Consider the following 48,947-nt stretch of genomic DNA (forward strand, 5'->3'; position numbering starts at 1 on the left):
AGATAATTTGTCATATGTTATTTCAAAAACATTACTAAGGGGGGACCAAAATGGGCATAAAAGAAAAAAGTAATCCAAAGGTGAAAAAGCCCAAAAAACCAAAAAAATTAAAGGTTCAAAAAGAAGTGAATAAAAAACAAAGAAAAATCTCCTTTTCGTATGTACAATCCATTAGAGGGAAAATCACTATTTCATTTGGAGTTCTAACCATTCTTTTGATTCTTTTATCCATTACATCCTATTTCAATATGAAGCAACTAGAAGAAGAAATTGATCACGTTGTTTCACATGATTTTGTTATCCATGAAAAAATACAAAGTATTCTACAATCCGCTTATACCATTGAATCTGCAGAAAGAGGATATGCAATTACAGGTGATGAGAGCTTTTTAGATCCATATTATTCTAGTAAAAAAAATATAGACCAAAATATGAAGCAATTAAAAACATTAGTTAAAGCGGATAAGTCACAACTCAAAAAAGTTGTGGCCATCGAAGAATCCTACTATTATTGGAGTGGATCTATTGACAACGTTATTCAAACGCGTCAATTTCAAACTGAAAAGGAAGCTAGAGATTTAATTAAAGATGCTCATGGAAAAGATTACATGGGGAAAATGGAATCAAATATTTCCGCATTTGATAAAACACAATCCAATACAACTCAAAATCGGATAAATAGTCTACATAATAAAGCTAAAATAATGGAAGCGGCAACATTCTTATTATCTTTAGTAGCAATTATACTTACCATTGTACTTTCCTTAGCTTTGTCCAGAAGCATAAAATCTAATGTTAGAAAAATTAGTGGTTCTATCCTTGAAATAGCAAATGCCGGGGGAGACCTCACAAAACGAATACAAGTCAATTCTAATGATGAGCTTGCTGGTCTTGCCAAAGATACTAATGTGCTTATTGATGGTATAGCGAAGCTTGTTAAGGAAGTATCAAAAATGGCGGAAAATGTATCAGTTAGCAGTGAAGAACTATTAGCTTCAGCTGAGGAAACAGCTAAAACGATAATGTCTATTGCCGAAACTTCAAGTGAAATAGCATCTGGCAGTGAAAAAACAACAACGCAAATGGATGCCTCATTAAACAAAATGAATTCTTTAAATGAAGTCGTTGAGGTCTTAAGCAGTCTTGCCGATCGTGTAAAAGTTGCAGCATTAAATATGCAATCTTCTGCTGAATCTGGAGAAACATCTGTTAAGGAAGCATCGATTAAGATAATGAGTATCGAAGAAACAATGGCCAATACAAGTTCTACCGTTGAATCTTTAGGGAAAAAATCAGATGAAATTACAAAAATCATTAATACTATTACTGGAATAGCAGGGCAAACAAATCTCCTGGCATTGAATGCAGCTATCGAGGCTGCAAGAGCAGGTGAACATGGTCGCGGATTTGCAGTAGTTGCTGATGAGGTAAGAAAATTAGCTGAACAATCTCAAAATGCTGCAAAAGAAGTCTCTATTATCGTCCACTCTATTCAGAATGAAGTTAATACAGTAATTGAGCAAAATAAAGAAGGCGTACAAGCAGTTATTTCTGGAGTAGAAATTTCTAATGAGACAACACAGTCATTACAAAAAATACTTAAACACACAAATGAAACGACAAAAGTAATCTCAGAAATGGTTTCACAAATTGATCAAACATTGATTTTAAGTCGTGATGTTGCAAATTCCTTCGCTGCAGTAAGCGAAATAGCAGAAATTACCGCTTCCCACACAGAAACTACAGCCGCAGCATCAGAAGAAGGCTCAGCGGCTATGGAAGAAGTAACCGCATCTGCATCTGAATTATCTAAGCAAGCGGAAAACTTAAGAGATTTAATTTCTAACTTTAAAATAAAATAGTCCCCTTATACGGGGACTATTTTTTATAAGGTATTAATTGATCCAACAAGCCCCAATAATAATCAGTAGAATAAACAATACAACAATTAATGGGAACCAATTTGCACATCCGCCGCCATAACCAACTCCACAGCCGCCATAATTATATGTTGGATAGCAACAGCCGCCACCGCCATAACCTCCATAGTACATACCAAACAACTCCTCAAATGAAATTTTTATTTTTCATTTTAGGATATGTCATAAACCTATTTAATGAATGTGTATTCGCCCATATTATTATTGATTTTGTATGACTTCTAAAACTGATAAAATAATTTCAAGTATTTTGCATATCCTTCTTTTTCTAATTCACTTATCGGAATAAACTTTAATGAGGCGGAATTTATACAATATCTTAATTTTGTCTCTCCTGGACCATCGTCAAAAACATGGCCTAAATGTGAATTCGCAGTTTTACTTCTTACCTCTGTTCGAATCATCCCATAACTTTGATCGACTTTCTCGATTATTTCGTTTTCTTCTATTGGCTTTGTAAAACTTGGCCATCCACATCCTGCATCAAATTTATCAAGAGAACTAAAAAGCGGTTTGCCTGAAACAATGTCTACATATATTCCTTCTTCAAATTGATTCCAGTATTCATTTTGAAAAGGAGGTTCCGTTGCATTATTTTGCGTTACCTCGTATTGGATTCTGTTTAGCTTCTTTTTTATATCATTGTGACCCCAGTGTTTTTTAATAAAACCCGCTCTACCTGATCCCTCATAATAAGCATTATAATGTGCCAGGTTTTTTTGATAATAGTGTTGATGATACTCTTCTGCAGGATAAAAAGTGTCAGCGGGCACAATTTCCACCACAATCGGAGCTTTGAATCTACCGCTACTCTGCAACGCACTTTTCGATTCCTCTGCTAACTGTTTTTGCTTATCATTATGATAAAAAATTGCTGGCCTGTAGGAGGAACCTCTATCATAAAATTGTCCTCCAGCATCTGTTGGGTCAATTAGTTGCCAAAAAACACTCAATAGGTTTTCATATGGAAATACAGTTGGATCAAATGTGATTTGAACGGCTTCCGTATGCCCTGTCATCCCTGAACAAACCTCTTCATACGTCGGATTTGGCACCTTTCCACCCGTATAACCGGAAATGACGCTCACAATACCTTCTTGTTCATCAAATGGTTTTACCATACACCAAAAACACCCACCAGCAAACGTGGCCAATTCATTCGCCATCTCTCTTACCTCCTATTCAAGGTTATCTTATTACCTACATATTATTATAAATCACTATGATCCCTTTCACTAGAAATTACTTTTCTCTGCAAGCAAGGCACCAACCTATAGGCGCAAGAATATAGTGTAAGCAAATCTTGAATGGAGCGAAAAGAATCATGAAAAATAAATCCGATTATTTTCAAAGAGCTACCAAATATAATTTGCTTGCTGAATATTATAAATATACGGACCCTGCTCGTCAAATCGAATATTATCAAAAACATTTAAAATATATGAATAAAGTATTATGGCAAAATCGAACAATGCAACAGACAAATCCCGTACATGTTCGGTTTTTGAATGCCACAAAAGACATTGCAAATATTGATATATTTACAAATGGTAGGCTATTAATTAAAGATTTACCATTTAAAAATATTACTCCTTACTATGTATTAGATAAAGGCAAACATCATCTTGATATTTATCCAGCAGGAACACAAGTATCAACCATTATTAACAAAAATATCGATTTAGAATCTAATCAAACATACACATTGGCAACCGTTTCCACCAATGATAAATTACAGTTATTAACTTTTGAAGACTTTCCAAATGAAACGTCAAAAGATACAAAGGTAAAATTTATTCATTTAACATCCGATTATCCTTCTGTGAATGTCTCTATCAAATATAAAGAAACCCTTTTCGATAACATTAGCTATAAAAAATCATCGGAATATAAATTGATTGAACCGATGACGACAAAAATAGAAGTAATGGATTGTGAAACAAAAAAAATAATTGATACAATGGAAAATGTATTATTTACCCCATCAAAGATAGTTACCATTTTCTTTATAGATTCAAAAATAGTATTAGCTTAAAAAACAGGTGCCCTTTCATTAAAAGGCACCTGCTCATCTTGATATAAAGTTATTGATTTTCGAGAGGAAAAAGTAATGTAAAGGAAATATCGTTATCGTCTAAATTAAATGTATCGATACGTGCTTTCATATCGCCTTGCCTGATCTTCATTTTTTGCAAACCTACATAAACCATTTTCTTATCAGGCTGAATGCTCACCCAATTAGGTAGCTTGTATGAATTCTTAATAAGATTCAAAACAAAAGAAGCAGGTAGATTTAAACTTCCCAGTGAAATTGATTTTTGCTTTAATATTAAGTCACCATTTTCCAATACCTCAGGAATGAATGTCATTTTCAATTCAACATTCTCAGAAAATACAGGTATAGAACCATCCAATTCCACATCATTTCGTAAATAAACATTATATTTTATTGGACCGTTTAAACCTTCTTTTTCAATATAATGGTTGATCAATTTATTTAGGTCATCTTTATTAGTATTAACATGAAACTGTACATATTTATCTTTATTTAAGTTAGTTTTTGGTATTGTACCTGAACTACCAGGGGTAAAAATAAAATATCCTATTATCATGACAATGACCAAAACGATGAATAGCAAAGCAAAAAATGCTTTTTTCCAGCGATTTTTAACATGGATCATTTTTTATACCTCCCATGTTATTGTCTTAATTGTTTAAGCTCATTTTTACTTAAGTATTCCCCAATACGTTTTGCCATTAATTGATACCCTGTATCATTAGGATGGAAATCATCAGAATAAAATAAATTTACATTCTGATTTTCAAAAATATCACTGATCGGAATAAATTGTGTATTTTTAAATTGCATCAAGGTTTGCGCACTTGCATTATTCCAATCATTCACTATCTCATCTAGTTCCTTAATGTCGGAAAACCACTTTTCAAATGGATTATAAATACCAATTAACACGATTCCTACATCGGGTTTATATTCACGAATGGTCTGTATAATCTCATTCAATCTTTTTTGATACCCATTAATAGCTGTTTCAAATTTGTCTACTTGCAAATTGGTGAAATTCTCCCTAAAAACTTTCATGACATCATTACCGCCTATTGTTACAGTAACAATATCAGCTTTTTTTATTTCAGTCATTACTTTTGGCTGTTTAAGTCTCGCTAACAGTTGATCCGTTCGATCTCCCTTAATTCCGAAATTTTCAAAAGTAAAAGAACCAATTCCTTTTTCTTTTTCCATTATTTCTTTCAGATAAGGTAAATATCCACCACGATTCGTACTGTCGCCAACTCCTTGTGTTAGGGAATCTCCGACTGCCACGATATGAAGATTCTTCGGTAAGAATCCTTCAGGTGGCATCTTTTTTGCTTCAATATTTGCTTGTTTGCTTGGTTGGCCATTTATCTGTATGGAACAACCTGATACTAGAATAATAATGGCTAAAAGTAAGGTGAATTTTCTAATCATTTTGATCACCTCGCTTTAAGAAATCTTATTAATTATAACATTACTACCCTTTTTTCAACATCATAATGCATTAAATTTTTCATGATCTATTATAAAAATATAATTATCATGATCCTTTAACAGAGCCTTTACATAGAAAAAAGATCTCCTATTTCAAGAGACCTTATCAAATATTATGCATTATTTTTTAATATCGATGACTGATAGATTAATTCAAAATCCGGCCACCTTAGGGCCTTTTTTAAGTAATCTCGAAATGAATAATTTGTCTTTACACTTGAGGAATTATGAATTTGTTTCACTAACTGTGCAAGCCTTTTATTTATTGTGTAGTAATGGGGACTTGCTTCATTTAATACCGGAATATCGGTAATTTTCACCTTCTGTCCATTATGTGTTTTGAACTCAAGGCTTTTAAATAGCAAAATATCAATCCTCTTTTTCACCCGTTTAAATACATTATACCTTATGTTTAATTACAAATCCTGTCTTTATTTGCAAATCAATATAAAAATTTTTAAATATTGAAGATTGCCTCTATGTGGATTATTTTCTTTCGAATACTTGAAATTCATATTCATATGGATTTTCTTCGTTTTTTACCCCTTTTTCTTTTGAAATGATTTTCCACTCTGTCCAATCTATAAGCGGAAAGTATGTATCTCCTTCAAATTCATGATGAATTTTTGTCACATATAGTCGATCGACTTCTTCCATAAATAATCCGAAGATCTCGGCTCCACCAGTAATAAATACCTCATCATCTTTCTCTCTAATCCATTTTAACAGCTCATTTTTTGTTTGAAATATTAGGCAATGTTCAGCTTGAAAATTCTCGTCTCTAGTTAATACAATATTTGTCCGTCCTGGAAGAGGTTTGCCAATCGATTCAAATGTCTTACGCCCCATTACTATCGGATGTCCCATTGTTGTTTTTTTAAAATACTTTAAATCCTCAGGTAAGCGCCAAGGTAATTGATTATTCTTTCCGATAATTCCCTTCTGATCTTCTGCCCATAAAAAAGATATCATACGCTAACAACTCCTTTAATATGTGGATGAGGCTGATAATCCTGTAACGAGAAATCTTCATAATGGAAATCAAAAATAGAAGATACATTTGGATTAATAACCATTTTCGGTAATGGTCTGGGTTCTCGCATTAATTGAAGCTCCACCTGTTCAATATGATTTTCATATATATGGGCATCACCTAATGTATGGATAAAATCACCAGGTTGCAAATCACATACTTGTGCTATCATCATTGTTAATAAGGCATAAGAAGCAATATTAAATGGGACACCTAAAAAGATATCTGCAGACCGTTGATAAAGCTGACAAGATAATTTTCCATCTGCTACATGAAATTGAAAGAAACAATGGCATGGGGGTAAGGCCATTTTATCGATTTCACCTACATTCCAAGCATTCACAATTAACCTTCGCGAATTAGGATTAGACTTAATTTGTTCGATTACTTCTGAAATTTGGTCTAATGTTTCCCCATTAGTCTTCTCCCAAGATCTCCATTGATGTCCATAAACCGGGCCAAGCTCTCCTGCTTCATCTGCCCATTCATTCCATATTTTTACACCATTTTCTTGAAGGTATTTAACATTCGTATCTCCATTAAGCATCCAAAGTAATTCATAAATGATCGATTTCAAGTGCAACTTTTTTGTTGTTAGAAGCGGAAAACCGTCCTGAAGATTATATCTCATTTGATAACCAAAAGTACTGATCGTTCCCGTGCCCGTACGATCACCCTTTTTTGTTCCATTTTCTAGAACATGTTTACATAAATCCAGATATTGCTTCATCATAACACCTCTTATTAACCTTAGTTAATCCTTCATTCTTTTATAATATACCATCAAATAATGATTGTGATAGGCCTATAGCAATAGTACACCTATAATGAAAATACATACTAGTAATTTGCGCATCAATAGCCATCCTAATGTTTTTCTAGTAGTTTAGTAGTTTCATTATAACATATTGCGAAAGTAGGGCATTTCAATTATATTGGTAAAATCACTAAAAAAGGTGCCAAAATTGGCACCTTTTTGAAAGAATATGTAAGTATAATTTTTTTATTATATTATGCATATAACTTGTGTTGTTTTTGTCTAGCGCAAGCAGCCATAAGCTAGCGGATGAGCTTGGCACCTCCACTTATCTTATTATACACTCATCCATTTTGGTGGGGTGTTTTTATCCCAATATATTTTTCCAAGTACATAATGCTTTTGGTATTTATCATATTGTACATGGTAATGAAAATTAAAATAATATCCATCCATTGGTGGGTGGTCTCGTCTTACGTGGAAGCGAATAATATCTTCATTTGTTTTTGTATCATATATGTGAAATATTTTCTCGCTTACCCCGCCACTAGGTGACTCTGAAATAGCTAGTGATTCAAGCTTTTCTTCGGGATATTCAGCAACAGTCATTTCTATTGCTCTTTGAATATTTGGCAAAATAATTTGTCTAAAATCATCTTCAATAACAGGAGATATTTTTGCACCAAATTTCTCAAAAGATTGTTTCTCTGCTTCCACCATCACCGAGTTAACAAAACTTTCCTTGTCAAGCTTTGATTGCTGTATAGATAAATAAGTTGGATTTTGAGATTGATCATGTTTTTGTTGTTCTGATTTATCAACATCGTGATTCCCATTCCAAAACGCATGTGTGGGAGTGACCATTCCAAAAGTAAATATGGATACCAGCACAACAATTGATTTTTTCATCCACTTTTTCACGGCTATCTCCCCTTTCTACAGCAAATAGACCCTACTATTCTTATAATCTATTTTCCAAAAAAAACTTAAAAAATCCTTAATTTAATCTGATATATCTCTTATTTTACAACGAAATAGCTATTTTTAATAGGGAAATATTGACTAAATTGTTGCATTTTTTCGAAATCCCATCTTTTTCGTGAAATTTATTGATGATGGGACTTCATAGTAGAGAAAAGTTTGTGAATAGACGTTACAAGTTTAAAACCCCATAGTGGAATTTTGCTGATTTCCTTGTAAAAACTTGAAATTGATATTCTTTAAAAGTAGAAGAACGAAAATGGTCCTTTAAAACAATTCTATCTTTTGCAACTCTTTTGGCTTCCTCAATCGTATTTGCGGTTATTCCTCCATATATAGCAAAATCCTTAAGTGCTTTTATCCCATCGGATGTGAGAACTGATTCTTCAAACATAGGATCAAAATAAATTACATCCACCATATTATCAGGACACTTTCTCAGAAAGTCATCATAGGTAGTTGAAATAACTTTGATTCTTCTCATTGCACTATTTATTTGTAATAGACATGAGTTCCAAGTCTGTAATCCATGATTAACAATATACGAAAGATATTGATTTCCTTCCAGAGAAACTACTTTACCACTTTCCCCTACTACAAAAGCAGATACAATACTATCAGAGGCAAGTCCCATCGTACAATCTAATATGCTCATTCCTTTTTTTAGATTAGTAGCATGGACAAAAGGGTCATGCTCACCTTTTAACAATCGCTTAATCCTAAAACTCGCAGAATTGGGATGAAAAAAGAAGGGAGCTTCAGCATTTCTTAAGTACATCTCTAATCTTTCTTTCCCAACGATGATACAATCATCATGATAATTAGCCTGTAGTGTCTGTATTGATAGCTTTTTTCTTTCTATAAAGGGAACATTTAATCCCATGGCCACTTCTTTACCATAATCGGTCATAGATGCATTCGTTCTTCCTGCAATAGATACAAACATTTTTATCACACCTAAAAATGGGGTGTCGTTTGACACCCAGCTAAAATAATGATCAACAATATTCTTGAAAAGCTTTAGTTATATTATCAACAATCTCTTCTATATCATGATCTTCTATATCATCACGAGGAATAAAATGTACAACTTCTTTCCCCTTTAAAATCGCCATTGATGGAGAAGACGGTTCATAGTTAACAAAGTACTCTCGCATTTTGGCAGTTGCTTCCTTGTCCTGTCCTGCAAAAACTGTTACAAAATGATCTGGTTTCTTAGAACTTTTTTCTAGCGCTTGAACCGCAGCTGGCCTTGCTAAGCCAGCAGCACAACCACATATAGAATTTACGACCACAAGTGTTGTACCATCTACTGAATTCATATATTTTTCTACATCCTCAGCGGTTAATAGCTCCGCAAATTTCGCTTGAACAAGTTCCTCTCGCATTGGTTTTACAATTTGCTTCATATATTCTTCATATGCCATTGACATCTTCATTGCCTCCGAACGTTTCTTTTTATTTTGATTTCCTAGCTTCCGTCATCTGTTTCCAAACAGATCCTTGTGCGGCTTCCCCGCCTTCAATTCTTTCGATGGCCATCTTAACTTGAAGGCGAACTTCAAACTCAGGATCATTTTCTACATCTCTTAAAGCTGGTAGTGCCGTTTCATCTCCTTCCTCATATAGAAACATTGCTGCTCTCCAGCGGACAATTTTGCTGTTATCTTTCAAAGCTTTCATCATTGGTTGAATAGCTTCCTTAAATCCAAGGTCTGATAAGGCATCACCAGCAGTTCTTCTAACTGTTACTACTTTATCTTCCAGACCTTCAAATAAATAAGGTAAAACACTTTTATCTTTAATCATCCCAAAATAAACAACTGCTAATCTTCTGATAGAAGATTTCTCATCATGTAGAGCTTTTTCTAGAACAGGTAAATCATTCGTTGTAGGATTCTCCATTTGTTCTAAAAGCTGATATCTTTTACGCCAATCAGGATCCTCTAACATATCAATGGTCACTTTAAACATTTTCTTTAAATCATTTTCCAATTCCAATTTTGGATTCAGTGCATTTGCTACAATTTTATTTAATCGATCATCCGGATATGCTGCGATTATTTCTTCGACAACCTCTTTCCCTACATTTTCTAGGTCGCCATAACGAACACCTTGTTCTTTCCATTTCCGTAAGAGCACATAATTATCTCCAGGCAACTGCGCTTTTTCCATTGCCTGAAGATAATTTACTGGTAGACCAAAGCGTTTCTCCTGTTCTCCATCTACCAGTTTGACCTGAAGAGGTATGGCTTTAAACATTTGGATAAAAACATGAACTTCCCCGAAATGCTCCATTATTTTCTGCTCTTGATGTTTTTGAGTAGTTTCATCTTCACCAAACGCTAATCTTATTTTTGGTAATATATCTTGCCAATCTATTTTTCCATTTCGTTCTACTGCAAGGAAGTCCGCAACATGATATACACCTTTAACACCTTCTATTTCAAGGATAGATTGTATGATTAATGGTGCTTCTTTTGCTTGCTCTGATTTATAATTTGTACTTTTCCCTGCAGGTAATTCCTCATTTAAGATTATTTTCATCGTATTAGGACTCGGAGTAGGTTCAATCGTAACAATTTTCATAACTCTCACCTCTTATACCAATTGGACTAGTTTCTATACAAGTTCGGACAAATAGGTCCATCTTTCAATAAGCTGTTCTAGCGTTTCATCTTGGACTGCTATTTCGTCCATAATCTTTTGCGCCTTTTCAAAATCACTACCGATATTATTTAATTCTAACTGAAGGGATTCCAATTTTTGTTCTGCTGTTGATATTTTCCCCTCTATTTCTTCCCATTCTCTTTTCTCCATATAGCTCATTCTTTTCGGTTTGTTGACGTTTCTCTCTACTACAGGAGAGGGATCCTTCACTTCTTTCTTAGCTTCCACCTGTTTCCATTCTAAATATTCACTGTAGGTGCCATAGTATCGATCGATGTTTCCATCGCCTTCAAAAATTAAAAGTTGCTCGGCTGTTTTGTCTAAATAGTAACGATCATGTGAAACGGAAATAACAACTCCAGGAAACTCTTCTAAATAATCCTCCAGGACAGTAAGTGTTTGTGTATCTAAATCATTTGTCGGCTCATCAAGTAACAATACATTTGGTTTTTCCATCAATAGTCTCAATAAATATAACCGTCTTTTCTCTCCACCAGATAATTTCCGAATTAGTGTACCATGTGTATATAAGGGGAAAAGAAATCTTTCCAACATTTGCGCTGCAGAAATCGTTTCTCCGTCTTTTGTCGTTACAGCATTTCCATATTCACGAATATACTCAATCATTCGTTTCCGGTCATCCATATCCTCATTTTCTTGTCTATAATAAGCTATTTTTACCGTTTGACCTTGAATAATTTTACCACTTGTAAGAGGAATCACTCCGGCGAGTAGATTCATAAATGTGGATTTACCGCTTCCGTTTTTCCCAATTACACCAATTCTATCCCCTGGTTTAATTAGCCAGTTGAAATCTTTTAATATGACCCGATCATCATATATTTTACATGCTTCCTCAAACTCAAATACTTGCTTCCCTAAACGGCTGCCCTGGATTGCAAAGTCCACATTTTCATTTCCCGCGAGTTTTCCAAGTGAAGATTCAAGTTGTTCAAAACGTTGGATTCTTGCTTTTTGCTTCGTAGACCTAGCCTTTGCACCACGCCTCATCCAAGCAAGCTCTTGCTGGTAAAGATTCTTTCTTTTGCTTTCACTTGCAAGACCTTCTTCTTCTCTAAGTGCTTTTGCTTCAAGGAAATCTTGGTAATTTCCTTTGTAGGAATAAAGATGACCATGATCCAGTTCAAAAATTCGATTGACAACAGTATCCAGAAAATAGCGATCATGGGTTACAAGTAATATAGCTCCGGAATATTTATTTAAATAATCTTCTAACCAGTTTACTGAATCATAGTCTAAATGATTGGTTGGTTCGTCTAAAATTAATAAATCAGGTGTTTCGATTAGTACTTGCGCTAAGGCGACCCGTTTCTTTTGTCCTCCAGAAAGATTACCAATTTTTTTTGAGTAATCATCAATTCCTAATTTTGATAAAATCGTTTTAGCATTAGCATTTGCATCCCATGCATTTAAAGCATCCATTTCTTTGTGCAATGAAAATAGTATATCTTGTAAATTAGTGTTTGCAGGATCGTTTTCCAATTGCATCAATAATGTTTCATATCTTTTAAACAATTGTAAAATGGCTGCCTCCCCTTGAAAAACCTGCTCCAATACGGTTAATTCCGAATTTAACTCCGGATTTTGTGATAAATAACCAATTGAATACTGATTTGGATGCGTGATTTCTCCAGAATCAGGTTCATCTAATTTTGCCAATATTTTCAGCAAACTAGATTTTCCAGTCCCATTCACACCGATTATTCCTACTCTATCCTTTTCATTAATATGAAAGGATAGATGGTTAAACAGTTGTTTTTCTCCGTAAGTTTTTGATAGTTCTTCAACTGTTATTGATTTCATAATCACCGTTCCATTCTTGATAAAATTGCTTTAGAAAATTCTCTAAATATTGATGTCTTTCCAAAGCAATTAGTTTTCCTGTATTCGTAAGCATTTTATCCTTCAATAATAATAATTTTTCATAAAAGTGATGAATTGTCGAGGATTTTCCCTTTCGATATTCTTCGATTGTCATATTTTCTCTGGCAAGTAAGCTTGGATCAAACATAAGCTGTCCTTTATTTCCTCCATAAGCAAAAGCTCGTGCAATTCCAATTGCTCCGATGGCATCCAGACGATCTGCGTCTCGAACAGCCATTTGTTCAAATGTATGTACTGAAGACTCATTTCCGCCTTTAAAGGAGATAGTATCAATTATTTCAAATATTGCTGCCTGTTGATCGGGGGGAAGTGATAAAGAGTATAAGAAACTACTCAATTTATATTTTCCTTTTTCTATAGAAGAATTTAATTTTTCATCTGGAATATCGTGTAGCAATGACGCCATCTCGATAACAAATAGATCCCCATTCCCTTCACATTTTGCGATATACAAAGCAAGATTTCGAACTCGGTCAACATGAAACCAATCATGGCCGGTCGAATCCTCTCCCATTTCATTTTGAACAAACGCTTCTGTTTTCTTAATAATTTGATCCACCTTATTCCCTCGCCTTCTAAAAACCATTTTAACATGATTATATAAAAGCTTTAAATTATAAAGGCCGTATTTACCGTAAATACGACCTCTTTTTATCATAAATAATTTTTAAGCTTAGGAAATACCTTTAATGCATTGTGAAAAAATACTTCTTCATAATGTTTTTCTGGTATAAGCAACTTAATAAAATCTATATAGGGCTTAATTGGAGCTAACGGCCAATCCGTTCCGAAAAGGAGTCTCTCATAATGATCACAAAATTCTAAGGCATGCTTCAAATGATCGAAAAATCTGCCGTTAAGTTTTGTTTTAAAATCCTGTTCGGTTCCTACTAACAGGCCAGATAAATCTGCATACATATTCGAATTCTTATAAACAACCTCCGCACCTGTCAATACCCATGGATCTCCAAAATGGGCCATCATAAATCTCACTTTACGATGTTTTACCGCCACTTCATCAAGAGTTAATGGGTGCGAATATTTCAAAAGTCCTCTTTCTGAATACGTATCACCAGAATGGAACACAACTGGCACATCATATTTTTCTGCCAAAGCATATACAGGATCATATACTTTATCAAAAGCATAAAAGGGATAGTATCCTAAATAGATTTTGATTCCAACTACATTTGGTTTCTGAAGCTCCAATTCTAAGTTAATAAGTGAATTTTCATTTAATGTATGTGGGTTAACACCTGTACAGTACATAATATTCGATGGTATGCTTTCTTCTAAATCTAAGCCCATTGGAGTTTTAGCACTAGGGTCTGGAAATCCAGGTACGTCTGTTTCTGTTAACCCCATGCCGATACCTAAAACTACTCCTGCATCCTTATATTCTTTTAGTATTCCATCATTAGAATAATTCACAAATGAAAGATTCTGTGCTGTATAATGAAACTCTTTTATATTGGATAAATGCATATGTGCATCAATTATTTTCACAACAATTGCTCCTAAAATTTAATATCTTAAAACAAACCGATTACCTTACCTTTTTCATCTACATTCATATTGTAGGCGGCTGGCTTTTTCGGCAGTCCTGGCATGGTCATAATATCACCTGTGATAGCTACAATAAAACCAGCACCAAGCTTTGGTTTTAATTCTCTAACATGAACAATAAAATCCCGTGGTCGCCCCAATTTACTAGGATCATCCGATAATGAATACTGAGTTTTAGCCATACAAACAGGAAGCTTATCCCATCCAAAGTTTTTAAAATCCTTTAATTGTTTCAAGGCTTGCGCAGAAAAATCTACGTCCTTTCCCCCATAAACTTTCGTTATAATGGAGCGAATTTTCTCCTCCAATGGCAGATTTAATTCATATAGTGGCTGAAATACCGCACTATTATTTTCCATTACTTCCATTACTTTTCGTGCAAGCTCAATACCACCTTGTCCACCTTTTTCCCAAACTTCTGTCAGTGCCACAGGAATTGCATTCTCCTCACACCAATTTTGCAAAAGCGAGATTTCGGAATTGGAATCATTGGTAAAACGATTAATAGCAACAACGAAAGGTAAACCGAACTGTTTAATCGTTTCGACATGCTTTTTAAGGTTTTCGAGCCCTGCTTCCAGTGCTTTAACATTTTCATTTGATAGATCAGATTTCGCAACCCCTCCATGCATTTTTAATGCTCGAATCGTTGCAACAATAACGACTGCAGAAGGAATTAAACCTGCCGATCTTGCCTTTATATCTAAAAACTTTTCCGCTCCTAAATCTGCACCAAATCCTGATTCCGTTACAACATAGTCCGCTAATTTTAATGCGGTTTTCGTAGCCATTACACTGTTGCATCCATGTGCAATATTAGCAAAAGGTCCCCCATGTACAAGTGCAGGGGTATGTTCAATCGTTTGCACCAAATTTGGTTTTATAGCGTCTTTTAGCAATAATGCAAGTGCACCTTCTACTCCTAAATCACCAACCGTTACAGGTTGCTTGTCATAATTGTAAGCAACGACCATTTTCGATAATCGGTGTTTTAAGTCTTGAAGATCATTTGCTAAACAAAGAACAGCCATAATTTCTGAGGCTACTGTAATATCAAAGCCATCCTCCCTTGGTACACCTTGACCTGGCCCACCTAGTCCAATAACGATTTGTCTCAATGCACGATCATTTAAGTCTAAACATCTTTTCCATACGATTCTTCTAGGATCGATCTGCAGCTGGTTACCTTGATGGATATGATTATCCATTAAAGCAGCAAGAGCATTATTAGCTGTTGTAATGGCATGGATATCGCCGGTAAAGTGGAGATTAATATCTTCCATTGGCAATACTTGCGAATATCCTCCACCTGTAGCGCCTCCTTTCATCCCCATAGTAGGTCCTAAAGAAGGTTCACGAAGCGCAATCATTACCTTTTTCCCTATTGATTGAAGAGCATCACTTAACCCAACAGTAACCGTTGATTTTCCCTCTCCTGCAGGTGTGGGATTAATCGAGGTTACAAGTATTAGCTTACCGTTGTCATTTGCTTGCAAATCATGTATTTTTTCATAAGAAATCTTAGCTTTATATTTACCGTAGAAATCAAGGTCATCTTCTGCTAAGCCAAGTTTTTTAGCAATTTCTTTAATAGGAATTAGTGTAGATTCTTGGGCAATTTCAATATCTGTTTTCATTGTCTTATTTGAACTCATCTTCTATTCCTCCACCATTTATCTGATATAAATAAAACCGTATTTTTAACTCTTTGAATCAGTTGAAAAATAAACTTCCTCATAAGGTTGCACAACAACAAAACCATTTCCTGTGAATTTCATTTGTATAGATTCCCCACTTCCCCGTCCAAGAAAGGTCTTAAAAGATACATCTGTCACAAAGTCGGGCTTTAAATCTCCGGACCAAGCAACCGTCGCATTTGGATCAGTGTACACGGGATTATCAGATGTAACCATTAATGTCAATGGCTCGTAATGGGAGGTTATGGCTACCCGCCCAGTTCCCTCCAGCCTCACATTAAATATACCGCCTGCGAGCATTCCGGCAATTCTTCTCATTAGCTTTATATCCCATTCGATTGTTTGTTCAAATGCTAATAAATTATTCCCGTTAACAGTAAGAGCATCATTTTTTAAATGAAGAATGGAGACTTTTTTTCCTTGATCAGCAATATACAATTTCCCACTCCCGATTGCTTTCATTAATGAGGTGCCTTCACCTGTTAAAGCCTTTTTGAACAGTCTTCCAAGTCCATGTTCTAGCATTCTTTCTCTTACAAATTTAATTTTTCCGCGATAAGAAACCATAGAACCCGCTTTTGCCCATACTTGTCCATTTAAATTAATTTCAAGCAGTCTTGATGTTTCTAATTCGAAAAGACCTTGATTTTTATCTTCTTGCTTGGTTTTTTGAATGAAATCATGAATGGTATATCGTGAATCCTCCACCTGCGAATCCTCCTTTTTCACAGATTCAACCTACTATAAAAATAATATTAAATATTTATGTTTGATTTTCCTCTAATTTAACCAAAATATTATTATCCTTTCATTTTTCTCACATTTTTTTACATTATCTTAAGGATGTGAAAAGAAAGGAATATTAAATACGCAAGGGAGTAAGTTACGTGGAGCATATTACAAAGGTTCAAAAAAACTATAAAGGCAAAATAATAAGCTTTCAAACATCAGAAGGAAGAATTATTTCTTATCAGAAAGCAGTTATGGAAACAGAGGATGGGATTATCGAAGGAATAAATATTGAATCGAATCAGGATGGGAATGTCTTTTTATATAATAATGATGAAAATGATAAGTATTTTTCGAATTACCCTCCTATATACTAGTGAAGACTGTTTTCGTATACAAAGAAAGCAACAAACTTTGAGAAAAGACCCTTAAGAAATGTAAAAAGAACCGTTAAATGGCGGTTCTTTTTACATTTCTTCTTCATTTTTTTGCTGTAAAATATTTAAAGATTCAACACGTTCAGGATCTTCCTCAAAAAATTGTACTAAATCACCTATTCTATCGATAGAATTCCAGCTTAAATGATGTTCAATACCTTCGACATCATGATAAATATTTTCCTCTTTAACACCGATTAATTTAAGAAATTTTTCTAATAGATCATGGCGATCCACTAAACGTTTTCCAATTTTTTTGCCTTTCGATGTCAATATTAAGCCTCGGTATTTTTCATACACTAAATAATCATCTTTATCTAGCTTTTGTACCATTTTTGTTACAGAGGAGGGATGAACAGAAAGAGCTTCCGCAATGTCTGATACACGTGCATAACCTTTACTATCAATTAATAAATAAATTTGTTCTATATAATCTTCCATACTTGGTGTTGGCATCCCTAAACCCCCATTATGTAAGGCTCTTTTCACTATTAACAAATGAAAAAAACTTCAATCATATAAATTCTACTATAGTTATGCTAATTAAACAAGAATACATCTAGTTATCCAACTATAAAGGTAAATCTATATCATTTCCCTGTATTCTGAAAAAATAAAAAATTAACCTTAACATTATTGACTCACTAATTTGGTTGGTGTATATTTATTTTAACATTAAACATTTTTTTAATTCTAATTAATCTAAATATTTTACGTTTAATGTTACATTTTTTCTTGGCACTTTGTGCTTTAAAGATTTAGGAGGATTAAGAAAAATGCAAAACGGTAAAGTAAAATGGTTTAACAATGAAAAAGGCTTTGGTTTTATAGAAGTTGAGGGCGGAGATGATGTTTTCGTACACTTCACAGCTATTCAAGGTGAAGGCTTTAAAACGTTAGAAGAAGGCCAAGAAGTATCTTTCGAAATCGTTGAAGGAAATCGTGGACCTCAAGCTGCTAACGTTACAAAATTATCTTAATTATAAATTGAACAAGGCTGACATATTATTTGTCAGCCTTTTATTGTTCATTTTTCATTCTACTTAGTTTATCTATTAAGTTCTCCATATTAAAGTCAAGTAAGTTTACTGCCAAATCTTTTTAACTTCTCCCCAACTGTACATTTTTCAATACAGAACCGGTGCGCAAATGTTTTGCTATGCTCTTTTTGTAAAGTAGCTTTAATAAAACAACCCTCACAGTAATATTCTAATAGCGAATCTACTTCTTTTAATAGCTTTTTTCTCTCCATTAAAATCGTCCTTTTGGTTTTAGCTTATTTTTATATGACTAGAAATACTTTTTCCATCAAGTGCCTGTGAGGCAAGCTGATCAGCCTCTTTATTATCTTTACGAGAAATAGGGATAAATATAGGTTTAACTCCTAAAGCACCCATTTTTTGCTCTATTCGATCAAGCCAATCATTTAAAACCTTCTCAAAACATGGCCACTCTCCCGATAATTGCTTTAAAACTCCTTGGGAATCTCCTTTAATGGTACAAGGTATGTGGTGAGCTCCAATTTCTTCTAATAGAGAAATGGCATTGTATAGGGCAATATATTCAGCTTCATTATTAGTCTGAATGCTATCAATTTTTTCGTTTTGACGATATCGATACTTTTCAGAACCAATTTTGTAATAAAGAACGATTCCGATCCCTGCAGTACCTGTCTGAAGATCAAAACCACCATCAAAAAATATCGTACAATCACTTGGCTCTTTTTTTATTTGTTCCTTCAATTTAAGATATTCCTTTTTTGTCCATTCTGATCCCATTTCATCCATAATCATTAAATCTTTAACTCTTCCTGTATTATAAATATCATCTATAGCATTATCTAATGCTTCTTGTGAAATCCAATCAGATTCAAATGGAATCTCCGCGGTCTTTTGACCTTGGTACAACCACTTTATTTTCACTTTCAAAATTTAACACTCCTAACAATGACTATGGTTATATTAACTTATTTAATCATTCATTATAACAGTTGTAATTCAGTTTGTATCATTAATATTTTTAACTTTTCCACTTGATTTAATCCAGTTCAAAATCCTATAAGTAAGACTTATTAAAATATAACAAGTTTATAAAATTTGTGATATTCTAACCAGGGGAGAGTAATATATTATTTAGTAAATAGCTTCCATCCATAGAAAACAAAATAGCTGCTGTAAATGGCAAGAAGAGCAATGTATGAATATTAAAGAGGGATCACAACATGAATAAAAGACTTTTATCAGAAGCTGGATTATTACTTGTTGCATTTATTTGGGGTACAACTTTTGTTGTAGTGCAAAATGCTATCGAATTTTTACCACCGTTAACGTTCAATGCAATCCGGTTTTTCCTAGCAGGCATGATTATTTTAATCATTTATTTAATTCAAGAAAAAGGAAAAATAAATCTTAAAGGAAAACATATTTTACCTGGTTTTTTACTAGGCATATGTTTATTTATCGGCTATTCTTTCCAAACAATTGGTCTTTTGTATACGACACCTTCAAAAGCAGGTTTTATTACTGGCCTAAGTGTGGTTATGGTCCCGCTTTTATCCTTTATTTTATATAAAAACCGACCAGCGCCAAAAGCGATTATCGGCTCCATAGGTGCCGCAATTGGATTATATTTATTAGCTGCTAAAAATAGCACTGACATTTCTATTGGAGATGTATTTGTCCTTATTTGTACTTTTGGGTTTGCCTTTCATATCATCCTAACCGATCGTGTCACAAATAAAGTTCCAATATTGTTATTAACAACCATTCAAATTTTTACGGTTTCGCTATTATGCGCAGTGAGTGCCATATTATTTGAAAATTGGCGACTTGCGTTTCAATCCAGTCATATTTTTTCCGAAACAACTATTTTTGCAATGGTCATAACAGCTTTACTAGGTACCGCTTTTGCTTTCTTCATGCAAACTACTGCACAAAGGTTTACTACCCCGACAAGGGTGGGGATTATTTTAACGATGGAACCTGTTTTTGCGGCAATTACTTCATTCATAATGATCGATGAGAGATTATCTTTATATGGCACTATTGGATGTATCTTCATCTTTTTTGGAATGTTGATTAGTGAACTGCCCATTGAAAAATCTCTCTCCATATCGTTCTTAAATAAAGATCGGAAACTTTAGAAATGAAAAAAAAGAGGTTAAACCTCTTTTTTATTTTGAAATTAAACCAATTTTTTTGGCATAATGAAAAGCTTGAGCTCTTGTTTCAATATCATTTTCTTTTAAAGATTCTAACAATGAAATATAAAAGCTACCAACAAATGATTTCTGAGTTTGTAACGTAATTTCAATTGCTGCCTTAATGGTGGAATCGGTGGCAGCAGTGTATTGTTTTCCAAAATAAATAAAACCGATAACATCTTCCTCAAATTTAAAGCCTTTTTCTCGAAGGTTCATAAGAAAATCATCAAGGGGCAATTCTTTCGTTTTCAAAATACTCGACCTCACTAACTTGTCTACAAACAAGCATTGCTTTTAGAAATACATTCCTACATTTCATATATTTAATTTTACAATACTTTTAAAGTCATGACCATATACCAGTTTCTGAAGTGGCTATTTTCGTCCTAATTACTGCTTTTTTTTTCGTTTAAAACCCAAATAAAATTTAATTTCGGTGCATCTTTTCTATAATGCAATTACCTTCCCATGCAGAATAAACCAATTTATTTGTTTAAGATTACAAAAATAACACCGGATAAAAAAATAGCCTTTGAATATACTTAATTTTTCCATAACGAATAATTAAACAACGTAAATGGGAATTCTAGTATAATGGAGGTGATTAGATTGGCGAAAAAAAGTAATAATCGCGGAAAATTAGCTCCTAGTGCAAACCCGCAAGGATGGGGCCAAGATACCGAGTTTGCAGTTGATGACCCGAAATCAAAACTTGAAAATGCAGCAAAAAAAAGTAATACAAAATGAGAAAAAAGAGGAGCAATCGCATTTTGTCGATTGCTCTTAAAATTATGCTTGTTTTGCTAAATTTGACCACTTACTCTGAATTAAATGTCTACGGATACTCCGTAACTCTAACTCATCAATAAAGGATAAAAAATCTGTTGAAATATCTTTTAATATAGAATCATCTATTGAAAAAGTTAAAGGCACATCACATTTTATTTCTGCAAGTAAACGTGACATATGAAGCATTTCTAAATCCTCTTCTATTTTTTTTCGCTGTGAAGGCGTTAATTCGTGAAGATTTTCTAAAAGATCTTTAATCGTCCCAAATTGCTGAATTAATTTCAACGCTGTTTTCTCACCTATCCCTTTCACACCAGGATATCCGTCACTTGTATCACCCATTAAGGCTTTTACATCAATAAATTGACTAGGTGTGATTCCATATTCTTCATAGAATAGATCCATTGAATAGGTTTTATAATTCCCAAATCCTTTTTGAATGATGTTTACATCAATCTGATGATCGACAAGCTGAAGTAAATCTTTGTCTCCAGTAAGGATGGATACTTTCAAATCATATTGCATAGATTTTGCAATGGTTCCAATACAATCATCTGCTTCAAACCCGATGACACCAATATTTGGAACATCAAAGGCTTTAACCACTTCTTTGACTAAATCAAATTGTGGTATTAATTCAACAGGAGCTGCCTCCCTGTTCGCTTTATATCCATCAAATGTTTCATTACGAAACGTTTTGCTGCCCATATCCCAACATACAACAACATGGGTTGGATCTATTTCCTCTAAAGCGGTAAGCAAATGTCTCATAAAACCTTGCACTGCATTCGTCGGCATTCCTTTAGAATTATACATAAATTGTCCAGTAACACTAGTAGCAAAGAAGGCACGGAATAACAATGCCATTCCGTCTACTAGCAATAAATGTGATGAGTTTTTCAGATTGATCACCTCTATATATCTTTCATTCGCCTATCCATTATAGCATGAATTACTGTTGGAAATTACTTTTCACCCAATTCGACAGGATTTTCCTGATAAGAAACCCAATCTGAGTAACTTCCAACATATAATTTCACCTTTTCAAATCCCGCCTCTTTCAATGCAAGGATATTAGGGGTAGCAGTTACTCCTGATCCACAATAAACGATCATTTGCTTTTGTGGATCGATGTGAGCGAATCGCTGTTTTTGTTTGTCAGCTTGTTTCCAACTGCCCCCTTCCAGTCCTTCTTCCCACACAATATTAATAGCACCAGGGATATGTCCAGGTTTTTTATCAATTGGTTCCTCCAAACCTAAATATCGGTTCTTGGCACGGGAATCGATTAATATCGCAGACTGATTTTGGATATTCTGCTTGACATCTTCATACGTAGCTATCATATTCTCTTGTATATTCATTTCGAATGATCTTTTAGCAAAAGTAGGAGTTATTTGATTGGTTTCACGGTCCGCCTCTACCCATTTCGAAAAACCACCATCTAATATATAGACGTTTTGATGACCCAAATAGGTTAACATCCACCAAAATCGCCCAGCAAATGAACCTTCACCATTATCATACGCAATAACTGCAGTGGAAGTATCAATACCTGCTGTCTCTATTTTTTCTTTCCATTCATGCATATCTGGAAGTGGGTGTCTTCCTCCGTGTTCCTTCGGGATGCTTGACAAATCAGCCTCTAGGTGAAAATAAACTGCTCCCGGTATATGGCTTTTTTCGTAAGCTAGCATACCCGCTTCTGGTTTTCCTAAAGTGAAGCGACAATCGATAATCCTAACATTAGAATCATTCAAATGTTTTACTAACCATTCTTGACTCTTAACAAATTTCACTTTACCCACACCCTTTTTCATTTTCTTTTTCTAAAAGCTTTAAAACATGTTCTTTAGGGGTCCAACAATTAAATTGGTAATTAGGCTTTGTGTCATAACCTAGTCTTTTACATTTGTAACTCATTTTTCCGTCTATTCTCTCAGCGATAAAATGAATACAGGTTGCACAAGCATGAAATCTGCTACCTTTCAACTCCTCCCCTCCTCATCATTCATTTGCAATTTGGTCACGAATGCTAGTCCATTCGCCGATATCTACCTTTTCATCTAAAACTGTCATTAGCGCCTTAAATTGTTCTTTGTTATCCTCATCAATATGTTGAATCATTTTTACATATTCACTATCAACAAATTGATAATAATAATTTTCCAGTAATGATTGCTGATGTTCCAAATACTTTTCAGCAAATGGCTCTAGTAGCTCTTGAAGTTCGTCCTCCATTAACTTCTTTTCATTTTTTTCAAAAAATGATTTGGCATTTTTAAAATACTTAAATGTTTTTTCTAATTCGCTACGATCAATTTCTATGAAAGCAGACATGAAATCTGGAGTTGAAATAGTTCCGATTTCATAGTCAGATATTGAAATCGTCGATTGCATTTTATTAATATTATCCTGAAACTGTTCTAGCCTTTTTCGGAATAGCTCCCTGACAAAGTTTTCGATTCTTAAAGATGTAGCTCTCATTTCTTGAGAAAAGTCATATCCTAAGCTTTCTAATAATTCATCAAGCGCCTTTTTTAACGCTGTCTTATTATTATTTTGTAATGATGCTGGATTAAAGGACTCTTTAAAAAAGTCACTGAATCGATAAAATGTACGTTGTTTAACATAAAACAACAATTCCTGTAGCTCCTGTTTTAGTTTGGAAATAAAGATTGCCGGTGTTGATTGCTTTAAAAGCTCCTCTATTTTTTCTTCATTATTCATTAATTGTCGTTTCCGGTTTTCTTTCTCTTCCTTACCTTGTAAAGCTGTTTCCAATAATTGATCAATCATATTAAGCGTTCTTTGAATATCAACATGTGCTGATTGAATGCTCATTCTCATTAAATCCTTTGATAAAAAAGTTGAAAAGGATTCTTTAAATTCGACTATTCCAGAAGTACCAGCTTCATTTTGAAGGGCTAAAAGACTTGAGACTCCAAATAGCTTCGGAAAACGAATTCCATACTGAACTAATTGTTCTTTCACGTACCCGATTACATCAGCTAATTCTTCCTTAGAATCGGCCAGGTCGATTGCATTTACAATGAAGAACATTTTATCCAGCTCAAATGCGTCTTTAACACGTCCCAACTGGATTAAAAATTCTCTGTCTGCTTTCGAAAATGCATGATTATAGTAAGTAACAAAGAGAACTGCATCGGAATTCTTTATATATTCAAATGCAACACCAGTATGTCTTGCGTTAATAGAATCAGCTCCAGGTGTATCTACCAGTGTAATTCCTTGTCTTGTCAACTCACAGTCATAATAAAGGTCGATTGATTCTACAAAGCATGATTGTGATTCATTTGCTACAAATCCTCTAAAGTCTTGTATTCCGACAAGTATATTTTCACCGAGTCTATCTTTGTACACTTCATAGCCCTTTAAGAAGGCAAGTAAAAAGGAAAGATGAATTTTCTCACGAGCTTCTTTTGTTTCCTTTATTTGCAAAATAATCTTTCCAGCTTCGTCCAAGTTTTCACATGCTGCATTAAATTCTTTTAAGGATTTTTGAATGTCGTCCAATATCTGTTTTTTACTTTTTAAATGGACAACAGCTGTTCCATGAGTGTATTCCTTAATAGGAGGACAAATTCGGTTTATGGCTGCAGTTGTCGGATTTGGAGAAACAGGTAATACCTTCTCACCAATAAGTGCGTTTGCAAAGGATGATTTCCCAGCACTAAATGCCCCGAATAAGGCAATGGTAAATTGTTTATTTTCTATTCGTGATTTTTTAGCCAGTAAATGTTCCGTTAACCGTGCAAAACCAGTTTTATTCTTTAGGAGAGTAGCAGTTTGCTGTAGCTTATTGATTGTTAAATCGACAGAATATAATTCCTCTTCTTTTTGCTCCGAAATGGTTTGACCATCAACTGCTTCCTCTGTTTTTTGCAATTCTGTTGAATGCTGATTTTCATTTGAATAAATTCGAAATCTTGATTGTTCCGCTTGCCAAGTTTTTTGGAGTTCCTGATAGATATTTTCAAAATCATTTACCGATTGAAATACTCTTGCTTCTTTTTCGTTTCGGATTGTCGCTAATTCTTGAATCTTTCTTATCGAATTAGCTATATTTTGTACGGAATTTAGTTCAGTTTCTATAATGTTCCGTTCACTTTGTATATTTGCATCCAATTGCTCTTTTACTTGCCTTTTAAATGTTTCTAGTTCCTGTTTGGCTAATTTTTCAAATGTATCCGCCACTTCATCACAATAGTGAAGAACGTATTCCCCTGATAGTCTTGCCCCTGATCTTACTAGACTTTTCAATAGTTCTGTTCCAAATTCAATAGAGAGATTTTGAGCTAGTAACTGTAAATCATCATTTGTAAGATTGGCTTTTTTTAATGTTGTTCCTGCAAATTCCTTCATATGCCATATAAGCTGAGACTCTACTTGAATTTTTAGTTGATTGAAAAACTCCTCTAATCTTCTTGAACGCTCTTCTTCCGTTTTCTTTTTACTAAACAGTAGCCCCATCTTAAAATCCTGCTGCGCACCTTCTAAATAACGCTCTGCTAACTCCCTTATTTGAAAAGGCATTAAATATGCACTCTTTAAAATCTTTGACCTTTCCTCATCAAATGTTTTATCCCAAATATCGAGCTTCCCTTGCAAATTATTTAGTTTGGATAATAGCTCTTGCTCATGAACTAAAACAGATTCTTTTTCATTGAATGACATATTATTTAAAGGTTCATTATATTTTTGTGCTTGTTCTTCTTCCTGTTCCCTTAGCCATGCAAAATGCTCCTGGATTAAAATATTAAATGATGATTGAATGGAAGCTGAAAATCGGTTTTCCCTTTGTTTTAACACTTCACTGACTAATGACTTCACTTTCGTAAACTCATTCCTATCGTTATTTTGCCCTTTTAATGTCGTATAAAAAATGCCTTTTGGATATACATCCCATGCGGAAAATGATTCTTGAACCGATTGTTTGAATTCAGAAAAGGATAATTCTTCTTCTTTATGCTTATCTATTTGATTGATAATTAAATACAGCTCTACACCGTGCTTCAAAAGTTCTTTTGTATAAAGAAAATTCAACTCTGACTGGACGTGGTTATAATCCATCACATAAAAGACAATATCGGCTAAATGGATTGCTGATTCAGTAGAAATACGATGGGCATCATCCGTTGAATCCACCCCTGGTGTATCCATGATGATGACGTTCTCTGGCAGATCTGAACACTTCTTCCCAATTTCAATTTCAGTTACATTCCCATTCTTACAAAATTCTTTTACTTGGTGAAAATTGTAAGGAGCCTCGAATAAATAAGGTGCTTCATCTTTATAAAATACCTTTGCAAAATCAGTAGGTGTTTTATGGATTTTCACTAAGTTTGCACTTGTTGGAATTGGACTGGATGGTAAAAGATTTTCCCCAAGCAAAGTATTGATCATCGTTGATTTTCCAGCTGAAAAATGGCCACAAAATGCAATAATGAAATCTTTGTTCTTTATTTTTTTCAGTAGTTTTTCCGATTTTTCTGTTCTTTGTATATCTCCATTTTGTTTAAAGCGCTCGAATAAGCTTACTAATTGTTGTGTGGCTTCTGTTGTATTGCTAATTTCTATTGTTTTCATCATGATGGTACAAACTCCCTAAATATTTATTGTTCTTTGTTTTTATTGTAACGGATTTTGCAAGTGATTCCCAGAACAAATGCGTATGCGCCTTGCCAATCCGCTAGCCGATTGGCGCTATTGAAATTGTAGTGCAAATTTCACCTGGAGCTGGACGTAGACTATTTATTAAAAAGGTTTTCCACAGAAGAGTTATATTTATTCCTAAGCAAACAAAAAAAACGTTCATCTTAATTAGATAAACGTAGGGTAATTCAATTTATCATTTATGCTGTTATTTTCCGCCTTTCAAGCGAAACAAAAATGAACGTTTCTCTTTTTGAATTTCATCGTAATCTGTATGCAATCTCAGGACCCTCTCCTCAGTTGTTATTCTAATAGCTAAGATACATTGATTAAATATGAAAAAAGCAAGTAATGTATAATACGCTTGAAACATTAACGGGATAATGATTAATTCTAATGTTACGATGAAATAATTGGGATGTTTCATGAATCGATAGGGACCTTTATTAATTATATTTGCATTTGGCAAAACAAGAATTTTCGTATTCCAAAACTTCCCTAAAGAAGTAATAACCCAAATTCTACCTATTTGTGTTAACATAAATAATACAAGAAATATCCACCAATTAGATATCATGGTTCTTTGAAGTCCATAAACTTCTGTTAATAACGAAAGAAAAAAACAAGTATGTATCAACACCATTAATTTATAATGTTTTTTTCCTACTTCCACTCCACCTTGCCCTTTTATCCAATTTTCATTTTTTCTTGCAATGAATAATTCCACAACACGCTGACATATAACAATCGCCAAAAAAATCGTAAAAAACAAGTCTAATCCCACCTTAAAAGCAATTGTTCCAAGCTAAACCCTGGTCCAAGGGCCATTGCAAGCCCCCATTCTCCAGGTTGGATATCTTTTTCTAATATTCTTTTTAAAACATAGAAAATCGTCACTGAAGACATATTTCCGAAATGACGGAGGACGTATCTGGAGTCGAGTGTTAGTTCTTCAGATATGCTTAATGCCTGTACATACGCATCTATCACCTTCTTTCCTCCCGGGTGTGCAATAAAATGTTTAATGTCTTCAATTTCTACCTCGTGATTGGCCAAAAAAGATTGTACATTTGGAGGTAACCATTTTCTCACAATCATTGGGATATCCTTCGAAAAGATCACATGGAGTCCATCATTTTGAATGTCCCATCCCATGATGTTTAATGAATCTCTTAATAACATTGATTTTGTTCCTACAATTGTCGGAAGAGAATAATCATGTGAGGATGGTACTTCTACTTCATCCCCTATCAATAAAGTACAAGCACAACCATCAGCAAACAATGATGTACCAATTAAGTTACTTTTTGAAAGATCATCTTTTTGGAAAGTTAGACTGCAAAGTTCAATGGCTAAAACCAATACTTTTGCTTTAGGAAATGCAAGGCAATATTCATATGCCCTTGAAAGCCCCGAAGCACCGCCAACACATCCTAATCCCCATATCGGGATTCTTTTAACATCTAATCTAAAGGGGAGTTTATTCATAATTCTAGCTTCTATACTGGGGGTAGAAAGACCTGAAGTACAAACAGTATAAATAGCATCCACTTCGTCTACTTCAATACCACTGCTATTTAAACAATTCTTAATCGCTTTTATACTCAGATTTTCAGCCATTTCAATGAAGATGTCATTTTTTTCAGCAAATGAATGATCTTCCCCATACCAATCAAGTTTTTTCACAAAATATCGTGACTCGATTTCCGCATTTTGAAAAACGCTAAGTAACCGATCTAGATCACGAAATGCATGTGAAAATAATTTTTTTGCAAAAGTCATCGTTTGCGTTTGGGGGATGTTGAAATCAGGAATCCCAAGTCCAATAGAATAGATTTTCGGCATGAATGTACTCTCCTTATCACTATATAAGGATATGTTTTCCAAATAAAAGAAAAATATGATATGAAAATTAATAAAAATAACTCCCCAGTGAGGAGCTACTTCGTTTTGAAGGAGTTATTGTGCATCTAAATGATATATGAATATATACCTAGTAAAATAGTCCCGTTATTCTTTCTGCTAACTTATTTTCCAAAAAAATATTCTCTACATAAAAAAAAATATGTTAGTATGATTTTAGACAAAATTCGGGGGGTTTCGGCAATTGACGATTAGTAAATATATAACAGATGTATTAAATGGAACCATAGAATCTATTAAATCTGTCTTGCCAATCCAAGTAGAAATCCAACAACCACAACTTTTTAATTCACCATTTGAACAGCATACAATTGGAGTATTAATAGGGGTTACTGGGGACATAAAGGGAAGAATTGTAATAGACGGAGAAGAGGAAGTATTCTCAAGAATTGGTGAAGGAATGTTTGGGATGCCTTTAGTCGGTGATATGCTGGAAAGTTTTGCTGGCGAACTAGGTAATATGATTGCAGGAAATATGTCGACACAAATATCCAATAGCGGATTATTAATTGATATTACCCCACCTACAGTTATAGTTGGCCATTCAAAGATATTTGGATTTTCAAAAGCAATAAGACTCCCGATTCAAATAGAGCAAATTGGAGAATTAAATATCATTTTAATGCTTGAAATATTATAGCGCCCCTAATTGGGACGCTTTATTTATTTTTTAAAACCCTTGAATGGTCATTCCTCCATCAACAAAAATGGTTTGTCCCGTAATATATTTGCTTGCTTCAGATGCCAGGAAAACTGCCGGACCCACTAACTCTTCCAGTTCACCAACTCTTTTCATTGGTGTAACGGACAGAATATCACGAACATACTCTTCATCCTGCAACAGTTTTTCTGTTAAAGGCGTTTTAAAATACCAAGGTCCAATCGCATTTACATTAATGTTGTATTTGCCCCATTCAAGTGCCAATACCTTTGTCATTTGAATTAATGCGGCTTTTGTAGCAGCATACACTACCCCTGTTCTTAACGCAACATGACCGCCGACAGACGAAATAGTAATAATTTTTCCATCTTTGTTTCCCATCATATGCCTGCCGATTTCTTGTGAAAACATAAACGCTGATTTTAAGTTAGTGTCCATTATTTGCTGCCATTCTTCATCTGTGACATCTAATGCTGTGGACCTAATATTCATTCCGGCGTTGTTAACAAGGATATCTATTTTTCTTGTTTGACTGATGATCCGGTCGACTGCCGATTTTACCTCGTCCCTTTTTGTAACATCTGTTTTAACAATGTACGATTTTCTTCCAAGCTTATTAATTTCATCCGCAGTTTGCTGCAAATCTGTTTCAGTACGAGAGATCAACGCAACGTTTGCGCCAGCTTCGGCCATACCAATTGCAATAGCACGTCCTATTCCTCTTCCAGCACCAGTAACTACCGCTGTCTTGCCATCAAGTCGAAAGGATGGTAAATACATCTTCCAGCACTCCCTTTTCTAATTCATCATTAAAAGTGTTAAAGAAGAGACCATATTGGTCTCTTCTTTTCTAATGAGTTTCGACAGGTAAATTATAAACCTTTGTATATTTATCCGTTAAATAATTTATTAAATATTTTGCATTTAAGCCTTCGCCTGTAACATCTTGTAATATTTCTAGTGGTTTCTTTAATTTCCCATACTGATGGATGTTCTTCGTTAGCCATTCTCGAATTGGAACTAAATTTCCTTCTGACAATAGTTCATTAAAATTTGGAAGATCTTTTTCCATGCTATTTTTTAATTGAGCCGCATACATATAACCAAGTGCGTAGGATGGAAAATACCCAAAATCTCCTCCAGACCAATGTACATCTTGGAGCACCCCTTCTTTATCATTAGCAGGCCGTATTCCTAAATACTCTTCATATTTATCATTCCAAATTTGCGGTAAGTCCTTCACTTCGATTTCATCATTAAACAAACCTTTTTCAATTTCATATCGGATGATAACATGAAGTGGATATGTTAACATATCGGCTTCTATTCGAATAAAGGAAGGCTTTGACTCATTAATTGCCAGGTAAAATTCATCTAAAGAAACTTGATCGTATTCTCCACTTGCATATCTTTTCAGTAAATCAAAATTATGCTTCCAGAAAGAATAATCTCGGCCAACGATGTTTTCGTAGAAAAGAGATTGGGATTCGTGAATTCCCATAGAAGTTCCACTACATAATAGAGTGCCGATTAAGTCTTTGGATATATTCTGATCATAAAGTGCATGGCCACCTTCGTGTATAGTACCGAATACAGCTGTTCTCCAGTCATTTTCATCATATCTTGTAGTGACACGGACATCTCCAGGGTTTAGGCCAGTAGCAAAAGGATGGACCGTCTCATCTAATCTACCTGACTCAAAATCATAGCCCATTTGCTCTAATATTTTTAAGCTAAATTCTTTTTGCTGCTGTTTTGGAAATGTTTCAAATAAAAAGGAGGTACTAGGTTTATTTGGCGATTCGGCTATCTTTTGAACTAGTGAAACAATCGCCTCTCTCACCTCTCCAAATACTTTGTCTAAAACCTCCACTGTTATTCCAGGCTCATACATATCTAGTAGAGTATTGTATTTATTTCCTTCATACCCCCAATATTCAACGAATTTCTTTTTATATTCAACAATCTTTTCTAAATATGGTTGGAACATTGCAAAATCGGCTTTTGCTCTCGCTTCCTCCCACACACTTTCTGCTTTTGATTGAAGTACAACAAATTCTTGATATTCCTTTGCCGGTATCTTTTTATTACGTTCATAATGTTTCTTACATTCTTCTAATGTTTTTATGGTGATTTCAGATAAGTTTTGCGATTCACCAGATAAACTTGCAATATAGGCAGCCATATCTTCTGATGTTGACAATTTAAATAATTCTGATGAAAGCATCCCGATTACCTCTGAACGTTGCTCAACACCATTTTTGGGCGCACCTGTTCGTAAATCCCAATAAATTAAGCCAAGTGCTTCGATGTATGCCTGCATTTTTTTCACATGATCTAAAAATTCTTGCTCTATATCTCTAATATTCTCAGCCACTGTATGTACCTCCATTTCTATTTTTCCGACATCTTTATTTTATCATATTGTTCTGAAAAGGGAGAACAATAAGTTTTAAAAACAAATGCGCGGTGCGCCTTGGTGATCGGAGTACGGAAGAGTGAAATTGGAAGTTTAATTTTCCTACTGAAATTGTCACTTCAAATTTTACCTGATGGCCATATCCACATGGAGAAGACGGAGAAATCCACTAGCCGATAGGCACAGAACCTATACATAGACAATTATTTCTAGAAAAGTTATCTACGATATTAAATTGTGTAGTCTAGCTAACAAAAAAACAACCTTCCCTATTTGTTAGAGAAGGTTGGGTTTACAGGTAAGATTTCCTGTAGATATTTGTAAATACTATCTAATTCTTTTTGCTTTATCCATAATTGAATGGTGCCTGAATCACTAGAGGTTCTGATTAGACGGCCAATTCCTTGTCTTAGTCGCAATAACATATATGGAAGGTCTACTTCATCAAATGCATCGTTACTGTTTTTGCGTTTCGCTTCAAACACAGGATCATGTGGTGGAAAAGGTAATTCATGAATAATAACATTGGACAATGATGGTCCTGGGATATCGAGTCCTTCCCATAAATGATAAGAGCATAAAACAGTTTCCTTGTTATCCTGAAATTGCTCTACAAGCTGACTTATTTCCCCATCCCCTTCAAATAATATGGGGTAATCGAAATTATGTTTATTTTGTATATATTGTTTGAAATCTTTCATTGCCTCTATTGTGTTAAAAAGAACTAACGTTTTTCCATTTACTATTTCGATAGACTGAATCATTTCATCCCATTTTAATGTAGAAGGATAATGCTCCTCCGTAAGGATCTTTATATTCATTTGTTGATCATAGTCAAACGGTGAAGCAACTTTTAGAGACAGATATTCACTGATACCAAGGCTTTTGCTAATATAGGAGAAATCCCCATTATTCGATAAAGTAGCAGAAGAGAAAATATAAGGAATTTTCTTAGAAAAGACTTCTTCCCGCAATATTTCTTCTACAAGTCTTGGCATAATTACAAGCGTATGGTTGTTATCGGACATTTCAAACCAAGTTATTCCCTTTTGATCTTCCATTAATAATTTCAGTGAATATAATATTTGTTCCAGATACTCTTCTACAATTCGTAAATCATACTCGTTTAATACGAATAATTCACTTTCATATACTAGCTGTTCAGTCAGTTGATTGATTAGTTGATATACTGTTTTTGCACAATCCAATAATTCCTTTGTTTTGTTTATTTCAAATCTTTCAGAACCCACTACTTTTAGTGCCATTTTCCTAATGAGGGCAAACATTTTTTCACTTTCATATAGGACGTTCTCCATCATATAAAGTGTTTCCTCACGAACATCATTGCCCATAATACGATTCAATAAAAGCTCGAGCGTTTCGGAAGTGAATTTATAAGTTAAGGCTTTTTGGCATGCATATTCGAGTAAATGTCCCTCATCAAAGATGACACAACTAACCTCTGGGAGAAGCGGTATTTGCCCTTCTCGTTTTCTGGAATCTTTCGTCCAAATATGTTCCATATAAAAATCATGTGAACAAACAATAATGTCTGCTGCATCACGATAATAATCACGATGAAGTGTCTGTCCGCATCGATGGCGCATATCACAAGAAAGACAATCCTGCAATGAGTCCCATGCAATGCTTCTCCACTCTTCCTCCGTTAATTTCGGATAGTCCTTTCGATCTCCGTACTTTTCAAACTTTTGCATGGATCCTTTGTTTTGAACAAAACGTGGTAATGTATTATAAACACCTTCGATTCCTTCTGAATCTTTTTTCAGGTTCGCATGATCTAATTTTCGGAGACATAAATATTGATCCCTGGATTTTGCCAATCTTACATCAATGTTTAAATCTAAGGCATCCTCCAGTTTGCGAATATCCCCTTCTTTTTTAACAAGCTGTTCAATTAATGATTCGTCCGCACATGCGATTAATGCCGGTTTACCCGTATACCGTGCATAGCAAAGAGCATATAATAGATAAACAAACGTTTTCCCTGTTCCTACACCGGCTTCTGCAAACATTACTTTCTTCTCTTTAAAAGCTTTTTCTAATTGAAATGCCATATATATTTGTTCATCACGTAATTCAAACCCTTTATCGGGGAGCATATCATAAAATACATCCCCAATCCAATCCCCTAAACGATCGTAAAATGAATCTGTCTTCGAAAGTAAAAACGGTAATTGTTGCTTCATCTTATCCTCCAACATTTGCATAGGTAGTCAAAATATTAATTACTGTTTTGGAGGTTTTGCTCCCCAAAATTGGTATAGATCTGTTCGAATAAATCCATTGAATAATTTCCGTTTTTTCGTGGCCTCTTTACCATAAACTTCTTCAAATTGTTCATATGAAGTTAATATATAGATAGACCAGGTATCCAATTTAGAAAATGTTTTTCCCATTGCCTCATACATTTTTTCTACTTCTTTTCGTTCACCTAAACGTTCACCATACGGAGGATTTCCGACAATTACACCAAATTCCTCATTAGAAGTAAAATCTGTGACCTGCATTTGTTTAAAAGTAATGAGGTCTCCAAGACCCGCCTCCATTGCATTTCCTTTTGCAATATTAATCATCCGGTGATCAATATCAGAACCGATAATATTTAAAGGCTGATCATAGTTAGCAAGGTCCTCTGCTTCTATTCTTGCTTGATCCCATATTGTTTGTTTCATCCATGGCCAACTTTCTGAGTTAAATTCACGATTAAAGCCTGGAGCAATATTTTGCCCGATTAATGCTGCTTCAATTGGAATTGTGCCAGATCCGCAAAAAGGATCACTAAATGTCTTATCTGGTCGCCAATTTGTCAATTGAATGAGTGCAGCAGCAAGCGTCTCTTTTAATGGAGCTTCCCCCTGATCCATACGATACCCGCGCTTATGTAGACCTGCTCCACTTGTATCAATGGTAATAGTAGCAACATCTTTCAAAAGCGCAACTTCAATTTTAAATAATGGGCCGGATTCCTCTAGCCAGGAAGTATGCTTATAGTGGGCTTTTATTTTTTCCACAATCGCCTTTTTTACAATAGCCTGGCAATCAGGCACACTATATAGTTTTGATTTAAGTGATTTCCCTTGAACAGGAAATTCCGCATTTAAAGGTAAATACTCACCCCAATTTAATGCTTTTGTTTTTTCAAAAAGTTCATCAAACGTATATGCCTTAAATTCTCCTACCCTTATTTTTATCCGGTCAGCAGTCCTTAACCAGAGATTGCATCGTGCAATAGCTGATTCATCACCTTGAAAAATAACCTTACCGTTTTCAACGGTTGGTTCATAGCCCAGCGCCTTTACTTCCTTTGCTACAATCGCTTCTAATCCCATTGCAGCAGTTGCAATAATAGTATATTTACTTGACATATTTTCACCTTACCTATGTTCTATTCTATTTCATATGTAAAATTTAAGCATAAAAATAACCCTCCTACAATAAGGAGAGCATATTACATTCTTATTTATACCATAAATAACGTTCTATAAGCCATGTTTTGTACCTTTGTACTGCAAACGATTGGTATCATCTTGTACTCCGGTGGCAATCATCTATCTCCAAGCAAAAACTGCTTGTCTCTTTCTTTGTTCATTTCCTCAGAAAGAGTGCCCCTACCATAATTTGAGTTTCTCGCTCGCGGGGTTTACCTCGTTCCACCCTTGAGATTTCTCACAAGGCTACGTCACTGTGGCACTTTAAAGGTAGTCATACCATATCCTTATGGACTTAGGTATTTTCCCTGCCGTCAGACTAATTAACAGTCTGCCCTAGCTTATGACTTCGCTAGGCACGAACACTACGGGCATCTCAGCACCGTGCGAGCATGGACTTTCCTCTACAACATAAAGTTGCAGCGATTACCCGAACGTTATTCATACAGCTTAACGCCGCTTTACTATTATAGTAAACTTTTTCTAACTTTTCAACTTGTAATTTTTCCTAATTAATCGTTGAGTTTACTTCCGAAAACATGTTTTTCTAAATTTGATAGTCTTTTTAAAATATCAAAATTAGTTGTCCCAGTTGTTGGTTGAGAAGGTTGTCTTCTATATGAATCATCAGCCTGCTTTTTTAACCTCATATTCTCATGCTGAAGATCTTCAATTGTTTGATGGAAGGTTTCATAGTCTTTAATAATTAAATCTAAAAATTTATCAACATCTTCCGGTTTATAACCACGAACAACCGTTTTAAAATCTTTTTCCAATATATCTTTTGCTGTTAATTTTATTTTATCTGATAACATATTAAACATCACCTCGTATTTTACGTGAAACTTTATTTTATTTTTTCAAATATCTATTTGTTTGTCAATTTATTATGTATTAAGATTCATTCCATTGTTCTTCTTCCATTATAATTTGCAAATCATTAAAATCAATGGTTCTAATTTCATAGGGATTTACATTTTTATACATTTTCGCTTCCTCCAAAATATATTTTGGAGAACCAATCGTTTGCTCATCATAGACTATGAGTAGTCCATCACTTTTATGAAGAAAAATTTTGTTTTTATTTATAAATTGGAGTGGATTTTGATATGGCTGCTTTGAGATAGATTCGACAAAGTCTGCTTGTGCTAATATCATTTCATACATTTCCTTATTATTGTCGTTCCAATTCTCTTCTTGATTAAGAAAAGGTGTTAATATGGCCAGCTTTAATTCTGGATATTCGCTCTGAATATCAAAAACCACCTCTGCTGCCCATAGTTCTACTCCTAATTGACCCGAAATGAGAACCCATTCTAATCCTTCTTCTAAAAATTGTATCATTTCTCTTTTTATTGCTGTTTTAATATACGGTATTGCTTGATGACTGGTGGAGAAAATACCTAACTCAAATGGTTTATATCCCGTTACACATAAAACTTTCACCATATTTCCCCCTTACCTATTATATATGTATGTAAAAACAAGGATGAAATGTATCCATCCTTGTTTTTATACGTTATCTAGGAATTCCAAACGGTCCAGGGACGAATCCTGGTCCAGGGACGAATCCCGGTCCTGGTCCTGGTCCCACATTTACATTTTGTACCTCATTAGCAAAAGAATCGCTGTGAGGATAGTAGTTTTGATGTTGAATAATTTGATGATTCACATGTGTCGTATGGGACGGATAAATATGCGGCTGAATGAATGTTTCACATGAGTGAGTGACACAGCATTTGGTTGGAGCAACACATGGAGGTAATACTTTAGGTCCACAATGGTACATGGTCATAACTCCTTTCATCATTAATCTTCTTGATACATTAACAAATTATGATAAAAGGATGGTACATGTACTAGTACAAACAACTATTTTATATCAAGGTAGGATATTCGTTTATATTTTACAGGAATGTATAAAAGCTGCCTTTTAAACTAGAGAAAAGAACTGCAGTTAAACCAACAATAACAAAGAAAATAACCAATAATGCCCGATACATAGGTAAATCCCAACCTTCGATATTATTCATTAAGTTTCTCTATATTTTACAATGAATTATTTTTCGACACAATCTATTAATAATGACAACATTATTATTTTTTTGTGGCAAAACTGTAGAAAAATGTCACTTTATCAAAAAGAAAGAGAAGCATTAGTCGAAATCTGCGCTTCCCCAGGAAATAGAATTTTCAAACAATAATTATTTCTTTATATAACAATAGATGGTTGGTTTAAATGTTTGTTCTAGCCTTTATGTGGTACGAATAATAGAGAAGTGAAGCAGGTTGATCAACAATTATAAAACTGAGCGATTTAGGTAGCTCATAATAGTTTTTTGTTTAATCGCGCTAATCTTTTATTTGCTTCTTCAATAAATGGATCAGCTGTTATTGGAGATGAAATTTCATGCAAATCGATAGCTTTATTTACATATTCTATAGCATATTGATAATGCTTAAATTGATGCTCCATTAATTTTGCTAATTCAATGTATGCTTGTTTTTGAATGACGCCATCTCCAGAAACAGATACTTCTGTCCATAACATCCTTGCTACTTCATATTCCTTACGTCTTTTTAATTTAAATGCAAGTTCATATTTTGCCTCGATATTATCTGCAGCAGCAATTTTTGAAAAGGTTTCGATTGCTATATTTTCTTCCCCAATATAATCAAACCATTTTCCAACAAGCAGTTTTTCCTCCATAGTTTGCATAGGGTCCACTTGCAATATTTGCAATGTAAGATGTGTATACAAAGTGATTAATGACAAAATATCGATTTCATTATGTTTTAAAATTTCGAGGACCCCTTCAGGATTCTTCCGATCAACATAATCAAAATATATCATTGGTGCCAAATATCCTGGAATATCACCTTTTCGTTCAATTTGAAGAATTTCTTTTTCAACATTTGCTAATTTGACTCTGTCCATTTTGGTTTTCCATAGTCTTCTAGATGCATGATATAAATCAAAATGACCGAAAGCAGGCAATTTAGGTAAATGTTCACGTATCAATGTATGCCTTGTTTTGACTTGTGGCCAATCAAATGCCTTTCCATTGTAAGTAACGAGAGTAGAATAGTTAATATTCTCTAAAAAACTAAAATATAAGGGAATCTCCATACCTGGTTCAGTCAAAAAGTGCTGCTTTAAAATAACCTCATTATCTGTGAGACTTGCATATCCTAAAATAAATATTGTATTGCCGGCACCTCCCCCTAACCCAGTTGTCTCCGTATCAAAGAAAAATAAATCAGAGGGATGGAAACCTTTTGCAGACAAGGGATGATTTCCATCATATTGATTCCATAGGTCCACTGCCTTCAAAAAGTCCCGAAATTGATATTTACCATGATAATAATCAAGCGGGTAGCGAACTTCCCGAATAAGACAGTAATCTTTCTCTTTAAAATAGGGAGTAGTGTTGGCAGACTCCCATATATGTAAGAAAGGAATAGCAGAATCTTGTATACTTTCCTCTTTTTCAGGTACTTGGGGGGATTGAGATATGTTTTTTTCTTCCCGCACTATATGCTGTTTCATTCGATTTAATTTATTTATTAATGACATAATTATTTTTCCCCGTTTACACTCATTGTCTTACTATAAACTTGAGCAAATCTGTTACAAGCTTTTTTGCATTTTTAGAAGTATGCTGGGTCCCTATACATGTAGGACACCCGGATTCACATGGACAATTCGTGATTAATTCATTTGCTTTTTGAATAATATCATGAACATTCTCATATACTTTTTCACTAAGTCCGATTCCACCTGGATAGCGATCATACAAAAATACAGTTGGTTTTTCATTATGAACTGCTTTTATTTGTGGTACAACATGGATATCATGAGGGTCACACATGACAAAAAGCGGAACGATAGATTTTAATACATTTGCAATTCCGATTAAACTTGCTTCTAAATCTTCTCTATGATTCTCTAATTGTAGTGATATCCATGCGGAATTTGTATGGAGCTCCATTTCCGGCAGATGAATAGGCCCAGAACCAATGTTTTCATGGGTATTAAATTTAATTTTTTTAAATATCGTAGCCATAGCTTGTACCGTTACATCCCCATAACCTATTTCGAACTTTCCTTCTTCTTTCGTATTATCTACTTCCAAAACACTCAATTTTACCGCTAAATTTGCATCCGTATAATAATCGACCTCTACTTCACGTACATACGCTTTTTTCTCATCCCAATCAAGCTCCTCCACCTGATATTGAATCCCTTGATGAAGGTAAATAGCTTCATCATGAAGTAAGGTTAAAGCACTGAATTGATCCATTTCTCCAATTACATGAACATTTGCCTTCTCACTAATATCTATAATCACAACATTTTCTTGTGAAGCCGATCTTAAGCTAATATTATGTGCAGGAAAAGAGTCATTCATCCAATACCATTTATTACGATTAAAATGTAATACTCGTTCCTCTACAAGAAATTCAAGAATATCACGAATGTCCACCTCTCCAAAACGTTCTCCTAGTTGAAATGGAAGTTCGTATGCAGCGCATTTAATATGATCAACAAGAATAACAAGGTTATCTGGATTGATCCTAGCAGTTTCTGGATTTTGATTAAAGAAATATTCCGGATGTCCAATAATAAATTGATCAATGGGAGAAGAACTCGCTACCATTATGATAAGAGCTTCTCCATGTCTTCTACCAGCTCGTCCGGCTTGCTGCCAAGCACTAGCAATAGTTCCTGGATACCCTGTCATTAAACAAACCTGAAGCCTTCCGATATCCACTCCGAGCTCCAATGCATTCGTACTTACGACACCATATATATCCCCATTTCTTAATCCTTTTTCAATTTCCCGTCTTTGTGTAGGTAAATAGCCACCACGATACCCTCGAATCGACTTTGACCCTAATTGATATTTAACTGCTTCCTGCAGATATGTTAGGATTACTTCTACACGAACACGACTTCTTGCAAAAACAATTGTTTGAATTTTATTCTTTAAAAGTTCTCTTGCTATATTTCTTACTTCTAAAGTTGCACTTCTGCGAATATTTAATGGCTTATTGACTATCGGTGGATTGTAAAAAACAAAATGTTTTTTACCTGAAGGTGCGCCATTATTATGAATTAACTCCATTTCATTACCAGTTAAGTTCCCGGCTAATTCGCGCGGATTTGCAATAGTGGCTGATGTACAAATAAACAGAGGATCGCTTCCATAGTACCTGCAAATTCTCTTTAGCCTTCGAATAACATTTGCAACATGGCTTCCAAACACACCTCTATAAATATGTAATTCATCTATAATGACATATTTAAGATTTTCAAAAAATGTTACCCATTTCGTATGATGCGGTAAAATGGCAGAGTGTAGCATATCTGGATTGGTTATTACAATATGGCCTGCTTGACGAACCTTTTGTCGTATATTAGAGGATGTATCTCCGTCATATGTATAACTATTAACGTTTATTCCTGCTTCTTCGATTATTTCGTTTATTTCACTCTTTTGATCTTGAGCAAGTGCTTTTGTCGGAAACATATATAGTGCTCGAGATTTATCATCTTCGATAATCGTTTGTAAAACTGGAAGATTATAGCATAGCGTTTTTCCTGAAGCAGTAGGTGTAACTGCCACAAAACTTTTCTTTTGAGTTGCTAATTCATATGCTGTAGCTTGATGGGTATAAAGTTCAGAAATTCCTCTTTCTTGTAAAGCAATACGTAATTTTGGATGTATGGATTCTGGAAAGGGTAAAGTCTTTGCTTCTTTTTCATCTATTGTATGCCAATGCACAATATGATCTTTAAATAGATTATCTTCTTTTAATAATTGTATGATTTCGTTCAAAGTCTTTTTTTTAAACATAACGTTCACCTCATTACTATTATTTTAGCGAATAAACGTTCGTTGAGAAAGTGTTTTTTATTCTTTAACAATATATTCCGATGCCATATTATTCAATGATGTAAATGTATAAACAGTTATACTATGATGCATAGCACATTTTCTCTTTTTTCTTCATAAACTGAATTTGAAAATCTCTATTTGAAAGGAGCCTTTGTGATGTCTGACAAACTGCCGGATAAATTTGACAAAAACGCAATTCATGAACCTTTTCAAGGGTTGATGCGTTCCATGAATAACTTTTTTCAAGAACCACCAATTAAAGGATTTTTAGAAAATATTGATGATTTCTTCGCATCACCTTTTCCATATACCGCATTTCCAGTTGATCTGAATGAAACGGATAAAGAATATATCATTACTGCAAAGCTTTCCGGTGTAAAAAAGGATCAAATCGATATAGATATTTTCCAACAGTTCATTACCATTTCCGTAGAAAATATAGAAACGATTACACAAGAAAATCAAAACCAAAAATCAATTTTTAAGAAAAATTCCATCCAACGATCATCTCGATCCATTCCATTATCTAAACCTATTAATGAAGAAAAAGTAAAGGCGAATTATGAAGATGGATTATTAACGTTACATGTACCTAAGGAAAATGGGAAAAAGTTGAAAATTGAATAATATATAACAAAAAAGGAATCAGCGTATTTCATCTGATTCCTCATTTTTGTGTTTAAATATAAGCTCACTTATGCTGAATTTCCAATTAAATATTGGTCAAGATATTGCAAAAATAATAAGGCTTTAAAAGCCTTATGGTTTAAATATGCCTCCAATGCCTTTCACCATCGTTGAAACTTGGTTTACCGCATTCATCATTTGCCCAGCTGTATTTACCATTTTATTAAAATCAATAGAACCATCTTGAGATTTAAATGAATTCATAATCGAATTCATTCCGCTTGCTTGAGGTTTCATATTATATTGTGATTTTGGATATGGGTTTGTATATGGTTTATAACTGTTTAGTAAATCGTTCTGATTCGATGGCTGTAACGGGTTCTGGAATAATTGTTGTTGCTGAAAAGGATATTCATTTCCTGCTGGAGTGTACATTGGCAACTGATTATATCCCCCATATGACGGATATCCATTTGGAATTTGCTGTCCAGGATAAAGATATGGTTGATGATAATTATGGTGTGGAATTGACGAAACTGCATAGTTAGGTTGATTAAACATTGGTTGGGATGGAATGCTATTTCTGTAGCTACTACTTGGCACGGATGTACCTCTATTAGCATTATATCCATTCATATACTTATCCTCCTAAACATCGGGTCATACTAATACACATTATGAAATAATAATAAAATGGTGATTTGTCTATTTTAAGAAAAACGCTGTGCATTGTTCTTGATATAGGAGGTGTGAATGGTGGAAATCGGCGAATGCCGATTTCTATATTCCAGTTTTATTCGTTTTCAACTTTTTGTTCCAATTCTTCTAATATACAATTTAAAACATAGTCGACAGATTGTATATGCGAGTTAAATTTTTTCAAACTTGTTTCTGGATAAAAGGCTCTAACAGACACCATTTGAATGTTTTCCGAAACATTATTTAATTGTATGGGATGAAGATGTTTTGGCCGTGAACTTTTGACCCAACTAACCGCAAGTGGTAGCCATTCATCACATAGTAACTTTATTTGATCTGCAAAAGGTTTCACATCTCGAAAGAAATCTCCAGCTATATTTGTTTCTCGTACTTCTTGATAAGATTTTAGCGCAAATTGATTTAACTCAATAAGTAATATAGTATCCTTTTTTAATTTATCGATGTCCATTTTATCCTCCGAAAGACTATTATTTACAGAGAAAAGTAGTTTGAGAACTACTAAATGCACATTCATTATATTTACTAGGAATCAATATGTCAAAAATATGTTAGTGTTAATAGTATTTATGCAAATGACTGTAGCATCGTTAAAGCTACATTTCTATTTACTTTTTCTTCTACCCGAGCAATTTTTCTTTCTAATTTATTGCAGTCTTGTACTACTTGACGAGTTATATTCTGTTTTTCTTTCTCTATTTGACTTTCTACCTTTTTCTCCAATTCCAATAGTGATTGCTCTATAATGTCAAGCATTTGTAAAACTTCTTTATTTTCGATCATCCTCTAAGACCTCCAAACAAGACAAGTTTTGTTATATATATATTCTGTCCCTTTCTCAATCTCCCTCCTGTGATGACAAAACTAGAAGGAATTCGGCAAAGAAAGTGTTCAAAATCAAAAAAATATCTTGTTTCGACATGTGGTGAATGACCTTAATGAATGTTGTTTACAATAATAGTTGGAGGTGGTTCTTTATGGATAGCAAAGCACAAAAGCAACAAGATAATCAAGAAAAAAAGAAAAATTCCAAAGCTGGTTACGGCAATCCTAAGCTTTCTGGACCTAATCGGCCTTCTACTTAAAAAAATATATATTTCTAAATAAAAAAGGAAAAGTACTTAAGCTTTTCCTTTTTTACGTTTCTTTTATTATTTAAAGTATAAAAATAAATTATTTAAATGAAAATGACACAATAAATTCTTATTTTAAGTGAAACAAAACATGTTTTAAAATCGTCAAATAATGGTATAGCAATATTTAGAGTAATTTTATTCACCATCACCAATTATATTTGCTATGATATAATTTAGCTTGTGAGGTGATACGCTAATGGATCTCCACTATCCTAATGGAAAAAAATATGTGCAGATGGAAACGGTCAAAAAAAAGGCTACACAACAGAAAAATTTTTCGTATAGTAATAGAGGAATGACCTTAGAATCTGACTTAAATGAAACTAACGTTTATTATTTAGAACAAGGAATTGCGGTAATTCATAAAAAACCAACACCAGTGCAAATCGTCCAAGTTGATTACAAATCAAGAAGTACGGCTGTTATTAGAGAAGCTTATTTCAAACAGCCTTCTACAACAGATTACAATGGTATCTACTGCGGTAGATATATCGACTTTGAGGCAAAAGAAACGCAAAATACAACTTCATTCCCACTACAAAACTTTCATAAGCATCAAATTGATCATATGCAAAGCATTGTAAAACAAAATGGTATTAGCTTTATCATTCTTCGTTTCGCCAGATCAGAAGAAATTTTTTTGTTAGAAAGCCATTATCTTTTTGAATTTTGGAATAGGATGGAGCTGGGTGGACGAAAATCCATAAAAAAAGAAGAAGTGGAGGCTTTTGGCCACAAGATTTCACTTGGAATACAGCCTAGAATCGATTATATTTATATAATTAACCAGCTATATCAAATCGGGGAAATGAATTAATATTGGTTTTGAACAACAACTTTAAATAATATTTAGGGTTGGGAAGAGAGGAAATTTTTTTATGGCAGATAAATATCAAACACGAGAGGAACGCAGAAAACAGCAACAGACAAAGACGACAAATAAAAAAGGTAAACGAAAGAAACGGTCTATTTTCAAAAGACTATTCCTTGCAATTTTTCTCATTTGTTTGATTGGATTATTGTCTGGAATAGCTACTTTTGCTTATTATGCGAGCAGTGCACCGAAGTTAAACAAAAAAATGCTTACGGACCCTATCGCATCCACCATTTATGATAAAGATAATCATCCTATTGAAACAATTGGGACTGTTAATAGAATTTATGTAAAATACGATGAACTGCCAAAGCTTGTAGAAGATGCAGTTTTGGCTACTGAGGATGATCGTTTTTACAAACATCATGGAATTGACCCAATACGTCTTGGCGGAGCAGTCCTTGCCAATTTCACTAGGGGATTTGGTGCAGAAGGCGGGAGTACAATCACCCAGCAAGTAGTTAAAATGTCTTATCTTTCTGAACAGAAAACATTAAAGAGGAAAGCTCAAGAAGCATGGTTATCTATTCAATTAGAAAGACAATATACGAAGCATGAAATATTGGAGATGTATTTAAATAAAATCTACATGGGAAATGGTGTCCATGGAATAGCAACGGCAGCAAAATATTATTACAATAAGCCTTTGGATCAATTAAAGCTACCACAAGTTGCAGTGCTTGCGGGTATTCAACAAAGTCCTAATAACTACAATCCATTTGACAATCCTGAACTCGCTGAAAAAAGGAGAAATATTGTTCTTTCTCTAATGTATCAGCATAATAAGATCACTAAGCAGGAAATGGAAGATGCACAAAAGGTTCCTATCAAAACTGGCCTTGTCAAAAAAGCAAACCGTATAAAAGCTCAACAGCAAAAATATGATGCTTTTATTGACGCTGTCATTAATGAAGTCCAATCAATGGGTGACTATAATGTTTTTACAGATGGATTAAAAATATATACGACATTAGATCCTAAAGCTCAAGAATATACTGAAAATATGATGAACTCCAATCAAATAGTTAACTATCCAGATAATAACTTTCAAGCTGGCGTTACATTATTAGATACAAAAACTGGTGAAATTCGTGCGATTGGCGGTTCGCGAAATCCTAAAGTCTTACGTGGAATAAATTATGCAATTGGTACTAAACGCTCTACTGGTTCAACCATTAAACCAATTTTAGACTATGGCCCAGCTATCGAATATAATAAATGGTCAACCTATCACCAATTAATGGATACACCTACCAATTATAAGGATGGTAATATTCCATTACATGACTGGGATAGGCAATATGAAGGACAAATGTCCATGAGAAAAGCATTATATGAATCAAGAAATATCCCTGCATATAAAGCTTTAATGGCAGTTGGATTTGATAATGCGAAGAAATTCTCATCTAACTTAGGGTTTAATTTTAGTAACCTTGTTGAATCTTCTTCCATTGGTGGTGGTATTGAAGTATCCACCGTGCAATTGGCTGGAGCATATGCAGCATTTGGAAATAACGGTATATACAATAAACCGCATACGGTAAGAAAAATCGTCTTACGTGACGGTGATACAGTAATAAAAAACACTCCAAAACCGAAAATTGCGATGAGTGATTATACAGCATACATGATTACAGATATGTTAAAGGATGTTCTTACTGCTCCTAGAGGAACAGGTCATGATGCTTATGTGCCTGGATTGCACCTTGCCGGTAAATCCGGTACAACTAACTATTCTGATGAAAATATTAGAAATTGGAATATCCCTGATAAAGCCGTTCCAGATGCTTGGTTTGCAGGATATAATACGGACTATACTTGTGCAATCTGGACAGGATATCCTAATCAAAAGAATTATATTCCGGCAGGGCCAACTCAGCATATTGCACAATTAATGTTTAAAAATTTAATGAGCTATGTAGAACAAGGAAAACAACCTGAAGACTTTACAATGCCAAATAGCGTGGTTAAGCTACCTGTTGAAACTGGCACAAACCCTGCACAAAAACCTAGTGCTTTAACGCCAAAAGATAAAATTAGTTATGAATTATTCGTGAAAGGCAATGAAGAACCGTCTCAAGTTTCCCAAGTTTATGATAAGCTTCAGCCACCTACAAAGGTGAAAGGAAGCTTTAATAAAAATACAAATGAAATTATTTTGACTTGGGATCATCCAAAAGCAAAAGATGGTGTCACTTTTGAAATAACAAGTTCTATAAATAATGATTCTAAAGAATCATTAGGTGCAACCAGTGATAAAACATTAACAATTGCTAATCCGAAACCAGGAGTAACCTATACATTTGAAATCACCGCTGTTTTAGATAGTACCAAGAGCAAGCCTGTGGTAATTACAGTGACCGTTCCGAATCCGAATGATAATAACGGTAATGAAAATAGTGGTAATGGCAACGGTAATGCTAATGGCAATGCTAACGGGAATGGTAATGGCAACGACAATAATAGCGGTAATGAAAATGGGAATGTTAATAACAACGAAAACGGGAATAGTAATGAAAATGGTAGTGATAACGGCAATGGCAACGAAAATGGGAATAATATCGGAAAAGACAACAATAATGGGGATAATAATGGAAAAGGCAACAATAATGGGGATAATCAAAAACAACCTCCAAATCCACCCGGCAGAGATGGTTAGATAATAAAAAAGTGAGAGTGCATTAAATAATGGCTCTCACTTTTTGTTTATGCATTTACTACTAGTATTACCAATTAGCTTACTTTACTTTCCTTTTCATGCGTTTTTTACCTTCGCGGCATAAATCCAATAATGGACATGTTTCGCATTGGGGATTTTGTGCTTTACAATGGTATCGACCGAAAAAAATCATGCGATGATGGGTAATAGACCATTCCTCAACAGGAACTTTGCGCATCAATACTTTTTCAACCTCTAATACACTGTCTTTATAACGACAAAAGCCAAGTCGCTTACTTACTCTTTCCACATGTGTATCAACCGCTATGGCAGGTTCTCCAAATGCAACAGATACTACCACATTTGCTGTCTTTCTTCCTACACCAGGAAGCTTTGTTAATTCATCACGATCTAAAGGTACTTGCCTGTTATAAGTTGAGATAAGCATTTGACAAAGCTTTTGAATATTTTTCGCTTTATTTCTAAATAACCCGATCGATCTTATATCATTTTGAAGTTCCTCAAGTGTGACAGATAAGTAGTCTTCAGGTGATGTATATTTTTGAAATAATTGCTTTGTTACCTTATTTACAAGTGCATCTGTACATTGTGCAGATAATGAAACCGCAATGACCAATTCAAAAGGATTAGAATGATTTAATTCACAGTGTGCCTCAGGAAACATTTTTCCCATTTCATCAAGGCACAATCGTATTTGGCTTTGGTTTAACATGTAACAATACCACCTTAATACTTACTTTTAATCCTGTCTAGCTGCGGCGCCTCCGCTTTTCTATTGTTCTAGCCAATTGTAAAATGGGACTGTATTTGTACTTTTTGAGGAAGTATTCGTTGATTTCCGTTGCTGACGAAACTTTTGACCTTGGCTACGGGCTTGTTCAATCGTCTTAATTCCATTCTTTTTCCATTCAAAAAGGATCCTGTCAATATATCGGAAGTTCAATTTCCCGGATAAAACCGATTCTCTTAACGCTGCTTTTATAAGAACAGGATCCTGTCCGTCTTGATCAAGCCACATTGCTAAAGTTTCACATTCCAATGGCGATAATGGTCTTCCGAATTCATTCTCAAAAGTAGTATATAAATCCGTTTCCTGCAATAAATTCTTTTCAAGCTCGTCCTGCTTTTTATCATAAAAAAATTCATCAATTAATTTTTCCCATAAAGGTTTTAACGAGTATTTTTCATAACGAATATTATTTTCTGTATAGCCTTCATCTATACAAATGAATTGATTTTGCAGTAATCTGCCTAGAATTGATGCACAAATACTATCCGGAATGGTCATTCTATTAGCAAGTTCTTCAGGAGTTGGAAATTCCTTCCCTTTTTCAAGAAAAGAATGAACTTGTAAAAGCAAAACTAATTCTGTTTCATTTAAGCCTATCTTTTTATATTTTGACAATAAGATTTGTGGAATATGGAGCATTCCTTCCTCCATCCACGTTATCATTAATTCTTTATCCATGTTGGACACCTCGTATATAAGTATATCATGGTGAAAGCATAATGAGAATCGAAATAGGTTTCCATTCTTACTTTGATCTTTTTGAAAGGCTCTTTTCTTAAACTTTGTTGCTATTTATATATGAGTAAAAATCGGCAGTAGGATTTTTACGGTAATTTTCT

The 48,947-nt window shown here is 34.2% G+C and carries 51 protein-coding genes and 1 other RNA gene; 10 read left to right on the top strand and 42 right to left on the bottom strand.

Going from position 1 to position 48,947, the window contains the following annotated elements:
* Positions 1–50: 50 nt before the first annotated feature.
* Complete coding sequence (locus tag AC3WJF_RS15460) at positions 51–1,862, top strand: methyl-accepting chemotaxis protein (protein ID WP_492453724.1); 1,812 nt, start codon at positions 51–53, stop codon at positions 1,860–1,862.
* A 33-nt stretch (positions 1,863–1,895) separates the two neighbouring features.
* On the opposite strand, the gene AC3WJF_RS15465 is transcribed toward AC3WJF_RS15460, so the two are convergent.
* Complete coding sequence (locus AC3WJF_RS15465; protein ID WP_492453726.1) at positions 1,896–2,054, bottom strand: YjcZ family sporulation protein; 159 nt, start codon at positions 2,052–2,054, stop codon at positions 1,896–1,898.
* Positions 2,055–2,161: 107 nt separating this feature from the next.
* The gene (gene msrA / locus AC3WJF_RS15470) at positions 2,162–3,106 is read right to left on the bottom strand and encodes a peptide-methionine (S)-S-oxide reductase MsrA (RefSeq protein ID WP_492453728.1); all 945 of its coding nucleotides are present in this window, start codon (positions 3,104–3,106) and stop codon (positions 2,162–2,164) included.
* Positions 3,107–3,264: 158 nt separating this feature from the next.
* Between msrA and AC3WJF_RS15475 the strand changes: the two genes are divergently transcribed.
* Positions 3,265–3,975 (top strand): DUF4397 domain-containing protein, encoded by a 711-nt coding sequence (locus AC3WJF_RS15475; RefSeq protein WP_492453730.1) that lies wholly within the window; start codon positions 3,265–3,267, stop codon positions 3,973–3,975.
* A gap of 49 nt (positions 3,976–4,024) precedes the next feature.
* Here AC3WJF_RS15475 and AC3WJF_RS15480 read toward each other — a convergent pair whose 3' ends face one another.
* The 14 genes from AC3WJF_RS15480 to AC3WJF_RS15545 form a co-directional block, all read right to left on the bottom strand.
* Positions 4,025–4,621 (bottom strand): YpmS family protein, encoded by a 597-nt coding sequence (locus tag AC3WJF_RS15480; protein ID WP_492453732.1) that lies wholly within the window; start codon positions 4,619–4,621, stop codon positions 4,025–4,027.
* 17 nt (positions 4,622–4,638) lie between these two features.
* Positions 4,639–5,427 carry an SGNH/GDSL hydrolase family protein gene (locus tag AC3WJF_RS15485; RefSeq protein WP_492453734.1) on the bottom strand — a complete coding sequence of 263 codons (789 nt, stop codon included), beginning with the start codon at positions 5,425–5,427 and terminating at the stop codon, positions 4,639–4,641.
* 173 nt (positions 5,428–5,600) lie between these two features.
* On the bottom strand, positions 5,601–5,852 hold the full coding sequence (locus AC3WJF_RS15490; RefSeq protein WP_492453736.1) for a DUF2535 family protein: 252 nt from the start codon (positions 5,850–5,852) through the stop codon (positions 5,601–5,603).
* A 121-nt stretch (positions 5,853–5,973) separates the two neighbouring features.
* Positions 5,974–6,459 (bottom strand): dihydrofolate reductase, encoded by a 486-nt coding sequence (locus AC3WJF_RS15495; protein ID WP_492453737.1) that lies wholly within the window; start codon positions 6,457–6,459, stop codon positions 5,974–5,976.
* Positions 6,456–7,250, bottom strand: a complete 795-nt coding sequence (locus AC3WJF_RS15500) for a thymidylate synthase (protein ID WP_492453739.1) — start codon at positions 7,248–7,250, stop codon at positions 6,456–6,458. The genes AC3WJF_RS15495 and AC3WJF_RS15500 overlap by 4 nt, the downstream gene beginning before the upstream one ends.
* Before the next feature lie 363 nt (positions 7,251–7,613).
* Positions 7,614–8,198 (bottom strand): YpjP family protein, encoded by a 585-nt coding sequence (locus AC3WJF_RS15505; RefSeq protein ID WP_492453742.1) that lies wholly within the window; start codon positions 8,196–8,198, stop codon positions 7,614–7,616.
* A 232-nt stretch (positions 8,199–8,430) separates the two neighbouring features.
* On the bottom strand, positions 8,431–9,204 hold the full coding sequence (locus AC3WJF_RS15510; protein WP_492453744.1) for a class I SAM-dependent methyltransferase: 774 nt from the start codon (positions 9,202–9,204) through the stop codon (positions 8,431–8,433).
* 52 nt (positions 9,205–9,256) lie between these two features.
* Positions 9,257–9,691 carry a BrxA/BrxB family bacilliredoxin gene (locus tag AC3WJF_RS15515; protein ID WP_492453746.1) on the bottom strand — a complete coding sequence of 145 codons (435 nt, stop codon included), beginning with the start codon at positions 9,689–9,691 and terminating at the stop codon, positions 9,257–9,259.
* 25 nt (positions 9,692–9,716) lie between these two features.
* On the bottom strand, positions 9,717–10,847 hold the full coding sequence (locus AC3WJF_RS15520) for a conserved virulence factor C family protein (protein ID WP_492453748.1): 1,131 nt from the start codon (positions 10,845–10,847) through the stop codon (positions 9,717–9,719).
* A 33-nt stretch (positions 10,848–10,880) separates the two neighbouring features.
* Complete coding sequence (locus tag AC3WJF_RS15525) at positions 10,881–12,752, bottom strand: ABC-F family ATP-binding cassette domain-containing protein (RefSeq protein WP_492453750.1); 1,872 nt, start codon at positions 12,750–12,752, stop codon at positions 10,881–10,883.
* On the bottom strand, positions 12,733–13,392 hold the full coding sequence (locus AC3WJF_RS15530) for an HD domain-containing protein (protein WP_492453752.1): 660 nt from the start codon (positions 13,390–13,392) through the stop codon (positions 12,733–12,735). The genes AC3WJF_RS15525 and AC3WJF_RS15530 overlap by 20 nt, the downstream gene beginning before the upstream one ends.
* Before the next feature lie 95 nt (positions 13,393–13,487).
* Positions 13,488–14,339 (bottom strand): amidohydrolase family protein, encoded by an 852-nt coding sequence (locus AC3WJF_RS15535; protein ID WP_492453754.1) that lies wholly within the window; start codon positions 14,337–14,339, stop codon positions 13,488–13,490.
* A gap of 26 nt (positions 14,340–14,365) precedes the next feature.
* Positions 14,366–16,054, bottom strand: a complete 1,689-nt coding sequence (locus AC3WJF_RS15540) for a formate--tetrahydrofolate ligase (RefSeq protein WP_492453756.1) — start codon at positions 16,052–16,054, stop codon at positions 14,366–14,368.
* Between the two features lie 45 nt (positions 16,055–16,099).
* Positions 16,100–16,804, bottom strand: coding sequence for an AIM24 family protein (locus AC3WJF_RS15545; protein WP_492453759.1), 705 nt, complete (start codon positions 16,802–16,804; stop codon positions 16,100–16,102).
* A 179-nt stretch (positions 16,805–16,983) separates the two neighbouring features.
* Here AC3WJF_RS15545 and AC3WJF_RS15550 point away from each other — a divergent pair, with 179 nt between their 5' ends.
* Positions 16,984–17,202 carry a DUF3892 domain-containing protein gene (locus tag AC3WJF_RS15550; protein WP_492453762.1) on the top strand — a complete coding sequence of 73 codons (219 nt, stop codon included), beginning with the start codon at positions 16,984–16,986 and terminating at the stop codon, positions 17,200–17,202.
* Positions 17,203–17,292: 90 nt separating this feature from the next.
* On the opposite strand, the gene mntR is transcribed toward AC3WJF_RS15550, so the two are convergent.
* Positions 17,293–17,718: a transcriptional regulator MntR gene (gene mntR / locus AC3WJF_RS15555; protein WP_492453764.1), complete on the bottom strand. Its 426-nt coding sequence runs from the start codon at positions 17,716–17,718 to the stop codon at positions 17,293–17,295.
* A 320-nt stretch (positions 17,719–18,038) separates the two neighbouring features.
* Between mntR and cspD the strand changes: the two genes are divergently transcribed.
* Positions 18,039–18,242 (top strand): cold-shock protein CspD, encoded by a 204-nt coding sequence (gene cspD, locus AC3WJF_RS15560; RefSeq protein ID WP_055739493.1) that lies wholly within the window; start codon positions 18,039–18,041, stop codon positions 18,240–18,242.
* 95 nt (positions 18,243–18,337) lie between these two features.
* Here the strand turns inward: cspD and AC3WJF_RS15565 are convergent, their stop codons facing one another.
* Positions 18,338–18,514, bottom strand: a complete 177-nt coding sequence (locus tag AC3WJF_RS15565; protein ID WP_492453768.1) for a zinc-finger domain-containing protein — start codon at positions 18,512–18,514, stop codon at positions 18,338–18,340.
* Between the two features lie 19 nt (positions 18,515–18,533).
* The gene (locus AC3WJF_RS15570) at positions 18,534–19,184 is read right to left on the bottom strand and encodes a reverse transcriptase-like protein (protein WP_492453825.1); all 651 of its coding nucleotides are present in this window, start codon (positions 19,182–19,184) and stop codon (positions 18,534–18,536) included.
* 299 nt (positions 19,185–19,483) lie between these two features.
* Between AC3WJF_RS15570 and AC3WJF_RS15575 the strand changes: the two genes are divergently transcribed.
* Positions 19,484–20,404, top strand: a complete 921-nt coding sequence (locus tag AC3WJF_RS15575; RefSeq protein WP_492453770.1) for a DMT family transporter — start codon at positions 19,484–19,486, stop codon at positions 20,402–20,404.
* A gap of 30 nt (positions 20,405–20,434) precedes the next feature.
* On the opposite strand, the gene AC3WJF_RS15580 is transcribed toward AC3WJF_RS15575, so the two are convergent.
* Positions 20,435–20,716 carry a DUF6123 family protein gene (locus AC3WJF_RS15580; protein WP_492453773.1) on the bottom strand — a complete coding sequence of 94 codons (282 nt, stop codon included), beginning with the start codon at positions 20,714–20,716 and terminating at the stop codon, positions 20,435–20,437.
* Between the two features lie 342 nt (positions 20,717–21,058).
* On the opposite strand from AC3WJF_RS15580, the gene sspL reads away from it, so the two are divergent.
* On the top strand, positions 21,059–21,211 hold the full coding sequence (sspL, locus tag AC3WJF_RS15585; protein WP_492453775.1) for a small, acid-soluble spore protein L: 153 nt from the start codon (positions 21,059–21,061) through the stop codon (positions 21,209–21,211).
* 42 nt (positions 21,212–21,253) lie between these two features.
* Here the strand turns inward: sspL and AC3WJF_RS15590 are convergent, their stop codons facing one another.
* The 6 genes from AC3WJF_RS15590 to AC3WJF_RS15615 all read right to left on the bottom strand — a co-directional run bounded on the left by AC3WJF_RS15590 (position 21,254) and on the right by AC3WJF_RS15615 (position 28,774).
* Positions 21,254–22,156 (bottom strand): 5'-3' exonuclease, encoded by a 903-nt coding sequence (locus AC3WJF_RS15590; protein ID WP_492453828.1) that lies wholly within the window; start codon positions 22,154–22,156, stop codon positions 21,254–21,256.
* 62 nt (positions 22,157–22,218) lie between these two features.
* Complete coding sequence (locus AC3WJF_RS15595) at positions 22,219–23,052, bottom strand: sulfurtransferase (RefSeq protein WP_492453776.1); 834 nt, start codon at positions 23,050–23,052, stop codon at positions 22,219–22,221.
* 1 nt (position 23,053) lies between these two features.
* On the bottom strand, positions 23,054–23,245 hold the full coding sequence (locus tag AC3WJF_RS15600) for a hypothetical protein (RefSeq protein WP_492453778.1): 192 nt from the start codon (positions 23,243–23,245) through the stop codon (positions 23,054–23,056).
* A 15-nt stretch (positions 23,246–23,260) separates the two neighbouring features.
* A complete protein-coding gene (locus tag AC3WJF_RS15605) occupies positions 23,261–26,866 on the bottom strand; it encodes a dynamin family protein (protein ID WP_492453780.1) in 3,606 nt (1,201 codons plus the stop codon).
* Positions 26,867–27,137: 271 nt separating this feature from the next.
* The gene (locus AC3WJF_RS15610; protein ID WP_492453783.1) at positions 27,138–27,701 is read right to left on the bottom strand and encodes an isoprenylcysteine carboxyl methyltransferase family protein; all 564 of its coding nucleotides are present in this window, start codon (positions 27,699–27,701) and stop codon (positions 27,138–27,140) included.
* Positions 27,702–27,703: 2 nt separating this feature from the next.
* A complete protein-coding gene (locus AC3WJF_RS15615) occupies positions 27,704–28,774 on the bottom strand; it encodes a type III polyketide synthase (protein ID WP_492453785.1) in 1,071 nt (356 codons plus the stop codon).
* A 262-nt stretch (positions 28,775–29,036) separates the two neighbouring features.
* On the opposite strand from AC3WJF_RS15615, the gene AC3WJF_RS15620 reads away from it, so the two are divergent.
* On the top strand, positions 29,037–29,492 hold the full coding sequence (locus tag AC3WJF_RS15620; protein ID WP_492453787.1) for a chemotaxis protein CheX: 456 nt from the start codon (positions 29,037–29,039) through the stop codon (positions 29,490–29,492).
* A 30-nt stretch (positions 29,493–29,522) separates the two neighbouring features.
* Here the strand turns inward: AC3WJF_RS15620 and AC3WJF_RS15625 are convergent, their stop codons facing one another.
* From AC3WJF_RS15625 to AC3WJF_RS15675, 11 genes are all read right to left on the bottom strand, one after another.
* Positions 29,523–30,293, bottom strand: a complete 771-nt coding sequence (locus AC3WJF_RS15625) for an SDR family NAD(P)-dependent oxidoreductase (RefSeq protein WP_492453790.1) — start codon at positions 30,291–30,293, stop codon at positions 29,523–29,525.
* 70 nt (positions 30,294–30,363) lie between these two features.
* Positions 30,364–31,890: a carboxypeptidase M32 gene (locus AC3WJF_RS15630; RefSeq protein ID WP_492453792.1), complete on the bottom strand. Its 1,527-nt coding sequence runs from the start codon at positions 31,888–31,890 to the stop codon at positions 30,364–30,366.
* 311 nt (positions 31,891–32,201) lie between these two features.
* Entirely contained in the window at positions 32,202–34,139 is a 1,938-nt protein-coding gene (locus tag AC3WJF_RS15635; RefSeq protein WP_492453794.1) for an ATP-dependent DNA helicase, read from the bottom strand.
* A gap of 39 nt (positions 34,140–34,178) precedes the next feature.
* Positions 34,179–35,318, bottom strand: coding sequence for a THUMP domain-containing class I SAM-dependent RNA methyltransferase (locus tag AC3WJF_RS15640; protein ID WP_492453796.1), 1,140 nt, complete (start codon positions 35,316–35,318; stop codon positions 34,179–34,181).
* A gap of 112 nt (positions 35,319–35,430) precedes the next feature.
* Positions 35,431–35,819, bottom strand: an RNA gene (rnpB, locus tag AC3WJF_RS15645) — RNase P RNA component class B.
* A 74-nt stretch (positions 35,820–35,893) separates the two neighbouring features.
* Positions 35,894–36,196 carry a cell division regulator GpsB gene (gpsB, locus tag AC3WJF_RS15650; RefSeq protein WP_492453799.1) on the bottom strand — a complete coding sequence of 101 codons (303 nt, stop codon included), beginning with the start codon at positions 36,194–36,196 and terminating at the stop codon, positions 35,894–35,896.
* A gap of 79 nt (positions 36,197–36,275) precedes the next feature.
* Positions 36,276–36,827 (bottom strand): SLOG family protein, encoded by a 552-nt coding sequence (locus tag AC3WJF_RS15655; protein WP_492453830.1) that lies wholly within the window; start codon positions 36,825–36,827, stop codon positions 36,276–36,278.
* 73 nt (positions 36,828–36,900) lie between these two features.
* Positions 36,901–37,170 (bottom strand): CotD family spore coat protein, encoded by a 270-nt coding sequence (locus AC3WJF_RS15660; protein WP_492453801.1) that lies wholly within the window; start codon positions 37,168–37,170, stop codon positions 36,901–36,903.
* A gap of 118 nt (positions 37,171–37,288) precedes the next feature.
* The gene (locus tag AC3WJF_RS15665; RefSeq protein ID WP_492453803.1) at positions 37,289–37,414 is read right to left on the bottom strand and encodes a hypothetical protein; all 126 of its coding nucleotides are present in this window, start codon (positions 37,412–37,414) and stop codon (positions 37,289–37,291) included.
* A 293-nt stretch (positions 37,415–37,707) separates the two neighbouring features.
* On the bottom strand, positions 37,708–38,958 hold the full coding sequence (locus AC3WJF_RS15670) for a ribonuclease H-like domain-containing protein (protein WP_492453805.1): 1,251 nt from the start codon (positions 38,956–38,958) through the stop codon (positions 37,708–37,710).
* Positions 38,959–38,980: 22 nt separating this feature from the next.
* Positions 38,981–41,242 (bottom strand): DEAD/DEAH box helicase, encoded by a 2,262-nt coding sequence (locus AC3WJF_RS15675; protein WP_492453807.1) that lies wholly within the window; start codon positions 41,240–41,242, stop codon positions 38,981–38,983.
* 198 nt (positions 41,243–41,440) lie between these two features.
* Between AC3WJF_RS15675 and AC3WJF_RS15680 the strand changes: the two genes are divergently transcribed.
* Positions 41,441–41,911 (top strand): Hsp20/alpha crystallin family protein, encoded by a 471-nt coding sequence (locus tag AC3WJF_RS15680; RefSeq protein ID WP_492453809.1) that lies wholly within the window; start codon positions 41,441–41,443, stop codon positions 41,909–41,911.
* A 132-nt stretch (positions 41,912–42,043) separates the two neighbouring features.
* Here AC3WJF_RS15680 and AC3WJF_RS15685 read toward each other — a convergent pair whose 3' ends face one another.
* The 3 genes from AC3WJF_RS15685 to AC3WJF_RS15695 all read right to left on the bottom strand — a co-directional run bounded on the left by AC3WJF_RS15685 (position 42,044) and on the right by AC3WJF_RS15695 (position 43,411).
* The gene (locus AC3WJF_RS15685) at positions 42,044–42,547 is read right to left on the bottom strand and encodes a YppG family protein (RefSeq protein WP_492453811.1); all 504 of its coding nucleotides are present in this window, start codon (positions 42,545–42,547) and stop codon (positions 42,044–42,046) included.
* 157 nt (positions 42,548–42,704) lie between these two features.
* Positions 42,705–43,079, bottom strand: a complete 375-nt coding sequence (locus AC3WJF_RS15690; protein ID WP_492453813.1) for a YppE family protein — start codon at positions 43,077–43,079, stop codon at positions 42,705–42,707.
* Between the two features lie 116 nt (positions 43,080–43,195).
* Positions 43,196–43,411, bottom strand: coding sequence for a hypothetical protein (locus AC3WJF_RS15695; RefSeq protein ID WP_492453815.1), 216 nt, complete (start codon positions 43,409–43,411; stop codon positions 43,196–43,198).
* Between the two features lie 549 nt (positions 43,412–43,960).
* On the opposite strand from AC3WJF_RS15695, the gene recU reads away from it, so the two are divergent.
* Complete coding sequence (gene recU / locus AC3WJF_RS15700) at positions 43,961–44,581, top strand: Holliday junction resolvase RecU (RefSeq protein WP_492453817.1); 621 nt, start codon at positions 43,961–43,963, stop codon at positions 44,579–44,581.
* 61 nt (positions 44,582–44,642) lie between these two features.
* Complete coding sequence (locus AC3WJF_RS15705) at positions 44,643–47,297, top strand: transglycosylase domain-containing protein (protein WP_492453818.1); 2,655 nt, start codon at positions 44,643–44,645, stop codon at positions 47,295–47,297.
* A gap of 79 nt (positions 47,298–47,376) precedes the next feature.
* Here the strand turns inward: AC3WJF_RS15705 and nth are convergent, their stop codons facing one another.
* Both nth and AC3WJF_RS15715 read right to left on the bottom strand, forming a co-directional pair.
* On the bottom strand, positions 47,377–48,030 hold the full coding sequence (nth, locus tag AC3WJF_RS15710; RefSeq protein ID WP_492453820.1) for an endonuclease III: 654 nt from the start codon (positions 48,028–48,030) through the stop codon (positions 47,377–47,379).
* Between the two features lie 60 nt (positions 48,031–48,090).
* Positions 48,091–48,786 (bottom strand): DnaD domain-containing protein, encoded by a 696-nt coding sequence (locus AC3WJF_RS15715; protein ID WP_492453823.1) that lies wholly within the window; start codon positions 48,784–48,786, stop codon positions 48,091–48,093.
* Between the last annotated feature and the right edge of the window lie 161 nt (positions 48,787–48,947).

The sequence above is a fragment of the Heyndrickxia sp. FW510-T9 genome, from assembly GCF_058781025.1.

Coding starts and splice junctions, on each gene's coding strand:
- AC3WJF_RS15480 (WP_492453732.1), bottom strand. CDS start 4,621: ATGATCCATGTTAAAAATCGCTGGAAAAAAGCATTTTTTGCTTTGCTA.
- AC3WJF_RS15690 (WP_492453813.1), bottom strand. CDS start 43,079: ATGGACATCGATAAATTAAAAAAGGATACTATATTACTTATTGAGTTA.
- AC3WJF_RS15660 (WP_492453801.1), bottom strand. CDS start 37,170: ATGTACCATTGTGGACCTAAAGTATTACCTCCATGTGTTGCTCCAACC.
- AC3WJF_RS15605 (WP_492453780.1), bottom strand. CDS start 26,866: ATGATGAAAACAATAGAAATTAGCAATACAACAGAAGCCACACAACAA.
- AC3WJF_RS15510 (WP_492453744.1), bottom strand. CDS start 9,204: ATGTTTGTATCTATTGCAGGAAGAACGAATGCATCTATGACCGATTAT.
- msrA (WP_492453728.1), bottom strand. CDS start 3,106: ATGGCGAATGAATTGGCCACGTTTGCTGGTGGGTGTTTTTGGTGTATG.
- AC3WJF_RS15485 (WP_492453734.1), bottom strand. CDS start 5,427: ATGATTAGAAAATTCACCTTACTTTTAGCCATTATTATTCTAGTATCA.
- sspL (WP_492453775.1), top strand. CDS start 21,059: ATGGAGGTGATTAGATTGGCGAAAAAAAGTAATAATCGCGGAAAATTA.
- AC3WJF_RS15465 (WP_492453726.1), bottom strand. CDS start 2,054: ATGTACTATGGAGGTTATGGCGGTGGCGGCTGTTGCTATCCAACATAT.
- AC3WJF_RS15515 (WP_492453746.1), bottom strand. CDS start 9,691: ATGTCAATGGCATATGAAGAATATATGAAGCAAATTGTAAAACCAATG.
- AC3WJF_RS15695 (WP_492453815.1), bottom strand. CDS start 43,411: ATGATCGAAAATAAAGAAGTTTTACAAATGCTTGACATTATAGAGCAA.
- AC3WJF_RS15665 (WP_492453803.1), bottom strand. CDS start 37,414: ATGAATAATATCGAAGGTTGGGATTTACCTATGTATCGGGCATTATTG.
- AC3WJF_RS15675 (WP_492453807.1), bottom strand. CDS start 41,242: ATGTTTAAAAAAAAGACTTTGAACGAAATCATACAATTATTAAAAGAA.
- AC3WJF_RS15475 (WP_492453730.1), top strand. CDS start 3,265: ATGAAAAATAAATCCGATTATTTTCAAAGAGCTACCAAATATAATTTG.
- AC3WJF_RS15460 (WP_492453724.1), top strand. CDS start 51: ATGGGCATAAAAGAAAAAAGTAATCCAAAGGTGAAAAAGCCCAAAAAA.
- AC3WJF_RS15670 (WP_492453805.1), bottom strand. CDS start 38,958: ATGTCATTAATAAATAAATTAAATCGAATGAAACAGCATATAGTGCGG.
- AC3WJF_RS15500 (WP_492453739.1), bottom strand. CDS start 7,250: ATGAAGCAATATCTGGATTTATGTAAACATGTTCTAGAAAATGGAACA.
- AC3WJF_RS15520 (WP_492453748.1), bottom strand. CDS start 10,847: ATGAAAATTGTTACGATTGAACCTACTCCGAGTCCTAATACGATGAAA.
- mntR (WP_492453764.1), bottom strand. CDS start 17,718: ATGCCAACACCAAGTATGGAAGATTATATAGAACAAATTTATTTATTA.
- AC3WJF_RS15575 (WP_492453770.1), top strand. CDS start 19,484: ATGAATAAAAGACTTTTATCAGAAGCTGGATTATTACTTGTTGCATTT.
- AC3WJF_RS15495 (WP_492453737.1), bottom strand. CDS start 6,459: ATGATATCTTTTTTATGGGCAGAAGATCAGAAGGGAATTATCGGAAAG.
- AC3WJF_RS15525 (WP_492453750.1), bottom strand. CDS start 12,752: ATGAAATCAATAACAGTTGAAGAACTATCAAAAACTTACGGAGAAAAA.
- AC3WJF_RS15685 (WP_492453811.1), bottom strand. CDS start 42,547: ATGAATGGATATAATGCTAATAGAGGTACATCCGTGCCAAGTAGTAGC.
- AC3WJF_RS15705 (WP_492453818.1), top strand. CDS start 44,643: ATGGCAGATAAATATCAAACACGAGAGGAACGCAGAAAACAGCAACAG.
- AC3WJF_RS15680 (WP_492453809.1), top strand. CDS start 41,441: ATGTCTGACAAACTGCCGGATAAATTTGACAAAAACGCAATTCATGAA.
- AC3WJF_RS15715 (WP_492453823.1), bottom strand. CDS start 48,786: ATGGATAAAGAATTAATGATAACGTGGATGGAGGAAGGAATGCTCCAT.
- recU (WP_492453817.1), top strand. CDS start 43,961: ATGGATCTCCACTATCCTAATGGAAAAAAATATGTGCAGATGGAAACG.
- cspD (WP_055739493.1), top strand. CDS start 18,039: ATGCAAAACGGTAAAGTAAAATGGTTTAACAATGAAAAAGGCTTTGGT.
- AC3WJF_RS15565 (WP_492453768.1), bottom strand. CDS start 18,514: ATGGAGAGAAAAAAGCTATTAAAAGAAGTAGATTCGCTATTAGAATAT.
- AC3WJF_RS15635 (WP_492453794.1), bottom strand. CDS start 34,139: ATGAAGCAACAATTACCGTTTTTACTTTCGAAGACAGATTCATTTTAC.
- AC3WJF_RS15625 (WP_492453790.1), bottom strand. CDS start 30,293: ATGTATTTACCATCCTTTCGACTTGATGGCAAGACAGCGGTAGTTACT.
- nth (WP_492453820.1), bottom strand. CDS start 48,030: ATGTTAAACCAAAGCCAAATACGATTGTGCCTTGATGAAATGGGAAAA.
- AC3WJF_RS15540 (WP_492453756.1), bottom strand. CDS start 16,054: ATGAGTTCAAATAAGACAATGAAAACAGATATTGAAATTGCCCAAGAA.
- gpsB (WP_492453799.1), bottom strand. CDS start 36,196: ATGTTATCAGATAAAATAAAATTAACAGCAAAAGATATATTGGAAAAA.
- AC3WJF_RS15615 (WP_492453785.1), bottom strand. CDS start 28,774: ATGCCGAAAATCTATTCTATTGGACTTGGGATTCCTGATTTCAACATC.
- AC3WJF_RS15640 (WP_492453796.1), bottom strand. CDS start 35,318: ATGTCAAGTAAATATACTATTATTGCAACTGCTGCAATGGGATTAGAA.